Origin of the sequence: Nocardioides bruguierae (assembly GCF_023656415.1) — a bacterium.
Classification (GTDB): Bacteria; Actinomycetota; Actinomycetes; order Propionibacteriales; family Nocardioidaceae; genus Nocardioides; species Nocardioides bruguierae.
This window is the reverse complement of sequence record NZ_JAMOIL010000006.1, coordinates 1-54579: the sequence shown is the minus strand read 5'-3', so window position 1 is coordinate 54579 and position 54579 is coordinate 1. Positions and strand designations below refer to the sequence as shown.

Genomic DNA, 54579 nt, shown 5'->3' with positions numbered 1-54579 from the left:
CGTCGAGCTGCGTGACGCTGCCGGCGCCGTGCTCGCCCGGACCCGCACCGACGCCTCCGGCGCGTTCCGCGTGGGCGGTGACCTGCCGTCCTCCTCGGGCCTGGTGCTCACGGTCTCCTCCGGGCCCGTCCGCCCCGTCGCCGGCGCCCACCCCACCCGCACCACCGTCCGCGGCCTGTCCTGCGGCCCGGCCGAGGTCGTGGAGCTCGGCAGCCTGACGCTGCCCCGCACCGCCACCACCGAGCAGGACGCGGCGGCCGGCGGGCTGCTCCCCCGGGCCGCGGCCCTGCGGCTGCCGTCCGTCCGCGCCTGAGGCCCGCCCGCGGCCGGTCGCGGGGCCGAGGCGAGGTCCGCACCGGGCGCGTTCCGGTGGCGCCGCGGCCTCCGGCGGGCTTCAATGGGTCGCGATGCCTGACGAACGCACGTCCGCCGACGCGGACCACCCCGACCCCCGCCGCTGGTGGCCGCTGCCCGACGCGGAGGACCTGCGCGAACGCCTCGTGGACGCCTGGTCCGAGCCGCACCGCGGCTACCACGACCTGACCCACCTCGCCGAGGTGCTGGCCCGGCTCGAGGAGCTCGCCGTGGCGGGCGTGCCCTTCCCGGTGCTCCCGGTGGTGCTGGCCGCCTGGTTCCACGACGCCGTCTACGACGGTGAGCGGGACGCGGAGGAGCGCTCGGCCGTGTGGGCCGAGGTCGAGCTGCCGGAGGTCGTCGGCGAGGAGACCGCGGCCGAGGTCGCCCGCCTCGTCCGCCTCACCGAGACCCACACCCCCGAGGACGACGACGTCGCCGGCTGCGCGCTCTCCGACGCCGACCTCGCGATCCTCGCCGCGCCCGCCTGGCGCTACGAGGAGTACGTGCGCACCGTGCGCGCGGAGTACGCGCACCTCGACGACGCCACCTTCCACGCGGGCCGCGTGCACGTGCTCGAGCACCTCGCCGAGAAGCCCGCCCTCTTCCACACGCGCCCGGCGCGCGAGCAGTGGGAGGAGCAGGCGCGGGCCAACCTCGCCGCCGAGGTCGGCCGCCTGCGGGCGGCGCTGGAGGCGGACCAGGCAGCCGACCAGCCCACCGAGCAGCCCGCGTGACGCGCCTGGTGCTGCGCGGCGCCCGGTGGCCGGGCGACGTCGCGATCGAGGACGGCCTGATCACCGCCGTCGGCGACGTCCCCGCCCGTGAGGGGGACGAGGTGCTCGACTGCACCGGCGACGTGCTCACCCCCGGCCTGGTCAACACCCACCACCACCTCTACCAGTGGCTCACCCGCGGCTGGGCCGTGGACGAGACGCTGTTCGGCTGGCTGCGCACGCTCTACCCCGTCTGGGCCCGGATCACGCCCGAGGACGTCGGCGCCGCGGCCGCGCTCGGCCTGGCCGAGCTGGCGCTCACCGGCTGCACGACGGCCGCCGACCACCACTACGTCGTGCCCCACGGCGACGACTCCGTCTTCGACGCGATCGCCGACGCCGGGCGCCGCCTCGGCCTGCGCGTGCACGTGGCCCGCGGCTCGATGGACCTCGGCGAGTCCGACGGCGGCCTCCCGCCGGACAGCGTCGTGGAGGACCTCGACGCCATCCTCGCCTCCACGCAGGCGGTGCACGACCGGCTGCACGACGGCGACCGCGTGGTCGTCACCGTGGCGCCGTGCAGCCCGTTCTCGGTGACCACCGACCTGATGCGCGAGTCCGCGGCCCTGGCCCGCTCGCTGGGCCTGCGGCTGCACACGCACCTGGCCGAGACCCTCGACGAGGAGCGCGACTGCCTGGCCCGCTTCGGCAAGCGGCCCGTCGAGCTGCTCGAGGAGCTCGGGTGGGTGGACGACGACGTGTGGTTCGCCCACGGCATCCACTTCTCCGACGACGAGGTGGCCCGTCTCGGCGCCGCCCGCGCCGGGGTGGCGCACTGCCCCTCCTCCAACGCGCGGCTGGGCGCGGGCATGGCGCGCAGCGCGGACCTGCGCGCGGCCGGGGTGCACGTCGGCCTCGGGGTCGACGGCGTCGCCTCCAACGAGATCGGTGGGCTGGGCGTCGAGATGCGCACGGCCGTCCAGGTGGCCCGGCTGCGGGCCACCGACCCCACGGCCCTCAGCCTGCGCGACGCCCTCGACATGGCCACCCGCGGCGGAGCCGCGTGCCTGGGCCGCACCGACGTGGGCGCGCTGGAGCCGGGCCTGAAGGCCGACGTGGTGGTGTGGCCCGGCGACCACGTCGCCGACGTGCGCGACCCGCTGGCCGGCCTCGTCCTCGGCCCGGAGCCGCGGGCGCGGCACGTGCTGGTGGGTGGCGAGGCCGTGGTCACCGACGGGCACCTCGTGCACGCCGATCTGGACGCCCTGCGGGCCGACGTCGCCCGCCGGGCGCGACGGCTCTGGTCCTAGACCTCTCCGGTCCTGGACGCCCGCGCTCCCGGCCCCGAGCCGGGTGCCGGGTGCCGGTCAGGCCGACGCCAGCCCTCCCAGCGGCGCGACCTCCGTGCCGCTCTCCTCGCAGACCCAGACCGGGTCCGGCCCACCGAGGTCGGGCTCGACGTAGAGCGAGTGCTCCGGGTCGTCGGCGCAGCCGGGCAGGGTGCACAGCGGCCACCGGCCGCTGGTCTCGAACAGCTGGTCCTGCACGTCCTGCGCCACCAGCCCGGGCACGAACACCGCGCCCTCGGGCCAGGCGCCGACCCACTCCGCCCGCTCGGAGAGCGAGGCCTCCAGCAGCGAGACCGCCTCGGGGGTGGCCCGGGCGCGGGCGGTGAGGTCGGCCAGCACGAGGGCCCGGGCGGTCAGCAGCACGTCGTCCACGTCGGCCATCATGCCCACGCCCCGGGTGCAGCCCGTAGTCTGCGCGGGTGGCCCTGCTGATCGACCCGCCGAACGCGCCGGGCCACGGGCGGTTCTGGTCGCACCTGGTCAGCGACATCTCCTTCGAGGAGCTGCACGCGTTCGCCGCCGGCCTCGGCATCCCACGGCGCGGCTTCGACGGCGACCACTACGACGTGCCCGCCGAGCGCTACGACGCGGTGGTGGACGCCGGCGCGCGACCCGTGACCTCGCGCGAGCTGCTCGCCGCGCTCTACGCGGCGGGTCTGCGGCGCCCCAAGCGCGACCGGCGCGGGGGCTGACGCACGACGGCCCCGACGTCTCGGCGCCCATCGTGCCGCGGCGTGGGGAGCGTGACCGAGGCGGTCTGCGGCGGTGGTGGCGCGCCGGCCGTCGGGGCCGCGCGGGTGGAGCAGGTGGAACGTGCTGCTGGTGGTGCGGGTGACGCGGGTCAGGCGTCGGAGCCGAGCTGGACCCAGAGGGTGAAGCGGTCGGCCCGGTAGACCGAGCGCGAGACCTCCACGACCTTGTCGCCGCAGATCGCGCGGCGCGAGTGCCGCAGCACGGAGGTGAGCGGCTCGACCTCGAGGAGCTGGGCCTCCTCGGCGGTCGCCTTGTCGGCCTGGATCGAGTCCTCGGCCCACGTGGGGCGCAGGCCCCGGGCGTCGAGGGCGTCGTACAGGCTGGTCGGCATCCCGGACTGCAGGAAGCCCGGCAGGAGGATCTCGTTGAGGTAGGCGTCCTCGATGCACATCGGGACCCCGTCGGCCCGGCGCAGACGCCGCCAGTGGATGAGGGCGTCACCCTCGGTCAGCGACAGTGCTCGCGCGACGCCAGGCCCGGCCTGCTCTCGTCGGGCCAGCAACGTCTGGGACTCCGCCAGCATGCCGCGGCGGGTCATCTCCTCGGTGTACCCGGTGATGCGGGAGGCGGTCCGGCGGGGGCGCGCGACGAACGTGCCCCTCCCCGGGATGCGCTCCAGCAGCCCTTCGACGACGAGGGCGTCCATGGCTTGGCGCACGGTCATACGCGCAACCCCGAACTGCTGCACCAGCTCACGCTCGCTGGGTGCCGGCGAGCCGGGCGCGGAGCCCGACACGAGGTTGCGGACGTACTCCCGCACACGCACGTGCTTGAGCGCACGCCCGTCTGCCTCTAGTAGCTCGTCCACATCGTCGAGAGTAGGTGAAGGCTTGCCCGACGTCCGGGGAACAAAGTCATTGATCTCACGGGGCGGAGGATTGTCCCGCCGCCCCTCACTCGCTGGCAAGGGCGGTCAAGACATCCTGCCGGGCCGCCCGGCGGGCGGGCAGCACGGCCGCCAGCACACCCACCACGACCGCTGCCACGAGGAACGCGAGCAGCTGCCCGACGGGCACCGCGACCACCTCCAGGCCCTCCTCGCGCAGGGCGCGCATGAGCACCACGCCGAACACGGTGCCGAGGACGAAGCCCAGCAGCGCGCCCAGCACGGCGATCGCCACCGACTCCAGCGTGACCATCCGCCGCAGGCCGGCACGGCTGAGCCCGACGGCCCGCAGCATCCCGATCTCCCGGGTCCGCTCGACGACGCTGAGCGCCAGGGTGTTGACGATGCCCAGCACCGCGATGAGCAGGGCGAGGGCGAGCAGCGCGTAGACGATGAGCACGATCCGGTCGATCGGCTCGCGCTGCGCGGCCGCGAAGGCGTGCTGGTCGGCGACGGTGACGGTCGGCTGGTCGGCCAGCTCCTCGCTCAGGGCCGCACCCACGGCGGTCGGGTCCGCGCCGTCGGCGACGAGCACCACGAGCAGCCAGTCCTGCTGGAGCAGGCCCGCCGCGTCGTAGGTGCCGGTGCCGACCAGCACGTCCGCGAAGATCATCGGGTTGTCCTCCACCACGGCCGAGACCCGCCAGGTGGCCGGGCCCTCGGGGGTGACCACGTCGAGCGTGTCGCCCGCGGCGATGCCGCGCTCGTCGGCGAGGGCCTGCTGGACGACAGCCAGCCCGGGCGCCAGGTCCACCGCCCCGTCGAGCACCGTCAGCCGCAGGACGTCGGCGTCGTCGGCGTCCGTCGCCGCGACCGGCAGGTCCTCCCCCTCCTCCGTCCCCTCCTCCGTCCCCTCCTCCGTGCCCTCCTCCGTGCTCGCGGAGACAGGCGCCCAGGTGATCCGGTCGAGCCGCTCGCGCACCACCTCGCCCACGCCCTCGACGCCGGCGACCCGGCCGGCCAGGGAGGTCGAGAACGGCGCCCCGAAGGCGCTGCTGACGAGGTGGTCGCCGGGGAAGGTCTCGGCGATCGTGGCGTCCACCGACGCCTTGGCCGAGGCGCCCACGATGGCCAGCGTGCCGGCGACGGTGAGGCCGATCATCAGCGCCGAGGCGGTGCCCGCGGTGCGCCGCGGCTGGCGCAGCGTGTTGAGGGCGGCGAGCCGGCCGACGGTGCCCAGCGCCCGCTCGTAGGCGAGGCCGAGCGCGCGCAGCACCGGCCGGGCCAGCAGCGGGGCGGCCGCGGTGGTGCCGAGCAGCACCGCCAGCACGCCGAGCGCGAGCCACCACCAGTGCCCGGGCAGGTCCGGGCGCAGGCCGAGGGTGATCAGGCCGGCGCCCGCCGCGACGCCGACGACGCCCAGCACCCCGCGCCGGCGCAGCGAGCCCTCGGGCAGGGCCACGTCGTCGCGCAGCGCGGCCACCGGCGGGATGCGGGTGGTGCGCAGGGCCGGGAGCAGCGCCGCCGTCATCGTGACGAGCACGGCCACCGCGTAGGCGGCCGCCGGCGTCGTCCACGTGACCACCAGCGCCTGGCCGGAGAGGTCGAGGCCCAGCGCCGCGAAGAGCGCCTGCAGCGCCACGGCGGTGAGCAGGCCGAGGCCGAGGCCCACGGTGCCCCCGACGAGGCCCATCACCCCGGCCTCGACCAGCACCGAGCCGGTCACCTGCCGCCGGGAGGCACCCAGCGCACGCAGCAGCGCCAGCTCGCGCGAGCGCTGCGCGACCAGGATCGAGAAGGTGTTGACGATGAGGAACGCGCCGACCACCAGCGCGATGCCGGCGAAGACCAGCAGGAAGGTGGTGAGGAACGAGACCGCCCGCAGCAGGGCGCTCGCCGCGTCGGCGGCCGCCTCGTCGCCGGTGACGGCGCGCAGCCCGTCCGGCAGGACGGCGGCGACCTGCGCGGCCAGCTCGGCCTGGCTGGTGCCCGGGGCGGCGGTCACCCAGGCCGTCGTCCAGGCGTCGGCGCCGTCCAGGAAGAACCGCTGGGCCACCGCGGGCTCAACCCCCACGAAGCTCGCGCCGTTCATCGACCCGCCGCCGGGGAAGCCGTAGAGGCCGACCATGGTGGCGGTGAGCGTGGCGTCGTCGAAGGCCGAGACCAGTGGCACCTGGTCACCGATCTCGTAGCCGGCGCGGGCGGCCGTCACGTCGTCGACGACGATCTCACCGAGCCCGCGCGGCTCGCGCCCGGCCACGAGCACGAGGCCGGTGGTGCCGTTCGCGGCCGGGGCGTCGCCGGTGGTGCCGGCCAGGGCGGGCGGGCCGAACCCGCCGACCGGCTTGCCGTCGGTGCCGACGACGTAGACCCCGATCACGCGGATGCGGCCGTCGGCGCGCGCGGCACCGGGCAGGTCGGCGAGGTCCTCCACGAGCGACTGCGGCACCGCCGCCTCGGGTCGCCGGGGGCTGCCGCCGGCGACCGGCTCGACGACCACGTCGCCCACGGTGGCGTCGAAGAGCGTGGAGAAGCTGCGGTCCAGGGTCGCGGAGAAGACCAGGGTGCCGGTCACGAACGCCACCCCGAGGACGACGGCCAGCGTGCTCATCAGCAGCCGGACCTTGCGCCCCAGCAGGCTGCGCAGGGCGTAGCGGAGCATCCTCAGCCCTCGCCCGCGACGCGGCCCATGGCCTCCAGCACCGACTCGCGCGTGGGCTGCTCGAGCGTGTCGACCACGCGGCCGTCGGCCAGCAGCACGACGCGGTCGGTCCAGGCGGCCGCCACGGGGTCGTGGGTCACCATGACGACGGTCTGCCCCGCCTCGTCCACGGAGCGGCGCAGCAGGCCGAGCACCTCGGCGCCCGCGCGGGAGTCCAGGTTGCCGGTGGGCTCGTCGGCGAAGACGATCCGCGGCCGGCCGACCAGCGCCCGCGCGACCGCGACCCGCTGCTGCTGGCCGCCGGAGAGCTGCTGGGGCCGGTGGCCGAGCCGGTCGCGCAGGCCCACGGTCTCCACCACCCGGTCGAACCACGCGGGGTCCGGACGACGGCCCGCGATCGCCAGGGGCAGGGTGATGTTCTCCTCGGCGGTGAGCGTCGGGACGAGGTTGAAGGACTGGAACACGAAGCCGATCTCCTCGCGGCGCAGCCGGGTCAGCGCGTCGTCGCCCAGGCCCGCCAGCTCCGTCTCCCCGACCCGCACCGAGCCCGAGGTCGGGGTGTCCAGCGCCGCGCAGCAGTGCATGAGCGTCGACTTGCCCGAGCCGCTGGGCCCCATCACCGCCGTGAACCGGCCCGCCTCGAGGTCGAGGGTGACGCCGTCGAGCGCGTGCACCACCGAGTCGCCCTCGCGGTAGGTCTTGCGCAGGTCGCGGACGCGGGCGGCCGGTGCGGCGGTGCTCATGGCTCCATCCTCGGGGTCGGCGCGGGCTCGCGCGAGCGATTGCGGTCTCGGGGGCCCATCGGCACCCCGCCGTCCGGTCTGACCCCACCCTCCTCGACCAACGACCACCACCCACCGGGGCGGTCGGGTGCCGGCGTCCGCGCGCCTAGCCTCGAGGCATGCACGTCGAGCGCACCTTCACCGTCCAGCGCCCGTTCGAGGGCGTCTCCTCCTACCTGGCCGACTTCCGGTCCACGAACGACTGGGACCCGGGCACCGTCGAGACCACCCGCACCTCCGGCGACGGCGGCGTGGGCACCACGTACGCCAACACCTCGGAGTTCATGGGTCGCACCACGGAACTGACCTACACCGCCCAGGTCGTCGAGACGAGCCGGCTGCGCTTCGAGGGGCGCAACACGACCGCCACGACGCACGACGACCTGACGCTGACCCCCACCGGCACCGGCGGCACGCGCATCCGGTACCGGGCCGACTTCGACTTCGGCACGCTGCTCAACCTGGTCGCCCCTCTGGTGCTCAGGCGCAAGCTGGACGCCCTGGCCGACGAGACCGTGGAGCAGATGACGCGGGTGCTGGAGGAGAAGGTGCCCGCGGCCTGATCCTCAGAACACGTTGAGCGGCCGGTACTGCACCGAGATCCGCGGGCCGGCCGCCGCGGCCTTGGGCACCGCGTGCTCCCAGGTGCGCTGGCAGGAGCCGCCCATGACCACGAGGTCGCCGTGGCCGGTCTCCACGCTCACCGGGTCGCTGCCACCGTTGCGCGGCCTCAGGACGAGGCGTCGCGGGTCGCCCACGGAGACGATCGCGACCATCGTGTCCTGGGTGGAGCCCCGGCCGATCGTGTCGCCGTGCCAGGCGACGCTGTCGCGGCCGTCCCGGTAGTAGCAGCAGCCGGCGGTGCGGAAGTCCTCCCCCAGCTCCTCGCGGTAGTGCGCGCTGAGCGCCTCGCGGGCGTCGGTCAGCACGTCGTGCGGGAGGTCCTCGCCGATCATGTAGGTGTGCAGCAGCCGCGGCACGTCCACGACACGGTCGTACATCTGGCGCCGCTCGGCCCGCCACGGCACCCGCTCGACCAGGGCGGCGAACACCGCGTCCGGCTCGGGCAGCCACGAGCGCCGCACGTCGATCCAGGCCCCCTGGCCGAGCACGGTGCGCTCCGCGCCGGCCAGGGCGGCGACCATGGCGTCCACCCCGGTCTCGGAGCCGGCGAAGAGGGTGCTCTGGAAGTCCATGGGCCGACGATAGCCCACGGATCGAAACTGTGTTCGACGCTCGTGCCCGCGCGTCGGGGGACCAGCAGGGCCCCTCTCACACCCGCGGGGGTGGAACACGCGCGGCGCCGACGCGGCTGGATGGAGTCATGAGCAGCACCGAGAACCCGACAGACGCCCGCGCGAGCATCGGCCTCACCGGCCTGGCCGTCATGGGCAGCAACCTCGCCCGCAACATCGCCCGCAACGGCTACACCATCGCCGTGCACAACCGCACCACGAGCAAGATGACCGACATGGTCGAGGCGTACGCCGACGAGGCCCGCGAGGCCGGCGGCGAGCTCGTCGGCCGCGAGTCGCTGGAGGACTTCGTCGCCGCGATCGAGCGGCCCCGCACCGTGGTCGTCATGGTGAAGGCCGGCAGCCCCACCGACGCCGTCATCGACGAGCTGGCGCCGCTGCTGGAGGAGGGCGACATCGTCGTCGACGCAGGCAACGCGCACGTCGACGACACGATGCGGCGCCAGGCGGCCCTGAAGGAGCAGGGCCTGCACTTCGTCGGGATGGGCGTCTCCGGCGGCGAGGAGGGCGCGCTCAACGGCCCCTCGATCATGGTCGGCGGCTCCGAGCACGCCTACGAGAACCTCGGTCCGATCGTGGAGAAGATCGCCGCGCAGGTCGACGGCACGCCGTGCGCCACGCACGTGGGCCCCGACGGCGCCGGGCACTTCGTGAAGATGGTGCACAACGGCATCGAGTACGCCGACATGCAGCTCATCGCCGAGTCCTACGACCTGCTGCGGGCCCTCACCGACCGCACCCCGGCGCAGCTCGCCGAGGCCTTCAGCGACTGGAACGGGGGCGACCTGGAGTCGTTCCTGATCGAGATGACCGCCGACGTCCTGGCCCACACCGACCAGGCCACCGGCACGGCCTTCGTCGACGTCGTGGAGGACGCGGCGGAGCAGAAGGGCACCGGCCGCTGGACCGTGCAGACCGCGCTGGACCTCGGCGTGCCCGTGACCGGCATCGCCGAGGCGACCTTCGCCCGGTCACTGTCGGGCCACACCGACCAGCGCGCCGCCGCGCGCGAGCGCTTCGGCAGCGCCGTGCACGACGTGGAGGTCGACGTCGAGCAGTTCACCGACGACGTCCGCTCGGCCCTGTTCGCCTCCAAGGTCGTGGCGTACGCGCAGGGCTTCGACCAGATCCTCGCCGCCTCCGCTGAGAACGACTGGGACGTCGACCCCGGCACGATCGCCACGATCTGGCGGGGTGGCTGCATCATCCGCGCCCAGTTCCTCGACCGCATCCGCGAGGCGTACGAGGCCGAGCCGGGACTGAAGAGCCTGCTCCTGGCCCCCTACTTCGCGGACGCGGTGGAGGCCGGCGCGGCCGCGTGGCGGCGCGTGGTGGCGACGGCCGCGACCGCCGGCGTCCCCGTGCCCGCGTTCTCCTCCTCGCTCTCCTACTTCGACGCCCTGCGCCGCGACCGCCTGCCGGCGGCCCTCATCCAGGGGCTGCGCGACGACTTCGGCGCCCACACCTACCGCCGCGTCGACAAGGAGGGCTCCTTCCACACGCTCTGGGCGGGCGACCGCTCCGAGGTCGAGGCCTGACCCGGCCCACGGGCGCCAGCACCGGCCCGGGCCGTTCGACCCGCCGCCGTCCCACCCCCGCACCCATCCGGTGCGGGGGTGGCTTTTTCCCGCACGGAGGCGTTCCATGGTGACGACGGTCACAGTCTCGACAGCACTGCGGAGGACGCCATGGCCGATCTCCACCACCACCCCGCCAACCCGTTCGGTCGCACCGACGCGGGCACCGACGACCCGCCCCGCTACCGCCCCGGGCAGCACGGCACGCAGGCCGTGCCGCACGTGCGCGGCGAGCACCCGGCCGGCCCCACCACCGAGCCCACCCGCGGGTTCTCGACCGGCCCGGGCACCTGGCACGGCGAGCTCCCGCACGACCGCTCGCTGCTCCTGGACGACGGCCGCGGGCCGGGCGCGGGGGTCGTGATCCTCCTGCTCCTGCTGCTCGCCGCCGGGGTCGCCGGCACCGCGATCGCGCTGCTGGTCCTGGGGTGAGCCGCCGGCGGCACCGCCCCCACCGGCCCTACCGCCAGGTCCGATAACCGATTGCGCCGCAGGGGCGCTCGGGAGCGACGATGTGCCCATGACCGCTCCCCGGACGGGCAACGACGCCCGCCCCCGCCTGATCGACTTCTGGCACGACCTCCCGCGCGAGGGCAAGCTCCTGCTCTCGATCGTGGTGTTCCAGTTCCTCGGCACCGGCCTGGTGCTGCCGTTCCACATCGTCTACCTCGCCGAGGTGCGCGACTTCGGCTACGCCAACGCCGGTCTGCTGATCGCCCTCCAGCCCCTGGTCGGGCTGGTCGCGGCCGGCCCCGGCGGGTCGCTGATCGACCGCCTCGGCCCGCGCACGGTGATGGCCACCGCACTGGGCTGCCTCGTGGTCGGCGGCGTCGTCATCGCCTCGGCCAGCACCCTGCCGGTGGCCGCCCTGGGCCTGGGCCTCAACGGGCTGGCGTTCGGCATCGAGTGGCCGGCGGCGCAGTCGCTGGTCGCGTCCGTGGTGCCCTCGCGCATCCGGCACCGCTACTTCGGCATCAACTTCGCGCTGCTGAACCTGGGCATCGGCCTGGGCGGGATCGTCGGCGGTCTGTTCGTCGACGTCGAGCGGGTCATCACCTTCCAGGTCATCTACCTCGCCGACGCGGTCTCCTACCTGCCGGCGATCGTGCTGCTGCTCGGGCCGCTGCGCCACGTCGGCGGGCGGGTCGTGGCCGCCACCGCGGACGACGGCACCCCGGCCGCCCGGGTGGGCTACGTCGACGTCCTGCGCCGGCCGGGCGTGGCCTCGGTGATGGCGCTCGGCTTCCTGGCCTCCTTCGTCGGCTACTCCCAGCTCAACGCGGGCATGCAGGCCTTCGCCCGCGAGGTCGGCGAGGTGTCCACGCGCGGCCTCGGCCTCGCCTTCGCGGCCAACACCGCCGTCATCGTGCTGCTCCAGCTGGTGGTGCTCCAGCGGATCGAGGGACGCCGGCGGACCCGCGTCATCGCGGTCATGGGCGTGGTGTGGGCCGCCTCGTGGCTGCTGCTCGGCGCCACCGGGCTGGTGCCGGGCACCGCCGCGGCCACGGTCCTGCTGGCCGCTTGTGCGTCCGTCTTCGCCCTTGGCGAGACCCTCATGCAGCCGACGTTGCCGGCCCTGGTCAACGACCTGGCCACCGACGACACCCGCGGCAAGTTCAACGCGCTGAGCTCGATCTCCTTCCAGTCCGCGGCCATCATCAGCCCGCCGATCGCCGGCTTCCTCGTCGGCCACGGGCTCGGCACCGCCTACGTCGCGGTGCTCGTGGTGGGCTCGCTGGCGCTCGGCCTGGCGGCCGTCGGCCACCTGGAGAAGCGCATCGACCCGCGGGTCAACGGGATCGTCGCGGACGAGCCGACGCCCGCCCCCGGGGACGCCCACGCGGCCCCGACGCTGCCGGCCTCCGGGATCGTCTGAGGGGCCGGTCCAGACCGGTCCGAAAGGTGTCCGGTTGCTCCTGCTGACCTGCGTGGACGACTGTTCCCGCAGGTCCTCGGCGACCCCTCACCCGTTGGAGGGGGACCGGAGGGCCTACGGTTGACCGGCTCGTCAGCAACCCGAAAGGCCCCTGTGGAAGCACTGAGCAGCTGGTTCACCTACGTCTCGGCCAACATCGACTACATCTGGGAATCGACGCTCGCGCACGCGCGCATCAGCCTGATCGCAGTAGCCCTGGCGACCGTCTTCTCGATCACGCTCGGCGTGATCGTCCAGCGCCGACCTCTGGCCAGGACGATCGTGCTGACCGCGGCCGGCATCCTGCTGACGATCCCCTCGCTCGCCCTGTTCGCCCTGTTCATCCCGGTCTTCGGGATCGGCAACACACCGGCGATCGCGGCCCTGTACCTCTACGCGATCCTGCCCATCCTCCGGAACACGGTCACGGGTCTGGACTCGGTCAGCCCCGCTGTCGTCGAGTCCGCCCGGGGCATGGGGCTGAGCACGTGGCAGCAGCTGGTGAAGGTCCGGCTGCCCCTGGCCTGGCCGGTGATCATGACCGGCATCCGCGTCGCGACCCTGCTGACCGTGGGCATCACGGCCATCGCCGTCCTGGTCGGCGGTGACGGGCTGGGCACGTACGTGCAGTCCGCGCTGACCCGCAACGGCCTGCCGAACGCGACGGAGCAGCTGTACGTCGGCGTGGTCTTCACCGTCGCGCTCGGCCTCGTCCTCGACCTCGTCCTCGCAGTGGTCCAGCGGTTCACCACCGCCAAGGGCCTGCGCCTCTGACACCCCACCCCGACCAAGGAGCGACCTGATGAACGCACAGGCCAAGATCCACCTGGACCGGGTGGTGAAGAAGTACCCCGGCAGCAAGGTCCCCGCCGTCGAGGAGCTGACGCTGGACATCCCCGAGGGCGAGATCCTCGTCCTCGTCGGCCCGTCCGGCTGCGGCAAGTCCACGACGCTGCGCCTGATCAACCGCATGATCGAGCCCAGCGGCGGCCGCATCCTGCTCGACGGGGAGGACGTCACCAAGGCGAACCCCGACAAGCTGCGTCGCCGCATCGGCTACGTCATCCAGCAGGTCGGGCTCTTCCCGCACCACACGATCGCGGACAACATCGCGACGATCCCGAAGATGCTGAAGTGGGACAAGAAGCGGATCACCGAGCGGGTCGACTACCTGCTCGACACCGTGGGCCTCCCGCCGGAGCAGTACCGCGACCGCTACCCCCGCGAGCTGTCGGGCGGCCAGGCGCAGCGCGTCGGCGTCGCCCGCGCGCTGGGTGCCGACCCCGACATCATGCTGATGGACGAGCCGTTCGGCGCGATCGACCCCATCACCCGCGAGCGTCTCCAGAACGAGTTCCTGCGCCTGCAGGAGGAGATGCACAAGACCATCGTCTTCGTCACCCACGACATCGACGAGGCGATCAAGATGGGCGACCGGATCGCGATCCTGGGCGAGCGCAGCACCATCCGCCAGTACGACACCCCCGAGCGCATCCTCGCCTACCCGGTCGACGACTTCGTCAACGACTTCATCGGCAACGGCTCGACCATCAAGGGCCTGAACTTCCTGCAGGTCTCCTCCCTGCGCCTTTCGGACTACCCGGCCCTGCGCGAGTCGGAGTCCGCCGCCGCGGGCCTGAACCTGCTGCAGGAGAAGGGTCGCGACTGGCTCGTCGTCCTGGACGGCGAGGGTCGCCCCGTCCGCTGGGCCAGCCAGGAGCAGCTGGGCCAGGCCGGCACCGGCGACATGCGTGGCGTGGGCGTCGAGGTGGGCGACCACCTCAAGGACGAGAACACGCTGTTCGAGGCGCTCGAGCTCATGGTGCAGTCGGCTGCCGGCCGCACCTGCGTCGTGGACGACGCGGGCCAGTTCCAGGGCATCGTGGACATGGGCCACCTCAACAAGGCCATCCGCACGGCCCAGAGCGAGGCCCGTCGCCACTACGAGGAGCTGGAGGCGAACGCATGAGCCAGAGCGCACTCGCGCTGGGCAACACCTCGCGTCCGAAGAAGACCATCGACGGGTCACGCGGCGCCTACCTGATCGACCGCTACGGGCTGGTCGTCGCACCGTTCCTCATCGCTGCGCTCGCGCTCGTCCTGTTCCTGTACTACCAGAGCCTCGACGTGCCCAACGCGGTCACGCAGGTGCGCACGTCGCTGGACCCGGAGGAGCTGCGGGCCGAGACGCTGCGGCACATCGAGATCTCGTTCCTGGCCACGCTCCTGGTGCTCGTCGTCGCGATCCCGGCCGGCGTGCTCCTGACCCGGCCGCGGTTCCGGCGGCTCGCGCCGTTCGTCCTCGGCATCGCCAACGCGGGGCAGGCGCTCCCGGCCTACGGCCTGATCGTGATCGGGCTGACCATCTCCGGGCAGGGCGTGTTCTCCGTCGTCTGGACGCTCGCGCTGTTCGCCCTGCTGCCCGTGCTGCGCAACACCATGGTCGGGCTCCAGGCGGTCGACAAGAACGTGGTCGAGGCCGGCCGCGGCATGGGCATGACGAAGATGGCGATCCTGTTCAAGATCGAGCTTCCCCTGTCCATCCCGGTGATCCTGGCCGGCGTGCGCACCACCATCGTCATCACGATCGGCATGGCCGCGCTCGCCTTCCTCATCGGCGGTGGCGGCCTGGGCATCACCATCAGCACCGGGCTGAAGCTGGCGCAGGACTCCGTCCTGATCGTCGGCGCCGTGCTCGTCGCGATCGTCGCGCTGACCTTCGACTGGATCGCCGCCTGCGCGGAGCGTCTGCTCAAGCCCAAGGGCCTCTGAGAGGCCTCTACGGCCACCGAGAGCCGCCGCCCCACCCGGGGCGGCGGCTCTCGTCGTTCCGGACGACGTGGGCCCTCGGACTCGCGACGGGACGTCGTCCCTCCTCGACCAGCGGGGTGGGTGCCGCCCGTCCTCGACAGCGGTGGCGAGGCCAGGCTCCGGATGCAGCGACGCCGCCGACCCCCGCAGGGGCCGACGGCGTCGGAGCGGTGAGGCTCGGCGTCAGAGGATGCCGATCTCCTCGAGGTAGGACTCGGCCACGGCCTCGGCCGGGGTGCCGTTGTTGTCGACCTCGCCGTTGAGCTCGGCCATCTTCTCGTTGTCGAGCGGCTCGAGGATCGTGTCGGCGATCTCGTCGTAGGTCTCGGCGTTGGCCTCGTACAGGTCGTCGCTCATGGTGAAGGAGACGTTGTAGAGGATCATGACGCCCGGGTCGTCGACCAGCTCGAGGTTGAGCGAGTTGATGCGGCCGTCGGTGGTGAAGACCTCGCCGAAGTCGCAGTTGCCGTCAGCGGTCTCGGTGTAGATGAGGCCGGTGTCGAGGATCTGCTGCTGGCTCTTGGGCACGGTGTAGCCGGTGGCGTCCTCGAAGAGCACCAGGCCGTCGGGGCGGCTGGGGAACTCGGTCTCCATGCAGACGGTGGCGTCGGGGTTGGCCTCGAGGTAGTCGGCCATGCCCTGGAAGTCGAAGCCGCCCTCGGCCTCGGCCAGGTCACCGTTGGCGGCAAAACCGTAGGTGTCGTTGAACGGGGAGAGCCCGACCCACTTGATCCCGTTGTCGGCCAGGTCCTGCTCGGCGGTGACGTCGTAGAGCTCCTGCGGGTCCTGGCTGGGGTCCTCGTTGCCGAGGTGGACCGTCCAGCCGGTGCCGTTGTACTCGGGGTAGACGTCGATGTCGCCCGCGAGGAGGGCGTCGCGGTTGACGCTCGTGCCGCCCAGGTTGACCTGGTTGGTGACGTCGGCGCCGTACGCCTCGAGCGCCTGCGAGAACATCTCGCCGAGCAGGATGTTCTCGGTGAAGTCCTTCGAGCCGACGGTGACGGACACACCGGACAGGGCCTCGCCGTCGGCGGAGCCGCTGCCGGAGTCGCTGCCGCAGCCGGCGGCGACGAGGGCGAGGGCGGCGAGGCCGGCGGTGGCGCCGAGCAGCTTCTTCTGGTTGCGCATTCGGTATTTCCTTCAGTCGCGTGCAGGTCTGCCCGCGGAACACCGGTCCCCGAGAGACTGACCAGGACGAAGAAGAGCGACACCGCACACAGCACGAGAAACACACCGCAACAGCGCCACGGTCTCAGCGAATGTCGTGCCGACGCCGGTCATGCCTGGGTTCCGTGAGCACCGCTACGCTACCCGGCTTAACTCAGCCTGAGAGGGTGATGGACGGCCCCCGGCATAACGATGCCGCAAAGATCCTCCTGCCCGGGTCGGTCACCGTGGTGATCGACACACGGCCCGGGCCCGAGGTGGCGCCGCGCGGGTCCTCCCGTCCTGCCCCTGCGGGCGGACGGAACGGGACCCGTCCGCGCGAGCACCTGGCCGGCCCCTCGGCAACCAACCTGGTGCGTGTCTCGCCCAGATCCCCCGTCGGCGCGGCCAGTCTGCCCGGTCGCCGTCGGGCTGTCACGACGACGGCGAGGTTTCACCCGCAGGGGTTGCTCACCCGTCCAGACGGGCCCGCAGGAAGCGCACCGTGCGCGCCATCGAGTCCGTGAACTGCGGACCGAACGCGTGCTCCTCCCCCGCGTACTCCACCAGACGGCTGCGGACCCCGGCCCGCTCCAGCAGCCGCTGGGTGGTGCGCGACCAGCCGATCGGGCAGACGTCGTCGCTGGTGCCGTGGTGGATGAGCACCGGTACCTCGATCCGGTCGAAGTAGGTGCGGGGCGAGAGCTGACGGTAGGCCCGCGGCTCCTGCGCGGGCGTGCCGCCGACGGCCTGCGCCAGGGCGGCGGCGAAGTCGGGGCGCTCGGGCACCGTCCAGCGGGCGAGGTTGTCGGTGAGGTCGGAGCTGACCGGGGCGAAGACGACGGCGGCGTCGACCAGGTCCGGGTCCGCCACGATGGCGTTGTACGTGACGCCCCCGCCGGCCGAGCGCCCGAGGAAGGCGGTGCGGTCCTCGTCCACGACCGCCATCTTCTTCACCTCCTGCACGGCCCCGATGGCGTCCCGGGTCCAGGCCAGGCGGCTCTCCCAGCCCACCTTACCCACCGGGTCGGAGCCGGCGTAGCCGCCGTAGTCGGTGTGCAGCACCACGAAGCCGCGGGCGGCCAGGTACTCCTGCTCGCGGCTCAGCCCCTGGCCCAGGCTGTAGTACGAGGGCTCGATGTACCCGTGGTTGAGGACGACGGCCGGGAACGGCCCACGCCCGCGGGGCACCAGCAGCTCGCCGGAGACCGTCCGGTCCTCGACCCGGTAGGTCACCGCCCACGAGCGCCACGTGTCGGTGGAGGCCAGCGGCTGGGTGCGGGTCAGCCGCCCCGAGCGCACCCCGTCGCGCATGAGGGCCGGCAGGGACACCTTCCGCTCCACCCGGGGCAGGTCCTCGGCGGCCACGGTCTCGTCGGCGCTCGCCGACCCGGACCCGGACTCCGAGGGGCTCGCTGTCCGCGTCGGCGATCCTGACGACGTCGACGGCTCGGACGGGGCGGGCGCGCTGCTGCTCGCGGGCGCGGCCGCGCCGCCGGCGTCCTCCTGCGTGCCGCCCGTGCAGGCGGTGAGGACGAGCGCGAGCGCCGCCAGCGCGGCGGCGAGCGGTGTGCGGGTCATGCGGGCTCCTGACCGTGTCCCGGGGCGGGTGCTGCGTGGATCCTGCGTGGGGGCTGCTCGGGGGGGCCAGCCTGCCGGGTCGGGCAAGGCGTCCGCTCGCCGTGAGGGGTGAGCGGACGCCCCGCGCCGCGCGGCAGGCTGGTGGGCGTAAGCACCCCCGAGCCCAAGACCTGCGCGACCTGCGGCCGCACGATCGAGTGGCGCAAGAAGTGGGAGCGCAGCTGGGACGACGTGCGCTACTGCTCCACCGCCTGCCGCCGGCACAAGCCCGGGCCCACGGACGAGGCGCTCGAGCGGAGCATCACCGACCTGCTCGCCTCGCGCGCGGCCTCGTCGACGATCTGCCCCTCGGAGGCGGCGCGGGCGGTCGGCGGGGAGGACTGGCGCGACCTCATGGAGCCGGCGCGGCGTGCGGCGCGACGGCTGGTGGCGGCCGGACAGGTGGAGATCACCCAGGGCGGACGAGTCGTGGACCCCTCCACGGCCAAGGGCCCGATCCGCGTGCGCCGGGCCCGCTGAGACCGGCCTGCCGGGCTGGGGGCGGGTCAGACGAGCGCAGCGGCCGTCTCCAGGAACGGGCGGCCGACCGTGGGTGCGCCGAACCCGCTGACGTAGAGGCCGGTCGAGACCCGCTCGAGGTAGGCCCAGTCCCAGACGCGGCGCGCGTCCAGCCCGGTCGCGGTCGCGAGCAGCCCGCACCAGCCGCGCAGCCGGGCGCGGGCGTCGGCGCCCCGCAGGTGCGAGGACCAGTCGCGCACCGCGACGCCGAGGTCGTAGGCGGGGTCGCAGGCGAACCCGTCGGGGTCGACGAAGGCCCAGCCGGTGCCGCGTCCGTCCCGGGTGCGGAGCAGGTTGGAGGGGTGGGCGTCGCCGTGCACGGTGACGGTCGCACCGGTCCAGCCGGCCAGCCGCTCGGCCGCCGCGAGCGCCTCGCGCAGGGCCGCGGGATCGGTGACGCCGCCGAGCCGTGCGTCGGTCTCGCGCACCGCGCGGGCCAGCGACAGCGCCTTGTCCTCGCGCGGCCCCGTCGGGGGCGGCGGCACCTGCCACGCCTCGCGCAGGGTGCGGGCCAGCACGGTGAGCCGGTCCTCCACGGAGCCGCCCGTGGCGTCCAGGGACGGGCCGAGCCGCTCCAGCAGCAGCGCGTCGGCCCCGTCCGCCAGACCCAGGTCGGACGCCGGCACGTACGCGTGCAGCCGCGCGTACCCGCGCCCGTCCGCCGCACGCAGCACCCGGGCCTCTCCCCCCTCTCCGCCCTCTCCGCCGTCGCGCCCCTCCCCGAGCCCCTCCCCGAGCCCCGGCTCGGGCAGCCGCACCTTCAGCACCCGTTCCTGCTCGTCCCGGGTCGTGGCGGCCAGCACGTACGAGGCCGAGCCGCCGGGCAGCTGCCGGCCCCAGGCGACCTCCCAGCGCTGGGCCAGTGCGTCGAGGACGCCGGGCAGGGCCGCGTGCCACGCGGCGCCGGCCTCCCCCAGGTCGGCCACCCGGGCGCGCGTGAGCGGCTGGAGCCGTGGGGGTGCGCTCACCGCGGTGGCCCGTCGTCGTCCACACCCGTGGCCAGGTCCCCGCACTCGACCAGCACCGGCGGGTGCGCCCGCAGGTAGGGCCGTGCGCCGGCGTCCCCCGTCGCGACGTCCAGGACGCCGGCCCAGTGCTCGCGCCCCAGCAGCACGGGGTGGCCCGGGGTGCCGAGGAAGCTCGCCCGGGCCAGCGAGCCCGGGCCGCTGCACCGCAGCACCACGCGCGCGGCGACCTCGGCCCGGAGGTCGGGCAGGTCGACCAGGGCCACGAGGGCGGCCGCGACGTCGGTGCCCGCGAGCGCCTCGAGCCCGGCGCGCAGCGAGGCGGACTGGCCCTGCGCCCAGTCCTGCGCCACGACGACCCGCACGGCGTCGTCCGGCTCGAGCAGGTCCGCGGCCTCGGGCGCGGCGCCCAGCACCACCGTCACCGGGTCGCAGCCCGCGTCCCGCAGCAGGGCCACGGCACGGGTCAGCCACGGGCCGCCCTCGTCGGCGGCCAGCGCCTTGGGCCCACCGCGGCGGGTGCCGGCGCCCGCGGCGAGGACCAGGCCGGCCACGCGGCGGGCCGGTGCCGCGGCGCTCACGCCGTCGTCCCGAACGCCCGCTCGTACAGGCGCGTGCGCGCGGCGGTCTCCTCCCCGGAGAAGCCGCAGACCATGACCTGGGAGCCCGAGGCGGCCACCAGCACGTCCTCGTCGACCTCGAGGGCCAGGCCGTCGAGCAGGAGGTCGACGTCGTCGAGCACGTCGAGCCGCAGGGTGCCGGCCTCCTCGCCGGCCCAGGTGCGGTCGGTGACGACCGTGACGCTGCCGTCACCGGCGTCGGTGACCGTGCCCGACCAGGCTCCGTCGGCGAGCCGCAGCCGGGCCGCGGTCGGCACGGCGCAGCGGCCGCTGGCCGAGGCCGCGGTCAGCGTCACGACGGGGTACGCGGCCTCGTCCTGGCTCTCGCTGCCGTCCTCGCCCTCGTCGGTACCGGAGGAAGGGCTGCCGGACGGGCTGGTGGACGGGCTGGCCGAGGGGGCCGGCTCCGCCGTCGGGGTGCCCTGCGAGGCGCACCCGGAGGCGAGCACCAGCGCGCACAGGCCGGCGAGCAGGAGGGGTCGGGGGCGGTGCACCCGGCCAGTCTCACACGGGCCCCGTGACCGGCCCGGACATGCCGCACGGCCCCGGTCCACCGAAGGGACCGGGGCCGTGCGGGTGGTGCAGGTGCTACGAGGCAGGACTCAGAAGTCCATGCCGCCCATGCCACCGTCGCCGCCCGGCATGGGGGCGGCCTTCTCCGGCTTGTCGGCGACGACAGCCTCGGTGGTGAGGAAGAGCGCCGCGATGGAGGCGGCGTTCTGCAGGGCGCTGCGGGTCACCTTGGCGGGGTCGATGATGCCGGTGGCCAGCATCTCGACGTACTCGCCGGTGGCCGCGTTGAGGCCCTGGCCGGAGGGGAGGTTGCGCACCTTCTCCGACACGACGCCACCCTCGAGACCGGCGTTGATCGCGATCTGCTTGAGCGGGGCCTCGATGGCGACCTTGACGATGTTCGCGCCGGTGGCCTCGTCACCCGTGAGGTCCAGCTTCTCGAACGCGTTGGCGCCAGCCTGGACGAGGGCGACGCCACCGCCGGCGACGATGCCCTCCTCGACGGCAGCCTTCGCGTTGCGCACGGCGTCCTCGATGCGGTGCTTGCGCTCCTTGAGCTCGACCTCGGTGGCCGCGCCGACCTTGATGACGGCCACGCCGCCGGCCAGCTTGGCGAGGCGCTCCTGGAGCTTCTCGCGGTCGTAGTCGGAGTCGCTGTTCTCGATCTCGGCGCGGATCTGGTTGACCCGACCCTCGATCTGACCGGCGTCGCCGGAGCCCTCGACGATGGTGGTCTCGTCCTTGGTGATGACGACCTTGCGCGCGGTGCCGAGCAGCTCCATGCCGGCCGACTCGAGCTTGAGGCCGACCTCCTCGGAGATGACCTGGCCGCCGGTCAGGATCGCGATGTCCTGCAGCATGGCCTTGCGGCGGTCACCGAAGCCCGGGGCCTTGACGGCGACGGACTTGAAGGTGCCGCGGATCTTGTTGACGACCAGCGTGGACAGGGCCTCGCCGTCGACGTCCTCGGAGATGATCAGCAGCGGCTTGCCGGACTGCATGACCTTCTCGAGGATGGGGAGCAGGTCCTTGACGGAGCTGATCTTCTGGTTCGCGATGAGGATGTAGGGGTCGTCGAGGACGGCCTCCATGCGCTCCATGTCGGTCGCGAAGTAGGCGGAGATGTAGCCCTTGTCGAACCGCATGCCCTCGGTGAGCTCGAGGTCGATGCCGAAGGTGTTCGACTCCTCGACCGTGATCACGCCCTCCTTGCCGACCTTGTCCATCGCCTCGGCGATGGCGTCGCCGACGGTGGTGTCGCCACCGGCGGAGATGGTCGCGGTGGCCGCGATCTGCTCACGGGTCTCGATGTCGGTGGCCATGCCGAGCAGCTGCTCGGACACGGAGGCGACAGCCGCCTCGATGCCACGCTTGAGGCCCATCGGGTTCGCACCGGCGGCCACGTTGCGCAGGCCCTCGCGGACCATGGCCTGGGCCAGCACGGTGGCGGTGGTGGTGCCGTCGCCAGCGACGTCGTCCGTCTTCTTGGCGACCTCCTTGACGAGCTCGGCACCGATCTTCTCGTAGGGGTCCTCGAGCTCGATCTCCTTAGCGATGGACACACCATCGTTGGTGATCGTGGGGGCGCCCCACTTCTTCTCGAGCACGACGTTGCGGCCCTTGGGACCGAGGGTCACCTTCACCGCGTCAGCGAGCGTGTTCATGCCACGCTCGAGACCGCGGCGGGCCTCCTCGTCGAATGCAATCAGCTTCGGCATAACTCCTGCGATCCTTCGCATCTGAAGAGTCGGTGGACGAGCCGTGGCGCTGCCCGCGACGGACGACCGCTGCGGCCCGCCGGACCATTCCCGACGGCGCTGCGGCCTCAGCTCCCCGGCTCGGGGGTACTGTCACTCTCACAGAGAGAGTGCCAGCGTCATGTTTAGCACTCGACCCCCTCGAGTGCAAACGTCCTTGCCCTCTCACCGCCCCGTTCCCGCCCCGCTCCCGCCCCGCTCCCGCCCCGCTCCCGCCCCGCTCCCAGGGCCGGCGTCGGAGCCTCCGGCTAGCGTGCCTCGGGTGGACGAGCACCCCCTGGGCGACACCGCCGACCTCTGGGACGCCGAGGCCGACGCCTTCGACGAGCCCGCCGACCACGGCCTGCGCGACCCGACGGTCCGCGCCGCCTGGCGCGACCTGCTGCTGGGCCTCCTGCCACCGCCGCCGGGCCGGGTCGCCGACCTGGGCTGCGGCACGGCCACCCTCACCGACCTGCTGGCCCAGGCGGGCTTCGACGTCGACGGCGTGGACGTCTCCCCGCGGATGGTCGCGCTGGCGCAGGCCAAGACCGCGCAGCACCGGGGCGTCACGATCACCCGCGGCGACGCAGCCCGGCCGCCGCTGACCGACGGCACCTACGACGTGGTGCTGTGCCGGCACGTGCTGTGGGCGCTGCCGGAGCCGGTCGAGGTCCTGCGGCGCTGGGGCGGGCTGCTGCGGCCGGGCGGCCGGCTGGTGCTCGTCGAGGGACGCTGGGGCAACGGCGCCGGCCTGGCCGCGGAGGAGACGCAGGCGCTGCTGCGCGACGCGGGGCGCCGGCCCCGCCTCGTCCGCCTGCCCGAGGCGGTCTACTGGGGTCGGGAGATCAGCGACGACCGGTACGTGGTCGTCGGCTGAGGCTCAGCGACCGCCCCTGGGAGCCGCGTGGCCGAACGGCACGTCCTCGCGCTCGCCGAGTGCTGCCAGCAGCGAGGGCAGCATCGCCTCGGCCGTGCGCTTGTAGCCCAGCGGGCTGGGGTGGAAGCGGTCGAGGCTGAACATCTCGTCGGGGTTGGTGATGAAGAACGGCCCGACCACGTGCGCCAGGGAGACGGCGTGGGCGCCGGCGTGCAGCGCCGCGCGCTCCTGGGCCGCCGCCAGCTGGCGCGAGGCCCGCGAGCCCAGCGTCCGCAGCGGCTGCGGCACGGGGCGCAGCGCGCCCAGGTCGGGGCAGGTGCCGACGACCACGCCGGCGCCGAGCGCGCGCAGCCGGGTGACGGCGTCCTCGAGGTGGGCGGCGGAGTCCGCCACGGGCACCCGGTGGGTGACGTCGTTGCCGCCGACGACGATGACGGCGAGCTGCGGCCGGTAGTCGGGCGGGAGCGCGTCGAGCTGGGAGGCGAGCGCGGAGGACTCCGATCCGACGACCGCCGCGGTGCGCAGCCGCACCGCCCGGTGCAGCTGCTTGGCCAGGCCCTTGCTCAACCGCGCCCCCAGCGTCTCCTTGCGGACGTCGGCCCCCAGGCCGGCCGCGATGGAGTCGCCGAGCAGCAGCAGGTCCAGGGGGTCGCCGTAGCCGGCCTTCCACACCCGGTCGGCGTCGATCGCGTCCTCCCCCAGCGGCTTGCCGATGATCGCCCGGGCCTTCGCGGCCTGGGCGTGCAAGAGCTGGCGGAACGCGACCCCGAGAGCCCCGCCCACGGCGCCCACGGCCCCGGCGGTCACTCCCACGGCGATGAGACGACGACGCACGCCACCGGTCTACGCCGCCGCGCTGAACAACCGGTGAGCACCGGGTGGTCGGTGGAAGAAGGTCGTCCGCACCTGTCGATCGACGGCCTCCCCGGGCGTCACCCGGGTGACAGACTCGCGCCACACGGGCCGAGCACGAGCACGAGGAGCAGCCATGACCACGACCGAGTACGCCGTCCTGCTGACCGCCGACGAGTCGGCCTGGGAGACCGCGACCCCCGAGGAGCAGGCGGCGACCTTCGAGGTCCACTCCGCCTTCGCCGCCGCGCTGGAGGCGCGTGGCCACACCATCACCGGTGGCATGGAGCTGCACCCGGCCGCCACCGCCACGGTGCTCGCCCCCGACGGCGCCGGCGGCGTGCGCACCACCCAGGGCCCGTTCGCCGAGGCCGCCGAGCAGCTGGGCGGGCTGTACACGGTGGCGTCGGCCGACCTCGAGGACCTGCTGGAGGTCTGCCGCATGCTGGTGGCCACCGGCGCCACGATCGAGGTCCGCGCCGCGGTCGACCACGGCGGCCAGGCGTGAAGATCCTCGTCCTCCTGCACGAGGAGGACCCGGACGCCTGGCTGCGCGCCTCGGCGCAGGAGCGGCAGGCCGCCTTCGACCGGCACCGTGCGTTCGACGCCGCCGTCGAGGAGCGCGGGACGCTGCTCGCCGGCGCGGCCCTGGAGGAGACCGGACGCGCGCGGGTGCTGCACCCGGGGGCCGACGGCGCCCGGACGGTGACCGACGGGCCGTTCGCCGAGAGCACCGAGCAGCTCACCGGCATGTACCTGGTGGACCTGCCCAGCGTGGAGGTCGCCCTGGAGCTGGTGGCGCTGCTGCCCACCGGGTACCGCGTCGAGGTGCGCGGCTCGGTGCCGCTGGAGGACTACTGAGCCCCGACGAGCGCCTGGCCGCGGCGGTGCGGGAGGACTGGGGCCGGCTGCTCGCGTTGCTGGTCGCCCAGTACCGGCGGCTCGACCTCGCCGAGGACGGGCTGGCCGACGCCGTGGAGGCGGCCGCCCGCACCTGGCCGGTCGACGGCGCCCCGGCCAACCCGCCGGCGTGGCTGCTCACCGCGGCGCGCCGGCGGGTGCTGGACCGGCTGCGCGCCGAGGCGGTGCGCGCCCGGCACCAGCCGCTGCTCGAGGTCGAGGCCTCCCTCGTGGACGCGGTCGACCGGCTCGACCCCGCCGACCTGGTGGGCGACGACGCGCTGCCGGACGAGCGGCTCCGCCTCGTCCTGCTCTGCGCTCACCCGTCGCTGGCCCCAAAGCACGCCGCGGCGCTGACGCTGCGGATGGTGATGGGCGTGAGCACGGCCGAGGTCGCACGACTCTTCCTCGTGCCCGCCCCCACGATGGCCGCCCGGCTCACCCGCGCCCGCAAGCGGCTGGCCGGCGCCGGGTTCGCCGTGCCGGACGGCGACGCCCTGGCCGCGCGGGTCCTCCTGGTGGGCGAGGTCGCCTACCTCGCGTTCACGGCCGGGTACTCCCCCGGCACCGGCCCGGACGTGCTGCGCGCGGACGCCGCCGGGGAGGCGCTGCGACTCGTGCGCGTGGTGCGGGGGCTGCTGCCGTCGTCCTGCCCCGAGGACGTGCGCCGCGAGGTCGACGCCCTCCTCGCGCTGCTGCTCCTCCAGCACTCACGGCGCGACGCCCGGGTCGACGCGCACGGCGGCCTCGTGCTCCTCCCCGACCAGGACCGCGGCCGGTGGGACCACGCGGCGATCACCGAGGCGCTCGCCCTGCTGACCCCGCTGGCCACCGCGCCCGCGTCCCGGTGGCTGTGCGAGGCGCTGGTGGCGGCCGAGCACGCGATCGCGCCCACCTCCGCGGCCACCCGGTGGGACCGGGTCGTGGCCCGCTACGACGAGCTGGTCGGGCTGGGCGAGAGCCCCGTCGTCCGGCTCAACCGGGCCGTGGCCGTCGCCGAGGTGCACGGCCCGCACGCCGGCCTCGAGGCGCTGGCCGCGATCGACGCCGGCGGGCTGCCCGGGCACCGCCTGCCCGGCGTCCGCGCGGAGCTGCTCGCCCGCGCCGGCCGCACCCCCGACGCCCTGGCCGCCTTCGACGAGGCGATCGCGGCCTGCGAGAACGAGGCCGAGCTGGCCCACCTGCTGCGTCGTCGCGCCGAGACCTCCCGATGAGGCGTCTCCGCCACTAGTGCGCGACGAAGTGGTCCTGTTCTCGGCCGTCGGCGGTGCTTTTCGTCGCGCACTACTGGGAAGCACCGCGGGCCCCGACCCGAGGTGGGTGCGGGGCCCGCGGTGGCGGAGCGTGCGGGGGCTGGGTCAGGCGATGCCGGTGCCCACGAAGGCCGAGTAGGAGGCCTTGATGGTGGCGGCGGGGCCGACCTGGTCGGAGACGGCGTCGAGCGTCTTCAGGCCCATGCCGGTGTTGATGATGACGGTCTCGGCCTCGGGGTCGAGCTGGCCGGTCTGCACGAGCTTGCGGGTGACGGCCACGGTGGTGCCGCCGGCGGTCTCGGTGAAGACGCCCTCGGAGCGGGCGAGCAGCAGGATGCCCTCGCGGACCTCGTCGTCGGTCACGTCCTCGACGGCGCCGCCGGTCTCCCGGGCGATGTCGAGCACGTAGATGCCGTCGGCGGGGTTGCCGATGGCGAGGCTCTTGGCGATGGTGTCCGGCTTGACCGGGCGGATCGCGTCGACGCCGGCCTTGTAGGCGGTGGAGACGGGCGAGCAGCCGTTGGCCTGGGCGCCGAAGATCTTGTACGGCTTCTCCTCGACGAGGCCGAGCTTGATCAGCTCCTGGAAGGCCTTGTGCACCTTGGTCAGCTGCGAGCCGGAGGCGACGGGGATGACGACCTGGTCGGGCAGGCGCCAGCCGAGCTGCTCGGCGATCTCGTAGCCCAGCGTCTTGGAGCCCTCGGCGTAGAAGGGGCGCACGTTGACGTTGACGAACGCCCAGCCCTCCTCCTCGGCGGCGATCTCCTGCGCGAGCTTGTTGACGTCGTCGTAGTTGCCCTCGACGGCGACCAGCGAGTCGGTGTAGACGGCCGAGTTGACCTGCTTCGGCTTCTCCAGGTTGGAGGGGATGAAGACGACGGTCTTCATGCCGGCGCGGGCACCGGCGGCGGCCACGGCGTTGGCCAGGTTGCCGGTCGAGGGGCAGGCGAAGACCTTGGCGTCGAGCTCGCGGGCGGCCGAGAGGGCGCAGGCGACGACGCGGTCCTTGAAGGAGTTCGTGGGGTTGGTGGAGTCGTCCTTCACCCAGAGCTTCGAGATGCCCAGCGCGCGGCCGAGGTTGCCGGCCTCGAGCAGGCGGGTGAAGCCCGGCTCGGTGTTCGGGGACTCCTCGATGTCCGTGGGCACCGGGAGCAGCGCCTTGTAGCGCCAGATGTTGCGCGGGCCGCCCTCGATCTCCTCGCGGGTCACGGCCGGGAAGTCGTAGGCCACCTCGAGGGGGCCGAAACACTCGGGACAGGCGTAGGAGGGGCCGAGCTCGACCTCGTGGCCGCACTCGCGGCACAGGAGGGAGCGGGCGTTGCCGAAGGCACCCTCGCGGACGCCGGGGGCGGTACCGGGGCCGGTGGACACCTCGGTCGTCGTCTCGATGGACTCGATCGTGGACGCAGCGCTCATGAGTACCTCCTCCTCATCTTCCCCGAGCACGTCTCTCGTGCCGGGCCGGAATTAGCACCTTTTCCGCGATCCGTTCCTGACTGGCGTGCCAGGAGGCGGAGGTTCGCGGCGGTTGCCGGGACTTCAACGGGCCGTTCCCTCAGTCCCTCTCGATGAGAGCTGTGGCCACTGTACGTCCCGGAGTCTCGAATGGCGTACTCGAGTCCCAGGATGCGGTCGCGGCCAGGTGTCTGATCGCCCCGTGGCGGGGCGACCTGAGCCGAACCCGGGCCGACCGGGAGACCCGGGAGAACCGGGATAACCGGGCCCGATCAGGAGAACCGGGGCGGATCAGCGCTCGGCGGCGTCGTGCGCGAGCCGCGTGAGCAGGTCGACGACCCCGTCGGGGCCCTTGACCACGACGTCCGCGAGGGCGACCAGCGCCTGCTGCTCCGGCGAGGCGGAGGCGACCTTGAGCACCCGCAGCCCGTCCTCGGCCAGCACGTCGAGCTGCTTCATGGCCTCGACGTCGCCCAGGTCGTCCCCGGCGAACAGGAAGCCGCGCGCGCCGAGGCGCTGGGCGATCTCGGCCACGGCCATCCCCTTGTGCACCCCCGGGGCCCGGACCTCGACGACGTTGCGTCCCGGCTCCACGCCGAGGTCGTGCTCCTCGGCCAGCGCGGTCAGCGGGTCCAGCAGCCGCTCGAAGGCGGCCTCGGGCTCGGCCAGGCGGCGGGTGTGCACCGCGACGGCCAGGCCCTTCTCCTCGACGAAGGCGCCGTCGGCGTCCTTCTCCTCGAGCAGGTCGGGCAGGGCGTCGACGAACTCGCGCAGGCCCTCCGGCGGCTCCGGGGTGTCGATCTCGCGGTGGCCGCCACGCCAGCGCTCGTTGCCGTACTGCCCGAACAGGAACAGCTCGGTGCCGGCGGCGGCGAGCCGGTCGGCCAGCGCGTCGAGGTCGCCGAGGCCGATCACCTGCTCGGCGGGGCGACCGGTGATGATCGCGACGCCCGCCACGTGGGGGGCGAGCGTGGCCAGGGCCTCGTGGGCGTCGGGGTGGATGCCGGCGGAGGTGGGGTCGTCCACGATGGGCGCCAGCGTGCCGTCGAAGTCGAGGCCCACGACCGTGCCGTCCAGCACGGTCAGCAGGTCGCTCCAGCGACGCTCGGCGTCGGCGTTCGTGAACTCCATGTCGAACAGGGTCACACGAGCCGCGCCCGCGCGCGTCCCCTGATCAGCAGATGGGCCGCGGCCCCCGCTCCCCCGCGGCGTGGCGTGTGGGCGGGGTCTCACCGCCCCGCCGGGCTCAGTCCAGCTCGCCGGTGAGGATGACGGTGAGGCGGTCCATCTTCATCGGGTCCGAGGCGGTGACGACCCGGTCGATGCCGAGGTCGCGCGCCAGCAGCTTCGCCTCCCGCTCGAGCCGGGCCGGGTAGTACACGGTGTTGGCCGGGATGGTGCCGTACCAGTTGTCGGCCCCGACGACGTTCCAGCCGACGTCGGTGGCCGAGGTGGCGACCTCGCCGGCCAGGCCGCTGATGGAGGAGTTGTTGTAGACCTCGACGTAGGTCTTGGACCGGTTGACCGGCTTGCGCGTCCTCGTCGCGCTCGGCTCCTCGGACGGCTCGGCGGTCTCGCTCTCCTCACCCGCACCGGCGGAGGACCCGTCGGTGGCCGAGGCGGACGGGTCGGCGGTCGCCGAGGTGGAGGCGTCGGAGGCGGTGGTGATCTCCCGCTCCGCCTCGTCCGAGCCGCTGGTGGTCACCCACGCGACGCCGGCGAGCACCAGGGCGGCGAGGGAGAGCAGCAGGACGGGGGTGGGGAGCACCGCACCGCGGTCCGGCGCCTCGGGGCTGCGCGGACCCACGATCAGATCTCGAAGCCGAGGCGGCGGGCGGAGCGCTGGCGCTGCCGCGCGGCGCGCATGCGGCGGAGCCGGCGCACGAGCAGCGGGTCGGCCTCGAGGGCCTCCGGCCGGTCGATGAGCGCGTTGAGCACCTGGTAGTAGCGCGTGGAGCTCATGCCGAACTTCTCGCGCACGGCCGTCTCCTTGGCACCGGCGTACTTCCACCAGAGCCGCTCGAACTCGAGGATCTCGAGGTCGCGCGCGCTCAGGCCCGAGGCGTCCCCGGCGACCTGTGCGTCGTCCCGCTGAGGCTCCATGCGTCCCTTGCTCCCCTGCTGGTGCTGGTGTGACTGGCGATGCTCACGATGCTGGTGAGAGACCTGTGAAAGCCTCTCTCACCTGCACGTCCACGGTAGCGCAACCGAACTACACACCTGTGATTCCTCGGACGACGGCGTGGGGACGTGTCGCTGCGCCCACCACGGTCCCAGGCCCGCCGACGGGGCCGCAGGTCGCCCTGCGGCGAGGCCGCCCCGCACGTGAGCCGGACCGCGCCGGCACCGGCAGCGGCGGGCCGGTGGCAGGGTGTGCGTCATGGACGCCCGCACCGCACCCACCGCCACCGACCCGCTGCGCTGGGGGTTCCTGGCCACCGGCACCATCGCCCGCAACGTCGCCCGCGACCTCGCCCTCCTGCCCGAGCACCGGATCGTGGCGGTCGGCTCGCGCAGCACGGGCTCGGCCGAGGCCTTCGCCGAGGCGCACGCCCCGGGCGCCACGCCCCACGGCTCCTACGCCGACCTCGTGGCCGACCCGGAGGTCGAGGTCGTCTACGTCGCCTCCCCGCACTCGATGCACCTCGAGCACGTGCGGATGGCGCTGGAGGCCGGCAAGCACGTCCTGTGCGAGAAGCCCGTCGCGCTGCGCGAGGCCGACGCCGCCGCCATGGTCGCGCTGGCCCGCGAGAAGGACCTGTTCTTCATGGAGGCCATGTGGACGGCCTGCCACCCGGTGATCCGGGCCGTGCTCGCGGAGGTCTCCTCCGGCGCGCTGGGCACCCCGCGGCGGCTGCGCGCCGGCCTGGGCTTCGTCGTCCACGCCGGCCCCGAGAGCCGCCTCGTCGACCCCGCGCTCGGCGCCAGCGCCTGGCTCGACATGGGCATCTACCCGCTCACGCTGGCCACGCTGATGCTCGGCGAGCCCGCGTCGATGGCGGCGGTCGCCGACCTCTCCGAGGGCGGGGTCGACCTCGACATGGCCGTCTCCGGCCGGCACACCAGCGGCGCGCTGTCACTGATGTCGGCCTCCATGACGTCCTTCTGCGACGGCGGCGCCGTGCTCGAGACCGACACCGGCCGCGTCACCTTCGACGGCTACTTCCACCACCCCGAGCACGCCTGGTTCCACGAGGTCGACGTCGAGGCCTCCCACGGCGACCTGCTCGTCGAGGCCGCACCCCGCGAGATCGTGCCCGCCGAGCCGGTGCTCGGGCAGGGCTACTGCCACGAGCTGGTCGAGGTCGCCCGCTGCCTGGCCGCCGGGGCCCGCGAGAGCAGCCTGGTGCCGCACGCGCAGACCCTCACGATCATGCGGATGCTGGACGAGGTGCGCGCCCAGACGGGAGTCACCTTCCCCGACGACCCCTCCTGACGCGCCCTGACGGGCCGGGCCTCGATCCGTCGTCCGACACCCGGCCGGGCGACACGTCGGCGACACGCGTCTGACTAGGGTGGAGGCGTGTTCGACCTCGTGATCGTGGCCAACCGACTGCCCGTCGACCGGATCAAGCTGCCGGACGGGAGCAACGGCTGGCGCACGTCCCCGGGCGGCCTGGTGACCGCCATCGAGCCCGTCATGCGCAGCAACCACGGCGTGTGGATCGGCTGGCCCGGCGGCACGGACGGCGACGAGGAGCTGTTCTCCGCCGACGGCCTCGACCTCGCGCCGATGTCGATGAGCGCCGAGGAGATCGAGCTCTTCTACGAGGGCTTCTCCAACGGCTGCCTGTGGCCGCTCTACCACGACGTCGTCGTGAAGCCGGAGTTCCACCGCGAGTGGTGGGACTCCTACGTCTCGGTCAACCGCCGCTTCGCCGAGAAGGCCGCGTCGCTGGCCGCCGAGGGCGCGACGGTGTGGGTGCAGGACTACCAGCTGCAGCTGGTGCCGCAGATGCTCCGCGACCTGCGTCCCGACCTGCGCATCGGCTTCTACCTGCACATCCCGTTCCCGCCGGCCGAGCTGTTCCAGCAGCTGCCGTGGCGCCGCCAGATCCTCGAGGGCCTGCTGGGTGCCGACCTGGTCGGCTTCCAGCTGCCGGGCGCGGCCCAGAACTTCGTCCGCCTCGTGCGCCAGCGCGTGGGCCACAAGACGCACCGCGACCTCGTCTACCTGCCCGACGGCCGCACCGTCCGCGCCGCCGCCTTCCCGATCTCCATCGACGCCAAGGGCTTCGAGGACATGGCCCGCGACCCCGAGGTCGAGTCCCGGGCGGAGGAGATCCGCGAGGCGCTGGGCAGCCCGCGCACCGTCTTCCTCGGCGTCGACCGGCTCGACTACACCAAGGGGATCTTCGCCCGCCTGCGCGCCTTCTCCGAGGTGATGAAGGAGGGGCACTTCGGCGTCGAGGACGCCGTGTTCGTCCAGGTCGCGGTGCCCTCGCGCGAGCAGGTCGAGGAGTACCGCATCCTGCGCGACGAGATCGAGCGGCTGGTGGGCCGGATCAACGGCGACCTCGGCGAGATCGGGCGCCCGGCCATCCACTACCTGCACTCCTCCTACCCGCGCGCCGAGATGGCCGCGCTGTACCGGATGGCCGACATCATGGTCGTGACCCCGTACCGCGACGGCATGAACCTGGTCGCCAAGGAGTACGTCGCCACCCGCTTCGAGAACGACGGCGCGCTGGTGCTCTCGGAGTTCGCCGGCGCCGCCGAGGAGCTGCGCCAGGCCTACCTGGTGAACCCGCACGACATCAACGGCATGAAGCAGGCGCTGCGCGACGCCTACGACGCCTCCCCGAAGGAGTCGTCGAAGCGGATGAAGGCGATGCGCAAGACGGTCACCCAGAACGACGTCAAGGCGTGGGCGGACTCCTTCCTGCTCGCCCTCTCCCAGGTCGGCACCCACGAGAAGGAGCCGCGCCCGACCGCCTGACGGGTACGTTGCCGAGTCATGGACCTGCTGCCCAGCCTCGGCCAGCTCAGCACCGCGGCCACCACCCTCGGCCGGCTGGCCGTGCGCCGCGGCCTCGCGGACCTCACCCCGCAGCCCGCCACGGTGCTCCTCGGCACGGACGACGGCGGCGTGCTGGTCCGGCACGACGGCGCGAGCCCCACGGGGCCGGCCGCCGGGGGCGCCCCGGTGGTGCTGGTGGGCCCTCCCGCCGCCCCCGGCCGCGTCTACGACCTGCGCCGCGGCTGCTCGCTGGTCGAGCACCTGCTGGGCACCGGTCGCACCACGTTCCTCGTGGAGCTGCCCGAGCCGCTGGACCCCCGCGTCGACCTGCTCGAGCGGCTGCCCGCCGTGGCCGCGTGCGTCCGGGCCGCAGCGCGGGCCTCGGGCATCGGCACGGTGCACCTCCTGGGCTGGGGGCTGGGCGGTGCGCTGGGCGTGCTGGCCGCCGCGTCGCAGGACCTGCCGCTGGCCTCCCTCACCACGCTCGGCACGCCCTGGTCGCTGGACGCCGTGCCGCTCTCGGTGCCCGCGCGTCCACTGCTGGACTCCTCCGCGGGCGCCGTGCGGCTCGGCTGGCGGGTCACCACCGGGGTCGGCTCGGCCGTGCCGGGCGCCCGGGCGGCCCTCGAGAGCCGGCTGGTGGACACGGTGGTCGGCGCCCCGCTGACCGCCGCCAGCCGCCTGGACGACCCCACCTACCTGGCGCAGCTGGAGGCGGTCGAGGCGCTGCGACGCGACGCCTCGGCAAGCATCGCGCGCGCCGGGCTCGCGGAGCACGAGTACGCCGGTCGCACCTACGGCCAGGCCTACCACCGACTGCTGGGGCCGCTGGTGCGCGAGGGCGACACCACGGTCTCGCCGGCCACCGTGCGCGTGCCGACCCTGGCGGTGGCCGGTGCCACCGACGCGATCGTGTCGCCCGAGGCCGTCCGCTCGCTGGTCGACGCCCTCACCGGAGCCCCCGAGGCGCGGTGGGAGATCGTGCCCGGTGGGCACCTCGGACAGCTGACGGGGCGGGGTGCCGCGACCGGCACGTGGCCGGTCCTCGACGAGTGGTTCGCCGCGCACGACGCGGCGACGCCGCCGGCGTCCGGGCGTGCGCGGGGTCGGCGCCCGAGGGCGGCCACCACGAAGAAGGCCGCCAAGAAGACGACCACGAAGACGACCACGAAGGCGACGGCCTCCGCGTCGGCCGACCGGATCGGCTCGAACCCGACGCGGCGCTACTCCTCGTCCTCCTCCCGCGACCTGGCGCCCGGCTCCCGCGACTGAGGCCGGCGCGGCCCTCGGTAGGTTCGGCGCATGAGCGCGCTGACGGGGCTGGTGGACAAGGGCCTGATGGCCGAGGACTGGGCGCGGGCGCTGGCACCGGTGGAGCCGCAGGTGGCCGCGATGGGCCGCTTCCTGCGCGAGGAGCTGGCCGCGGGGCGGCACTACCTGCCGGCCGGGGAGAACGTGTTCCGGGCGTTCCGGGCGCCGCTGGCCGGGGTGAAGGTGCTGGTCGTGGGGCAGGACCCCTACCCCACGCCGGGGCACCCGATCGGCCTGTCGTTCGCGGTGGACCGCGACGTGTGGCCGCTGCCGCGCAGCCTGGTGAACATCTACTCCGAGCTCAAGGACGACCTGGGCGTCGAGGTGCCCCGCAACGGCGACCTGACCCCGTGGACCGAGGCCGGCGTCATGCTGCTGAACCGATGCCTCACGGTCGAGCCCGGGCAGCCGGCCTCGCACCGGCGCAAGGGCTGGGAGGCGATCACCCAGCGTGCGATCGAGGCGCTGGTCGAGCGCGGCGGGCCGCTGGCGGCGATCCTCTGGGGGCGGGACGCGCAGTCGCTGGAGCCGATGCTGGCCGGCACGCCCTGCGTGCGCTCGGCCCACCCGTCCCCGCTCTCGGCCTCGCGCGGGTTCTTCGGCTCGCGACCGTTCTCGAAGGTGAACCAGATGCTGACGGACGCCGGCGGCGAGCCCGTCGACTGGCGGCTGCCGCTGGACCACGCGGCCGGCTGAGGCACTGCTGCTCTTCGATGGCTGGACTACCTGACTCGTCAGGGATTAAAGTTGAACCATCAACGAGTTGAGGTGGACATGACTTCGCAGACGATCGACCCGCAGACCGCCCCCGAGCGCCGCATGCCGGCCCTCTTCATCGGCCACGGCGCTCCGCCGCTGCTGGACGACCCGGTGTGGAGCGCCCAGCTCAAGGCCTGGGCGCGGGACCTCCCCCGCCCCAAGGCGATCCTGATCGTGAGCGCCCACTGGGAGTCCGCGCCGCTGACCCTCTCGGCCAGCAACGTGCCGCTGATCTACGACTTCGGCGGCTTCGACCCCAAGTACTTCCGCGAGCAGTACGCGACGCCGGACGCCTCGGTGCTCGCCTACCAGGTGGCCGCGATGATGGCCGACAACGAGACGGTGCACCAGCACCGCTCGCGCGGCCTCGACCACGGCGCCTGGGTGCCCCTGAAGCTGATGTACCCCGAGGCCGACATCCCGGTGCTGCAGATGTCGCTGCCCACCCACGACCCCGAGCGGCTGCTCAAGATCGGCGAGCGGCTGCGTCCGCTGCGCGACGAGGGCGTCCTCATCGTCGGCTCCGGCTTCCTCACCCACGGCCTGCCGTTCCTGCGCGACTTCCGCATCGAGGCCAAGGCCCCGGGCTGGTCGAAGGAGTTCGACTCCTGGGCCGGCGAGGCGATGGCCCAGGGCGACGTGGACGAGCTTGCCCGGTTCAAGGACGTGGCGCCCGGCATGCCCTACGCCCACCCCACGGTCGAGCACTACTCGCCGCTGTTCGTCACCCTGGGCGCGGCCTCGGACGCCGGCACGCCCGGCGAGCAGGTCATCGGCTCGACCGGGGAGTTCTGGATGGGGCTGTCCAAGCGGTCGCTGCAGGTCGCCTGAGCCCCTCCTGCGCCGGCGGCGTCAGCCGACCGTGATCTCGTCCAGCTCGACGAGGTCGGCGGCGGTCGGCTCCCAGCGCAGCGCGGCCGCGTTGGCCCGCACCTGCTCGCCCGAGGTGGCCCCGGAGATCACCGAGGCCACGGCGGGCTGCGCGGCCAGGCCGGCGACGGCGACGTCCAGGACGCTCACGTCGCGGGCGGCGGCGAAGGCCTCGAGGGCCTCGATCCGGTCCCACGGGGCCTCGCCGAGCCAGCCGGCGCGGTCGGGCTCGGCGGCGGCGCGGCTGCCGGCGGGGGCGGCCTCGCCCCGGCGGTACTTGCCGGTGAGCAGCCCGCGCTCGAGCGGGAAGAACGGCAGCAGGCCGAGGCCGTGGTGCTCGCAGGCCGGGACGACCTCGGCCTCGACGGTGCGGTCGAGCAGCGAGTACTGGTTCTGCACCGACACGAAGGGCTCCAGCCCGCCGGAGCGGGCCGTCCACGCCGCGTCCGAGACCTGCCAGCCCGCGGCGTTGGAGATGCCGAGGTAGCCGACTTTGCCCTCGTGGACGAGGTCGGTGAGCACCGAGAGGGTCTCCTCGATCGGGGTCACCGGGTCGGGCCGGTGCAGCTGGTAGAGGTCGATGTGGTCGGTGCGCAGCCGGCGCAGGCTGGCCTCGACCGCCCGGCGCACGTAGCGCCGCGACCCGCGGACGCCGTGGTCCTCGCCGTTGGCGCCCTGCATGTCCATGCCGAACTTGGTGGCCAGCACGAAGTCGTCGCGGCGGCCCTGGAGCGCCTGGCCGAGCAGCTCCTCGGAGCCGCCGGGCGGGTTGCCGTAGATGTCGGCGGTGTCGAGCAGGGTGACGCCGACGTCGGTGGCGGCGTCGAGGATGCCGCGGACGCCGTCGAGGTCGACGCGTCGGCTGAACGCGTTGCAGCCGATGCCGACCGCGCTCACCATCAGGCCGGAGTCGCCCAGCGGGCGGTAGGTCATGTCGCTCACGTGCCGAACCTACGCCGCCCCGCTCGGGCGCCGGCTCATGCGCCAGGATGGGCGGGTGCGCATCCTGTCCGTCCAGTCCTCGGTGGCCTACGGCCACGTCGGCAACTCCGCCGCCGTCTTCCCCCTCCAGCGGCTGGGGCACGAGGTGTGGCCCGTGCTCACGGTGCACTTCTCCAACCACACCGGCTACGGCGCCTGGCGCGGTCCGGTGCTGCCGGCCGAGGACGTGGCCGAGGTGATCGCCGGCATCGAGGACCGCGGCGTCCTGGGCACGGCGGACGCGGTGCTCACCGGCTACCAGGGCAACCAGGGCGTGGGCGCGGTGATCCTCGAGACCGTCGCCAAGGTCAAGGCGCTCAACCCCGATGCCGTCTACTGCTGCGACCCGGTGATGGGCGACGTGGGCCGTGGCATGTTCGTGCTCCCGGGCATCCCCGAGTACCTGCGTGACGAGGTCGTGCCGGCCGCCGACCTGCTCACCCCCAACCACTTCGAGCTGGACTTCCTCGCCGGCGCCACCACCTGCGACGGCGTGGGCACCCGCGCCGCGCTGCTGGACGCGGTCGACGCCGTCCGGGCCCGCGGGCCCCGCACCGTCCTGGTCACCTCGGTGCTCACGCAGGAGACCGCCCCCGGCACGCTGGACGTCGTCGCGGTCGACGACTCCGGCGCCTGGCTGGTCTCGACCCCGCAGCTGCCCATCACCCCCAACGGGTGCGGCGACGTCACGGCCGCGCTGTTCCTGGCCCACTGGCACTCGACCCGCTCTGTCGCCCGCGCCGTCGAGCTCACCACTGCCGCGGTCGCGTCCGTCCTGGACGCCACCCTCGCCGCCGGCACCCGCGAGATCCAGCTCGTCGCCGCCCAGGACGCCCTCGCCTCCCCCTCCCCCGTCCCCGCGGCCACCCGCCTGCGGTAGCGGCCGATAGTGCGCGACGAAAAGCACCGGTTTTGGTCCCCAAGGCAGCCACTTCGTCGCGCACTATCGGCCACTCACGCCGCACGCCGGTAGCCCAGGAACCGCTGCTGCTGGGACGCTGTGAGCGCTCGTCGTTCCTCGACGGTGCTGGTGCTCGTCCACCCCGGCGGAGGGGTCACGGTCCACTCACGCCGAACCCCTGACCGGATCGCCCGCGCGTACGCAGCGCCCAGACGCCCAACGATCGGGCCACGCGCCGCCAGGTCTCCCGCCACGAAGGTCTCGACCTCGAGCCCGAGCGAGCGCATCCGGGCCAGGCGCGCCAGGTCGCCGGCACGCCGGCCGCGGTCCAGGTGGGAATCGCCGTCGTACTCGCCGGCCACGCCGGCATCCAGGTCCAGGAGGTCGGGCGTGGCGACGTGCCGCCCGGCGCGGTCGAAGACCGGACGGTTGGTGACCAGGCGCGCCGACGGACGGGCGTCCAGCCAACGCAGGCGGAGGCGTGTCTCCTGGGGAGACCACGAGTTCTCGTCCGAGACGAGCAGGGCCTGACGTGCCTGCTCGATGCCGGTCCAGCTCGGGTGGAGTGCACACCAGAGCACGAGGTCGTCCAGCGTGACCAGGTCCGCTGCCAGCGCCATGTCGACCAGCACGACGGCCTCGGTCAGGGTCGCGGCGTAGCGAGCCGCCCAGCCCACGGCGCGGTCCGGCGTGTGCACGGGGATGCCATCGAGGATGGTGGTCGCCCCCTCGTCCATCCGCTCACGGGTCACGCACATCCCAGGCTGGGGCCGGACGGACATCCGTGCGAGCGCCACCGGGACGTCGAGCCATGCTCCGTCCGCCGAGGTCCCGGTGAACCAGCGACCTCCACCGTGCCAGCGCAGTGCTGCCCAGCCCGTCAGGCCGGCGCCCCGTCCGGGCAGCCGTACGCCCACCTCGAGTATCCGTTGGTCCACCGTCACCGGTACCTCGGCGGGCACGTACAGCCCGTGCCCGGACCGCCGCCACCCGCGTCCCCGGGCCTGTCCGCGGGTCGGACCGTTCTTGCCGGCAGGGTCGACCGGAACGGGGGCGACCAGCCCCCGCTCGCTCCCCGGCGCTGCACCGTCCTGTGACATGCAGGAGTCATGCCCCGTGGTGGGCCGTCGTCGGTGTTCGTCCACAGGCCAGGCGGGAGCTGCCGATAGTGCGCGACGAAAAGCACCACGAACGGCCGGGAACACAGCCATTTCGTCGCGCACTATCGGCAGGGGTGGAGCCGGTGACAGGAGTCGAACCCGCGACATCCTTATTACAAGTAATTGAGGACCCTCGCTCACACAACCGAGAAACCTCCTCTGATCAGGCCCAATGCCGGCACTGTCATCTATAGTGCGCATAGAGATGGCTAACACGATGGCTTACATTTCGGGGGTCCCGCAGTGAGCAAGGAACGACGCCAGGGCTACGGCGAGGGCGGCCTCTACCAACGCTCATCCGACGGGCGCTGGATTGCCGCGCTCGAGGCCGGCTGGACCGAGGCCAGCACCCGGCGCCGCATCACCGTGAGCGGACCCGGGTGCCTCCCCGCCTGCCCCGCCCGCTGCTCCCACCGCGCTGCGATCGCCCGGAAGGTCCGCGACAAGAAGGCCGAGATCGCTAAGGCTGCCGCCGCCCGGTCCATCAAGATCAACCGGAAGACCGTGAAGTCCTGGGCCGACGAGTGGCTGGAGATGCGCGAGAGGACCAAGCGCCCGAAGACCTACGAGTCGAACGTGCGAGCCGTGCGGAAGTGGATCGTGCCCACGATCGGCACCAAGCGCCTAGTCGACCTCAGCCCGCGAGACCTTCGCGCCGTGGAGACCAAGGTCGCGAGGACCGCCGGACGCCCGTCGGCGGTCCTCGCGCGGCGCATCCTGATCAAGATGCTGCGAGACAGCCTCACCGAGGGCTACGACGTGCCCCACACCGTCTTCAACGCCGCGGCGAACGCCGGCGCACCGCCGCCCAGCGACCGGACCGCCCTGCAGCTCGACCAGGCAGTCGCCGTACTCGAGCAAGCCGCCGACCTGCCGCACGGCACCCGCTACCTCGTCTCCTTTCTGCAGGGCCTGCGCCAGGGCGAAGCGCTCGGCCTGACGTGGGACGCCATCGACTTCGACACGAACATCATCACCGTCGAGTGGCAGCTGCAGCCCCTCCCCTACCGGGACAAGAAGGACCGCAAGGCCGGCTTCCGCGTTCCCGATGACTACGAAGTCCGACACCTGCAGGGACGGTTCCACCTGGTACGACCCAAGAGCCGCAGGGGCTACCGCGTCATCCCGATGGTCGCCACCATGCGCGACGCACTCCTGACCTACCGCGACACCGCACCCACCAACCCACACGGTCTGGTGTGGGCCAGGGCAGACGGCTGGCCCATCGACAAGGCCGAAGACGCCGAGGAGTTCCGTCGCCTCCAGAAGGCCGCCGACGTCGCGCACCCGAGCGGCCGCCCCTACGTCGGCCACGAGATGCGCAACACCGCGGCGCAGATCCTCAAGGAGCTCGGCGTCGACGACGTCACCATCACCGCGATCCTCGGACACTCCTCGTACGTCACCAGCCGCGGCTACATGACCTCGCGCCTCGCCGAGAAGCGTCGCGCTATCGAGAGCGCGGCCGCGCTGCTCGCCGGTGGGCCGTCGTCCGGCTCAGAGCAGGATCGTGTCTAGCTGCTGGTCGAGCCAGGCGCGCTCGCGCGGCGCCAGCGTGGAGAGCCGGGCACCGAGGAGCGCGTCGTCGACCCACAGGTCGTGGGCCGCCTTGTCGTGGTCGGCCTGGTGCCACGCGAGGGCGTGACCGATGCGACGGACCGACGGCAGCAGGAGCCGCGCAGCCTGGCGCTCGACCAGCGTCTCCTCGCGGAGTCGCTGGCAGACGCTCGCCGCACCACGCAGGACGTGACCGGTCTCGTGCGCGATCGTCGAGCGGCGCTCGGCCTGGTCGAGGCCGTTGGCCATGAGGATGCGCTTCTCGCGATGCAGAGTCAGGCCCCACACCCCGGGCTCAAGGTCGTCGGTCCAGTCGATCCGCCAGTCGGCGAGCTGCCCGATGGCCCGCCACGGGTGGTGGCCACGGTGGTCACGGCAGCGGCGTCGGTCAAGCATGCACTGACCGTACGGCTGCCCACCGACACTGGTCAGGGGGAGACGCTGTCTAGGTAGTCAGCGATGAGTAGAGCCTCCCCGGCGCCCAACCTGCGCGCGAAGACCTGATCGACGCACCCCTGCTCCACCGCCGCCGCGTGCACCCGCACCAGGAACGAGTCGGGTGCCCCCACGACGACCACCGTCCGGGCGTGGAGATCTCCGACGAGAACCTCGACAAGTCGTCTTGCTGCCGTCCTGGAGCCATCACGTAGTTCCCGCGCCAGCACCTCGGCCACACGAACCCCGCTGCCTGGGTTCACCCGAGACCGAACTGCCTCAGCGAGGAGCGAATCCACCCTGGCCGACCCACCGACCAGTCGAGGAAGGTGAACAGCCAGATCCACCCCCGGGCTGCCTTCGGTCATCGAATCAACTTGGCCATCTTCAAGAACCGCGGCACCAGCGCGATGACGTGGCACAGCAGGTGAATCAGCAGGAACGCGTCGATCGCGGAGACGAGCGGAGGAACGTCGGACCCCCAGAAAATGATGGTGACCACCAGGGCCGCGGTGGCGGCCATGCCGGCCATGACCGCTTCGATGAGGTGGTTCAGCATCCCGTCCAGCATGCTCAGCTTCTCCGCGTGCAGGGCGATGTCTGGGTCCCTCCGCGCGTCGATGTTCCGACTCCACAGCGTGGTCGTCATGGAGAACGTGAGGCCGGTGAGGATCGAGGTAGCGGTCAGGAGCGGTGCGGCTGCGACTAACTGGACCTCGAGCGCAAGCACAAGTCCGCAGACGATGCCGGCAGGCCCCAGCAGCCAGACGAAGTCACGCACGCTGGCTGACGAAGCAACGCGGCCCGCACGCTCACGAAGCGTCGGCGCCGGGGGCGTCGGCTTGCGCTCCAGTTGTATCGACATCCCAGAGCACCTCCCAAGGCTTCTGTCCTGAATACTGCCACGGGCCCGGCGTCCACTGAAGGGAGTCGGCGTGGTGCTGACCCAGGCCATTCTTCGCGAAGAAGTCCGCCTTGACGAGTCTTCTCACGGCTTGGATCACATCCTCGTCGGAGGGCCGTGACGCCGGTTCATCGACACCGTCGATGATGGCCCATGTCATGGTCACCCGGGAGTCCTGTTCGATGTTCACGGTCGGCGACTGTCCCGAATCGAGCTCAAGCTGAACCGCAACGCTCCACGGCTGCTCCATCAGCGCTGCGGCTCCCTCTTCCGGGGTCTCGTACTCGCCGGCGAGCACCGGCGTGACCTCCTGGAGGAAGATCTCCTTCAGCGGCTTCTGTTCCTTCGTCGCGCGGGCTCGCAACGGCTTGATCCCGAACCGTGCCCCACGCTCGGCCGGCCGCACGTGCAGCTCGAACTTCGCACCCTTGTCCGAGACAGACAGCTTCCCATCGCTCGTCGTCGCACGGCTGAAGATGTACTGCTTCACTGGCCGGTTCTCCAGCACTGTGTCCCACAGTTGCTCGTCACCTGCGGGGTTGATCGTGAGGACCAGATCTGGGTGCCTGCGCGTCCACACCTTGGTCATGAGCTCGCGGAGGTCAGTGACCACTCCATCGCCGGCGATCCGCTCGGCAAGCAGGATCGCCCAGTGCGCGTTGGCGGCGTACGCCAAGAAGTGCCGGTGCTCGATCAGCTCCACATCATCGAACGCCCTGGACAGGGGCGCTGACCCGTCGCGCTTCAAGGTGCGACTCTCGATCCCTGATCGACCTGGCGAGGCCACGAAGTTCAAGGTCCGTCCCGACTGACCGACCGAGACCACCTGAATCCGCTGAGGCCTGACCCCGGCCTTGGTCTGGGGCTTCCGGTACAACTTCCCCACGTGCGCGGACAGCAGCCCGGCCAGCTCCGTCGCGAGGTCCAGACCCGCCTTCGGCTGCAGGTCATCGAGAGGCCGACTCTCGTTCGGCTTGCCGCGCACATGCACACGGACGAGGTACGGGGCTAGTTGGTAGCTGGTCATCAGCGCGGCTCCATGTCATCTGGGTCATCTGCGGGCGGCTCGCCGGCCGCGTCCTGCTGGTCTCGCATACGGGTGACCGAGCCGGGACCTCCTGCCCAACTGCCGGTCATGCGTCAGGCCCGCAGATAGCGATGCGCTGACCATCGGAAGCCAGGACCCGGACGGTCGTCAGCGCTGGGTAGTCCAAGAAGATGGTCGAGTACGCGCCGCAGATCGGCGCCGCGGCAGCTTCAGCGTCGCCATCGGGGTAGATGCTCGTCTCGACGTTGAGCAGCCCGAGGCTCGACTGGACTTCGATGCCAGTGACCAGGTCCCACCAGTCCGAGGTAGCGATGGCGTTCTGCCGCTCCCATCGGCGCACGCGCCCTGGCCAGTCGACGTCCACGGTGGTCGACTCCGCGGTGGCGGTCGTGATGGTCGCGGGGGTCGCCGCAGGGGACCCGACAGAGTCGTCGCCGTCCGAAGGATTGACGATCTCACCGACCACCACGATCAGAATGATCAAGCTGAAGAGCGTGCCGAAGACAGCGAAGACCCACGTGTTGATCCTGCGGCGGCGGGCGGCTTGCTCGGGAGTTAGGGCCGGGGACACGCGGGGAGCCTAGCCATCCAGTCAGGACATCGTTGCGTTTCGCTCATCGCGGCTCGAAGTCGTCCGCGTCATCCGCAGGGGGCTCGCCTGCCGCGTCCTGCCGGTCACGAGCTTGCTTGACCGCACCCTCACCGCGCGCCGTGCGAGCTGCTCGGGTTACCAGTCGCGCGCCCGGCGGCGCCGGCCGCCGCCGATCATCCAGGTCGTCCAGGTCTCCGTCATCCGGGAGGTCGTACTCGTCGATGCCTTCGGTGGGGCGATCCACACTGGGCACCCGTACAAGGTTTCTGGTGGCGGCGGGATGCTCTGCATTGCCCATCACTTCCTCTCGAGTCTTCGCGAGCGATTCGCCCCGGTAGCCGTGGTCCTCCAGTACCGCGTTGAGGACCAGCTCGTAGGGGACTCTCATCTCGCGCGCCAGCCTCACGACCACGATCGGGGGCGGCATGTTGCGGGCGTACTTGTACTCCGTCAGCGACGACGAGCTCACCCCGAGCACCTTGGCCAGGTCGCGCTGTGACGGCGGCCGGTATCTGAAGGTGTCGAGCCAGTCCTGGATCACGGCCCAGAGGTGGCCCGGCTTGTCGGTCATGGAAGCAGCGTCCTCACGTCGCTCGACTTCGGCAAACGTCCCGGACACTCAATCCGCGGGGGACGTGGACACGAAGAGGAAGGAAATTCCACGCGTGAAATTACCTCTCACCTGCGTGGTTGTCTCGTCCATCGCTTGACGGCACGGACACCCAGCGAGCAGAATGCTCGTATTCTCTGGACACCTCGGCCATGAAAGGCTTACCTTGTGACCACCGCGAAGATCCTGGAGTTCTGGATGGAAGTGAAGGACCTGTCGCTCCTCAAGGAGCTGATGGAGACCAAGAACGTGAGCGCTCGCCGCCTGAGTGTCGAGGCTGGATGGCGGTCGCACACGTACATGCAGCGTCTGCTTCGAGGTGAAGAGACGACCCTGAAGGCGGAGCCGGCAGCCCGAATCGCACACTTCCTGGAGGTCCCCTTCGGCCTCCTTTTCGTAGCGCGATCGTCCGGATTTTCTGGCCAGATCGCTCCGTCTTCACGGACAGATAGAAGGAAGGTGGGCTGATGAGCCTCATCCCTGTCGACCCGAGCAGCGAGGCCAGTGTCACCACGCTCCTTGAGCGCGCTGCCTCGTGGCTCTCGACCGCCGTGGAGCGGTCCGACATCACCGACATCGTCATGGTCAAGGCGCAGATCGCCACTGCGGCCGAGGCCACCAAGCAGCTCGGCCTCAGCCAGGAGATCCAGCAGGACGCCCAGGAGATGGTGCGCCGCGCCGAGTACGCCCTGGCGAAGTCGATCCGCAAGGGGCAGGCCGAGGGGACGATCCGACGACAGGACGACGGCGCATCCAGCCAGAGGCTTTCGCAACGCGAAAGCCTCGGGCGCCTGACTGACTTTGGGACCTACGGCGAGATGTACGGACGGGACGGGAAGTCCGGCTTTCTCTCGACGGCAGACGCTGCCCCCGAGGCCGATCAGTTCGACGCAGCCATCGACGCCGCCAAGGCCGAGGGAAACCTCTCCCGCGCCAACGTCGCCCGGAAGGCGCGCGAGGCGTCGGCGGAGCCGGCTTCGTCAGGTCCCGAGCGTGCGGCGTCGAACGGTGCTCGCCGTCGTCCGCTTCCGGATTCCTTCTGGACCGCGGTCTACGACGCGGAGAAGAAGCTCCAGTCCCTCCGCAGGCTCACCGAGGACGACCGGTGGCCCCAAAACGCGCAGAAGGTCGCGGAGACACATCGCCACGACCTTCTGCGGATCAACGACCTGTTGCACCAGGTCATCAACTCACTACCTGAGACAGAGGTTACCCCATGAACAAGCCCCAGCAGCAGCTCTTCGACGGCCCTCGTTCGGGCCGCCGCACCTTCGCCCCTGAGGAGGCGGCCAGCATCCTGGCCGACCGGAACCTCGGGAACCGCAACCGGTCCGCGTCGGTCGTGGCCCGGTACGCCCGCGACATGGCCGCCGGGAACTGGCAGCTCAACGGCGACGCCATCCGCTTCGACGTCGACGGGCGGCTTATCGACGGGCAGCACCGTCTCCAGGCGTGCGTGGAGTCCGGTGTCCCGCTGACTTCCTTCGTCGTGTGGAACCTGCCCCGCGAGGCGCAGGCCACGATGGACGACGGCCGCAAGCGGACCATGGCCAACACCCTCCAGTTCGCCGGCCACGACGTGCACGCCAAGACCGTCTCCAGCATCCTGCGCCGCGCCCTCATCCTCGACTGGACCGACGGCGCCCGCACGAAGGGCGGCACGGCACCCAGCAAGGCCGAGATGAGCGCCTACTACGACGCCCACCCGCTGGTCGGAGCCGCCGCGGTCGCCGCGGACCTGACCCGCGCGAACGTCCGCTGCGCCGCCTCCACGCTGGGCCTGGCCTACCTGATCTTCGCGCGCATCGACCCCGCCCAGGCCGAGGAGTTCTTCGTCAAGCTCCGCACCGGCGCCGGCCTCGAGGAGGGCGACCCGATCCTCGTTCTCCGCAACCGGCTCACACGCGAGGGCTCGACCCGACTCGCGACCGAGTCCGACGAGACCCTCGCCTGGTTCATCCTCGCCTGGAACGCCAAGCGCGCCGGCCGACGCATCAAGATTCTCCGCCACAAGACCGGCGACCGGTTCCCGGTGGCGGCATGAGGAGCCCACATGACCTCGCCATCGCTGCGGCACAGGTCCGTTCTGACGAGGCCCGCTCACGCACGGCCGGTGGACGGATCGCGCACCTGACGGCTGACCCGGACGGCCTGGACCAGTACAGCCCGGCCCGTGGCTACCAGCAGAAGCCTGAGCCCACCCGCAGCGAGGAGTTCGCGGCCTACCTCATCTTCTCCGCGCTCAACGACATGGTCGAAGACCTGACCGGCCGTGAGCACGACCCCGACTACTACCTCGACCCCGCCACCGTGGTGCTCCTCCGCGACAACGTCCAAGAGCTCCTCGAATCGGTCGGCCGCGCGAAGCGGGTGATGGTCCAGTGACCGTCCGGAAGATGGCCTACAGCCTGGCCGAGGCCGCCGAGGCCACCGGCATGAGCGCGTCGTTCCTCCGCGGCGAGATCCACAACGGCCGCCTGGCCTCGAAGCGTCTCGGATCGACCGCTGACGGTGAGCCCGCCGGCAAGTACCTCATCGAGGTCGCGTCCCTCGAGGCCTACATCCGCGCCCTGCTCGACGCGTGACCGCGCGCCCACCGCGTCCTCGCGGCCCACCATCCCTGCCCTTCGCTCGAGACCTGGGAGACCCCATGGACCCAGCACCAGGCGTCCGCATCGTCGCCGCCCTCCGCGCCGGCGCCCTCCTCGGTCACCGGCCCGGTGGAGTCGTGCACGTCGTCACCGGAGCCACCACCGCCACGGGCCAGTGGGCCACCGCTTCGTCGCGGCCGGCGTGCGGCGTGCGCACGCGGCGCCTGGCCGTCGTCCCGTCGACCAGCCCCATCGACCTCCGCGGCGCGCGGTTCTGCCGCCGCTGCACCCGCCACCTGCCGCCCGTCCTCGGCCGCACCAGCACGGCGCTCACGAGCCGCGACCAGATCGCGGCCGCCTACGCCGACCTCACCATCGACGACCTCCGCCAGGCCCTCGCCTGGGCCCGAGACGTCGACGACGCCCACGGCGTCGGCTACCTCGCGCTCCTCATCCACGGCCCCGCACCCGTGCGCCGGCCCACCACCGCGGCACTGACGCCGCGGTGGGACCTCGAGCAGGCGCTGCGGACCCGGCTCGACCGGCTCCGCCTCGCCGCGCTCACCCCAGAGGAACGCCTCCAGCTCGCCGACGACCAGCGCCGCCAGACCGAGGACGCCGCCCGCATCCAGGCCGCCCACGCCCGCGGCTACCGCATGGACCGCATCACCGACCGCCGGAACCGAGGCCAGTACGTCCCGACCTGGGACCGCGACCTCATCCGCACCTGACCACCCGTTCACGAAGGGAGACACCGTGAGCTCGACCAAGAACCGCCGGATGCGAGCCACCACCTGGGGGCTGCTGCTCCTGTGGGGCATCCGCACCCCGAACACCCGCGTCCTGGTGCGCCGCCGCCCGCCGGCCACCGTCCGTCCCGACGAGGTCCTCGTCCCGCTGATCCGACTGCCCTACCTCCACGAGAGCCCACGGCTGGAGTCGGTCCGATGAGCGAGCGCGCCGTGTGGGTCCTGATCGAGGTCTGCCTCGGTACCGCCGTCGTCCTGTCCGGCTGGTCGGCGTGGCAGATCATCCTCGGGCGCCGCGCCGACCGCGCCGCCGACCAGGCCGCCGCGGGCGAGGCCCTGTGCACCCGCCACGCCAACGAGGAGACGAAGCGCCGCCTCGTCGACTCCCTCGACGACGACGACCTGGCCGCGTTCAACGAGGGCCGCACCTCGCTGATCCTGCCCGCCCTTCCGCTGGTCGAGGAGGTCCACTTCCAGTTCTGGGAGCGCGAGCTGCAGGACGCAGACGGGCCGGCGGCGTGATCGGCGGGCCGGTCGGGTCCCCGCGCCGCTCCTGGGAGTGGTGCCGCGTCCCCGGCTGCGACCAGCGCATCCGGTGGGCCCGGGTCAACGACCGGCCCCGCGCGTTCGAGTGGGAGGACCGGCCGCCGTTCACCCCCGAGGCCGGAGACGCCCTCGTCCTCGTCAACGGGCAGGCGTTCACGCCCCGCGAGGCCATCGAGCACTACCAGGTCCGCCTCGAGATCACCGAGGCCGCGGCCCGCGAGCTCGTCTCCGGCTACCCCTTCCACCGCCTCCACCAGCACACCCGCGACGAGATCGCCGCGATCACCAGCAGCAACTAGGGAGACCACCACGTGAAGGCGCTCAGCGTCCGCCAACCATGGGCATGGGCCATCCTCCGGGCCGGCAAGAACATCGAGAACCGCACCCGCTCCACGAGCCACCGCGGGCTCCTGCTCATCCACGCCTCCAGGAGCATGGCCGCCACGGCCGAGCACCAGCAGATCGAGCAGCTCGCCCACCCGCTCCGCATCCCACCATTCGGCCGACCAGCCGAGGACACCGCGCTGAAGTTCGGCGCGATCATCGGCGCCGTCAACCTCGACCGCGTCCACACCTGCGACGGGTCCTGCTCGCCCTGGGCGTGGCCGGACGCCACCCACTGGGTCGTGTCGAACCCGATCGTCCTGACCGAGCACATCGACGTCCCCGGCCGCCTCGGCGTCTGGGACGTCCCCGTGGACATCGCGGACCGCGTCCGGGCGGCGATGCCGCGATGACGTGGTTCCGAGTCGACGACCAGCTGCCGGACAACCGCAAGGCCCGCCGCGTCCGCCGATCCCACCCCGACAAGACCCGCGACTCCAGCCCCTTCGGGCTGTGGGCCCTCGCCGGCGCCTGGGCGGGACGACAGCGCAACGGCGGGTTCGTGCCCGCCGAGGTCCTCGAGGAGTGGGACGACGACGCCAACGCCTTGGCCGCCCGACTCGTCGACGCCGGCCTCTGGCGCCCCGACGAGGTCGACGACGAGCCCGGCTTCCGCTTCCACGACTGGACCGACCTCAACCCCGGCAGCGAGACGACCCCCGACTACTCCGACGCCGGAGCACAGGGCAACCACATGCGGTGGCACGTCCGCGAGGGGAAGGTCTCCAAGACCTGCCGGTTCTGCAACGACGACGACGACGCCGAGTCGCCCCGAGTCGCCCCCGAGTCGCCCCCGATGGATCGCCCCGAGTCGCCCGCGATTCGCGACCCCGAGTCGCCCCGGCCCGACCCGACCCGACCCGACCCGACCGCGGCGGCCCGCGCGGCGACGCCGCCGCAGCCTGTGGACAACGACGTCGCGATCGACATCCTCGCCAGCAAGCTCCGCCGCTACACCGCGCTCACGGGCATCCGGACCGACAAGCTCAAGCCCCACCAGGCCACCGCGATCTGTGACCTCATCGCCATCCACGGGGACCAGAAGCTCGTCGACGTCGCCGTCCGCACTCTCCGCCGCGACGACCCGCCCCAGACCATCCAGGCGTTCCTCGCCGGCTGGGAGTCCATCCCCCACCCCGGCGCACCCTCTCTCGCGCTCGTCACCGACACCCCATGCCCCGCCCCGGGCCACACCGGGTCCACCCGCTTCTGCGTCCAGTGCGCAGCCGAGTCGAAGGCAGCACGATGACCCTCCGCCGCACCCGACCAACCCGACGCACCAGCCGCTCCACCGGCCCCACCCTCGAGACCCGCCACCTCGTCATCGCCCGCTGCGCCGGCCGCTGCGAGCGCTGCGGCCGCGGCCTCCGCATCGGCGACACCTGGACCGGCGACCACTCCATCCACCACCGCCGACCCCGCGGCATGGGCGGCACCACCGACCCCACCGCGAACACCCCGGCCAACCTCCTCCTGCTCTGCGGATCGGGCACCACCGGCTGCCACGGCTGGGTCGAAGCGAACCGCGGCGAGGCGACCCGCCTCGGATGGCTCGTCCCCCGCGGCGTCGACCCCGCCACCGTCGGCGTCGCCGACATCTGGGCCGCCCGGGACATCCACGACCTCGTCTGGCTCAGCCACGACGGCTTCTACACCCCCACCCCGCCCGGAGAGCGCCCGTGAACCAGCACCCGGACCCCATCAAGGTCGCCCGCGACCTCACCGAGATCATCAACCTCGCCGACGGCCTCCACGACCAGGCCGTCAACGACGCCCGCGCACAGGTCGACGGCCGGTCACTGCCCGGCGGCCGCGCGATGATCAACCTCGCTCCGGTCGCCGACCCCGACACGTGGCAGCGGCGCGTCGAGCTCCACGAGGAGTGGCGCCTCCCCGGCCCGTCGCCCGCGATCGACGAGGACGCCGACGACGACGCAGCCGTGCCCGCGCTCCAGGTGCTGCGCTGGTGGTCGAACCAGTACAGGTGGGCCCTCGACGCCGTCTGGGACCACATCCCGACCATCCGCACCGAGGCGTCGTTCCTACGGCACCAGCTCGACTGGATCACCACCCACGACACCGGCCGCTGGCCCCACCTCGCCGACGACGTCCGCGGCGTCCGGGTCCACATGGAGAACCTGCTCCGCGCCGGCCACCGCGACGACCGCACCCGCGTCGAGTGCGACCGACCAACATGCCCAACCCACCCGCGGCTCGTCCGCGCCTACGCACCCCGCTTCATCGACACATGGGCCTGCCCGCTGTGCACCGCCACCGCCCCGGCCCTACGCACCTGCGACACCTGCCACCGCCAGACCAACCCGGGCCCGGACGACCAGCCCTGCACCGCCGCGACCCGCCGCCAGACCACCACCGCCACCGAGTGCGGCGGCCGCCTTCGCACCGGTCACGCGCTGGCCTGCCCGCGGCCATGCCCGTCCGCGCTGCCCCTCGAGCCCGTCTGGCGCTCCAGACCCGAGGACGACCGTTGGAAGTGCCCCGCCTGCAAGCACCGGTTCGACGACGACGACTTCCAACGAGCCCACGCCGCGCAGCTGCGCCGCGAAGAGGCCGAGAAGTACGTCGCCCTCCCGGACGCCCGCTCCACCCTCGCCTCGCTCGGCCGCCCCGTCCGCACCATCGCGAAGTGGCTCGGCCCGCAGCTCGAGCACGTCGCCGACCACTGCACCGAGTGCGACGCGACCTGGCCGCCCGGCGAGTTCCCCGCCTGCCCCGCCGACATCTTCGAGCCGGCCACCCACGAGCTCGTCCGCTGCGGCGGAGAACTCCGCGCCGCGTTCGCCGGCGACCCCGAGGCCGTCATCGACGGCTACTGCGAGCTGAAGACCCGCCGGGTCTGGGTCTGGTGGCCCGACGTCTGGCGCCTCCACCTCGCCACACCGACCCGCCGCCGCACCAGCTGAACACCCAGGAGACCACCCATGGCCATCACCACCGACGCCGAGGCCCACGCGGCCCTCGTCATCGTCGACACCCTGACCCGGGAGGCGTCCCACGACGCCGAGACCGTCCGCGGCGCCGTGCGCGCCATCGACGACGCCGCCAGCACCCAGCTCGGCGCACCCGTGCACCGCGACGTCTACGCCCTCGACGCCGCCATCGTCGCCGCCCAGCAGGCGGCTAGCCGATGACCCTCACCGTCACCGACCTGTTCTGCGGTGGAGGTGGGTCCTCGACCGGCGCGATGCAGATCCCCGGCATCGAGATCCGCATGGCCGCCAACCACTGGCAGCTCGCCGTCGACGTCCACAACCAGAACCACCCCGACGCCGACCACGCCGCCGTCGACCTCCACGAGGAAGACCCCCGCTACTTCCCCCGCACCGACATCCTCTGGGCCTCCCCCGAGTGCACGAAGTGGTCCCAGGCGTCCGGCGGGAAGTACACCTCCGTCTCCGTCGAAGCCGACCTGCTGTCCCTCCTCGACCCCGACCTCGTCGACGAGGACCCCGAGACCGCCGTCGTCCAGCGGTCCCGGCTGCTGATGTTCGACGTCCTCCGGTTCGCCGAGCACCACCGCTACGCCGCGATGGTCATCGAGAACGTCGTCGACATCGCCACCAACCCGAAGTACTGCGAGGCATGGGCCCTGTGGAAGAAGGGCCTGCGGAACCTCGGCTACGAGTACCGCGTCGTGTCGCTCAACAGCATGCACGCCCAGGCGCACGGCGACCCCGCACCCCAGTCCCGCGACCGGCTCTACATCGTCTGCTGGCTCGCCGGGAACACCGCCCCCGACATCGACCGCGTCCTGCGGCCCCTCGCCTGGTGCACCAGCTGCGAGACCGTCGCCGACGCCCAGCAGTCGTGGAAGAACGGCCGCACCGTCGGGAAGTACCGCTCCCAGTACGTCTACGTCCATGCCGCCTGCGGCACCGTCGTCGAGCCCGGCTACCTCCCCGCCGCGGCCGCGATCGACTGGACGCTGACCGGCACCCGCATCGGCGACCGGCCCCGGCCCCTGGCCGAGAAGACCCGCCGCCGCATCGCCGCCGGCATCGCCCGCTACTGGTCCCCGTTCCACATGGAGTCCGGCGGCAACCAGTACGACGCCGCCGACCCCAAGCACCCCGCGTTCGGCCGCCCCGACGCCTACTACCGCGCCTGGTCCACCGACGACGTGCTCCGCACCCTCCACACGATGGAGTCCAAGGCGCTCATCGTGCCGCTCGAGGGCCGCGCCGGCGACCGCGTCGCCTCCACCGATCGGCCGCTGCGCACCCAGACCAGCCGCCACCTCGACGCGCTCGTGCAGCCGGTGCCGTTCATCGCCGAGCTCCGTGGCGGCGGGTCCACCGCCCGCCCGGTCGACCAGCCCGCCGCGACGTTCACCGCCTCCGGGAACCACCACGGCCTCGTCCTCCCCTACTACGGCGCCACGAAGACCGCCCGCCCCGCCACCGAGCCCCTCGGCACCCTCACCACCGTCGACCGGTACGCCCTCATCCAGCGGCACAACAGCAGCAAGGGCGACGGCGCCGAGATGCTCACCCCCGCCACCGAGCCCTACCGGACCCTCACCACCACCGGCCACCAGTCGCTCATCACCCCCGGCGACATCACCGCCGCCGAAGCCCAGGTCGACGACTGCCTCTTCCGGATGCTCGAGCCCACCGAGGTCGCCGCCGGCATGGCGTTCCCCGCCGACTACCACTGGCACGGCACCCGCCGCGAGCGCGTGAAGCTCGCCGGCAACGCCGTCACGCCCCCAGCCGCACGGGACCTCATCGCCGCCGTCGCCGCCTCCCTCGGAGCGGACATCGCCGCATGACCCAGCCCAGCACCAACCCCGGCCTGCCCACCCACCACCAGGGAGCCTGACCATGCCCACCACCCCGATGCTCCGAGACCCCGCCGGTCGAGTCCTCGGCCTCGACTTCGACGCGCTCGCCCCGCTCTGCACGCTCTGCCACCGCCGCTCCGGCACGGTCGACACCGAGACCGGGATCTGCGGACCCTGCGCCAGCCCGATCGCGCCGAACGCCACCACCGGCCCGAAGCAGGCGCCCGCCCGGCGCCGCGAGCCATCAGCCCGGACGCCGAAGAAGTCGCTGCCCCGCGGCGAGCGAGACGCCGAGGTCATCCGCCGCTACCAGGCCGGCGAGACGGTCCCGACCATCGCCACGGCGATGCAGCACACCCCTGCGACCATCCGGCGCGTCCTCCGTGCCAGCGGAGTCGAGCTGGTCGACGGCCGCACCCGCCGTGCGCAGAACAAGCCCAGCGCGTCCCGCGACCCCGAGATCGCCGCCCAGGTCCGCCGCCTCTACGAGCAGGGACACACACAGAAGCAGGTCGCCGACGAGGTCGGCCTCAGCGAGCCCACCGTCCTGAAGATCATGCGGCTCCACGACATCCCGCGCCGCCCCACCGCGCCGCCCGACAACACCAAGATCACCGACGCCCAGCGCCAGGAGATCGCCACCCGGTACGCGGCAGGCGAGAGCGCCGGCCGGATCGCCCCGGACTACGGCATCACCGCCCCGACCGTCTACGACGCCCTGCGCCGCCTCGGAGTCCCCACCCGCAGCAAGGGAGCCCGGTCGTGACCGCCCCGCGCGCCGTCATGGCCAGCATCAGCGACGCCCAGATCGACCTCGAGGACGCCCGCAACGTCCTCCTCCAGCGCGTCGCCGCCGCACGATCCGCCGGGGCGGCCTGGGCCGCCATCGGCGACGAACTGGGAGTCACCCGCCAGTCCGCGCACGAGCGGTTCGCACGCCAGGTCCGGGAACTCGAGTGACCGGCCTGACCCGGCCCTGGCGGCTCACCTGCACCCGCTGCGGCGGCCACGCGCTGCTGACGACCGCCGAGGCCGTCGGTGCCTGGTACCGCACCCACGCCACCACCTGCCCCCGCACGAACGGAGACCACCGATGACCCTCAACCCCATCGCCGCCCACCGCCGGCGCATCACCGAGCGCTGCCAGGTCGCCTACAGCCAGGCCATGGCCGACGCCTCCCAGGCGCTCCGCGACCGCATCCCGCTCGAGCACGGCACGCCCGGCGCCGCCCACCGCCGCCGTGCGCTCCAGGAGGCCGCCGAGCAGCTGAGCGCGGAGGCCAAGGCACCACGTCAGTCGTCCACGACCGACCAGGAGGCCGACCGTGGCTGACGAGAGCCGCCGAACCGCCGTGCGCGAGGCCACCAAAAGTCCGTGTCAGGCATGTCCGTGGCTCACCGCCAACCAGGGCAAGCACACTCCCGACGGGTGGTACACCAAGGCAAACCTGCGTCGCCTGTGGGCCGGGCTGCGTACCGGCGAGGCGCCCGGCATGACCTGTCACCCCACGGACCCCGACAACCCCGTCTCCGAGGCGGGGATCGCCGCCGGGCTCAAGGCGGCCCCCGAGGGTGCCGTGACCCGTGAGTGCGCTGGGTCGATCATCCTCCAGCAGCGCGAGGTCGATCTGTTCCAGCGCGTCGATGGCGACTTCGCCACCTACCGGAGCGGACGCCCCGGCGCGATGACCCGCGTGGCCCTGTTCGGCTTCGCCATGCGGATGGCGGTTCAGGTGCCCGGCGACATACGAGTGCGAAGGGACCACGACCTGAACACCCCGGTTGGAGTGCCCGACCAGGTGCCGTGGGAGCCGCCCGAGAACCGCGCTGTCCGTCCCGAGCCGTCGTCCACCTCAGGGGAGGTCTCGTCATGAAGCTCGCGATCGCTGACCCCCCGTACCCGCCTCACCGCGCCACCCGCCGCGACCGGCCTGGCGGCCCCGAGCGTCTGATCGTG

At 72.8% G+C, this 54579-nt stretch carries 67 protein-coding genes and 1 riboswitch (1 of these 68 only partly in view); of the genes, 43 read left to right on the top strand and 24 right to left on the bottom strand.

Annotated elements, in window-relative coordinates; genetic code table 11:
* The 3 genes from M8330_RS06115 to M8330_RS06105 all read left to right on the top strand — a co-directional run.
* On the top strand, positions 1-313 hold the 3' portion of the coding sequence (locus tag M8330_RS06115) for a carboxypeptidase-like regulatory domain-containing protein (RefSeq protein WP_250826607.1). Its footprint begins 614 nt before the window's first position; only the last 313 of its 927 coding nucleotides appear in the window; the start codon falls outside the window, past its left edge; it ends in the stop codon at positions 311-313.
* 94 nt (positions 314-407) lie between these two features.
* A complete protein-coding gene (locus M8330_RS06110) occupies positions 408-1091 on the top strand; it encodes an HD domain-containing protein (protein WP_250826606.1) in 684 nt (227 codons plus the stop codon).
* On the top strand, positions 1088-2380 hold the full coding sequence (locus tag M8330_RS06105; RefSeq protein ID WP_250051515.1) for an 8-oxoguanine deaminase: 1293 nt from the start codon (positions 1088-1090) through the stop codon (positions 2378-2380). Before M8330_RS06110 ends, M8330_RS06105 begins: the two co-directional genes overlap by 4 nt.
* Before the next feature lie 57 nt (positions 2381-2437).
* Here M8330_RS06105 and M8330_RS06100 read toward each other — a convergent pair whose 3' ends face one another.
* Positions 2438-2803: a DUF8819 family protein gene (locus tag M8330_RS06100; protein WP_250826605.1), complete on the bottom strand. Its 366-nt coding sequence runs from the start codon at positions 2801-2803 to the stop codon at positions 2438-2440.
* 35 nt (positions 2804-2838) lie between these two features.
* On the opposite strand from M8330_RS06100, the gene M8330_RS06095 reads away from it, so the two are divergent.
* A complete protein-coding gene (locus M8330_RS06095; RefSeq protein ID WP_250826604.1) occupies positions 2839-3111 on the top strand; it encodes a DUF4031 domain-containing protein in 273 nt (90 codons plus the stop codon).
* A gap of 149 nt (positions 3112-3260) precedes the next feature.
* Here M8330_RS06095 and M8330_RS06090 read toward each other — a convergent pair whose 3' ends face one another.
* The 3 genes from M8330_RS06090 to M8330_RS06080 form a co-directional block, all read right to left on the bottom strand.
* Positions 3261-3980 (bottom strand): GntR family transcriptional regulator, encoded by a 720-nt coding sequence (locus tag M8330_RS06090; RefSeq protein WP_250826603.1) that lies wholly within the window; start codon positions 3978-3980, stop codon positions 3261-3263.
* An 85-nt stretch (positions 3981-4065) separates the two neighbouring features.
* Positions 4066-6660 carry an ABC transporter permease gene (locus M8330_RS06085; RefSeq protein WP_250826602.1) on the bottom strand — a complete coding sequence of 865 codons (2595 nt, stop codon included), beginning with the start codon at positions 6658-6660 and terminating at the stop codon, positions 4066-4068.
* A gap of 2 nt (positions 6661-6662) precedes the next feature.
* Positions 6663-7403 carry an ABC transporter ATP-binding protein gene (locus tag M8330_RS06080; protein WP_250826601.1) on the bottom strand — a complete coding sequence of 247 codons (741 nt, stop codon included), beginning with the start codon at positions 7401-7403 and terminating at the stop codon, positions 6663-6665.
* Between the two features lie 158 nt (positions 7404-7561).
* On the opposite strand from M8330_RS06080, the gene M8330_RS06075 reads away from it, so the two are divergent.
* A complete protein-coding gene (locus tag M8330_RS06075) occupies positions 7562-8005 on the top strand; it encodes an SRPBCC family protein (RefSeq protein WP_250826600.1) in 444 nt (147 codons plus the stop codon).
* A 3-nt stretch (positions 8006-8008) separates the two neighbouring features.
* On the opposite strand, the gene M8330_RS06070 is transcribed toward M8330_RS06075, so the two are convergent.
* Positions 8009-8638 carry an alpha-ketoglutarate-dependent dioxygenase AlkB gene (locus M8330_RS06070; protein WP_250826599.1) on the bottom strand — a complete coding sequence of 210 codons (630 nt, stop codon included), beginning with the start codon at positions 8636-8638 and terminating at the stop codon, positions 8009-8011.
* A 128-nt stretch (positions 8639-8766) separates the two neighbouring features.
* On the opposite strand from M8330_RS06070, the gene gnd reads away from it, so the two are divergent.
* The 6 genes from gnd (at position 8767) to M8330_RS06040 (ending at position 14962) form a co-directional block, all read left to right on the top strand.
* Positions 8767-10236, top strand: coding sequence for an NADP-dependent phosphogluconate dehydrogenase (gene gnd / locus M8330_RS06065; protein ID WP_250826598.1), 1470 nt, complete (start codon positions 8767-8769; stop codon positions 10234-10236).
* A gap of 150 nt (positions 10237-10386) precedes the next feature.
* Positions 10387-10707 carry a hypothetical protein gene (locus M8330_RS06060; RefSeq protein ID WP_250051498.1) on the top strand — a complete coding sequence of 107 codons (321 nt, stop codon included), beginning with the start codon at positions 10387-10389 and terminating at the stop codon, positions 10705-10707.
* Between the two features lie 88 nt (positions 10708-10795).
* Complete coding sequence (locus M8330_RS06055) at positions 10796-12151, top strand: MFS transporter (protein ID WP_250826597.1); 1356 nt, start codon at positions 10796-10798, stop codon at positions 12149-12151.
* Positions 12152-12304: 153 nt separating this feature from the next.
* Positions 12305-12964, top strand: a complete 660-nt coding sequence (locus M8330_RS06050) for an ABC transporter permease (RefSeq protein WP_250051493.1) — start codon at positions 12305-12307, stop codon at positions 12962-12964.
* A gap of 28 nt (positions 12965-12992) precedes the next feature.
* Entirely contained in the window at positions 12993-14159 is a 1167-nt protein-coding gene (locus M8330_RS06045) for a betaine/proline/choline family ABC transporter ATP-binding protein (protein ID WP_250051490.1), read from the top strand.
* Positions 14156-14962 (top strand): ABC transporter permease, encoded by an 807-nt coding sequence (locus tag M8330_RS06040; RefSeq protein ID WP_250051488.1) that lies wholly within the window; start codon positions 14156-14158, stop codon positions 14960-14962. The genes M8330_RS06045 and M8330_RS06040 overlap by 4 nt, the downstream gene beginning before the upstream one ends.
* 222 nt (positions 14963-15184) lie before the next feature.
* Here the strand turns inward: M8330_RS06040 and M8330_RS06035 are convergent, their stop codons facing one another.
* Positions 15185-16129 (bottom strand): glycine betaine ABC transporter substrate-binding protein, encoded by a 945-nt coding sequence (locus M8330_RS06035; protein WP_250826596.1) that lies wholly within the window; start codon positions 16127-16129, stop codon positions 15185-15187.
* Between the two features lie 489 nt (positions 16130-16618).
* Complete coding sequence (locus tag M8330_RS06030; RefSeq protein WP_250826595.1) at positions 16619-17728, bottom strand: alpha/beta hydrolase family protein; 1110 nt, start codon at positions 17726-17728, stop codon at positions 16619-16621.
* Positions 17729-17836: 108 nt separating this feature from the next.
* Here M8330_RS06030 and M8330_RS06025 point away from each other — a divergent pair, with 108 nt between their 5' ends.
* Complete coding sequence (locus M8330_RS06025) at positions 17837-18247, top strand: DUF3253 domain-containing protein (RefSeq protein ID WP_250826594.1); 411 nt, start codon at positions 17837-17839, stop codon at positions 18245-18247.
* Between the two features lie 26 nt (positions 18248-18273).
* Here the strand turns inward: M8330_RS06025 and M8330_RS06020 are convergent, their stop codons facing one another.
* The 4 genes from M8330_RS06020 to groL form a co-directional block, all read right to left on the bottom strand.
* Positions 18274-19254 (bottom strand): aminoglycoside phosphotransferase family protein, encoded by a 981-nt coding sequence (locus tag M8330_RS06020; RefSeq protein ID WP_250826593.1) that lies wholly within the window; start codon positions 19252-19254, stop codon positions 18274-18276.
* Positions 19251-19832: a nucleotidyltransferase family protein gene (locus M8330_RS06015; RefSeq protein ID WP_250826592.1), complete on the bottom strand. Its 582-nt coding sequence runs from the start codon at positions 19830-19832 to the stop codon at positions 19251-19253. Before M8330_RS06015 ends, M8330_RS06020 begins: the two co-directional genes overlap by 4 nt.
* Positions 19829-20365, bottom strand: a complete 537-nt coding sequence (locus M8330_RS06010) for a hypothetical protein (protein WP_250826591.1) — start codon at positions 20363-20365, stop codon at positions 19829-19831. Before M8330_RS06010 ends, M8330_RS06015 begins: the two co-directional genes overlap by 4 nt.
* Positions 20366-20473: 108 nt before the next feature.
* Positions 20474-22102 carry a chaperonin GroEL gene (gene groL, locus M8330_RS06005; RefSeq protein ID WP_250051474.1) on the bottom strand — a complete coding sequence of 543 codons (1629 nt, stop codon included), beginning with the start codon at positions 22100-22102 and terminating at the stop codon, positions 20474-20476.
* 301 nt (positions 22103-22403) lie between these two features.
* On the opposite strand from groL, the gene M8330_RS06000 reads away from it, so the two are divergent.
* On the top strand, positions 22404-23000 hold the full coding sequence (locus tag M8330_RS06000) for a class I SAM-dependent methyltransferase (RefSeq protein WP_250826590.1): 597 nt from the start codon (positions 22404-22406) through the stop codon (positions 22998-23000).
* Positions 23001-23003: 3 nt separating this feature from the next.
* Here the strand turns inward: M8330_RS06000 and M8330_RS05995 are convergent, their stop codons facing one another.
* Positions 23004-23834 carry an SGNH/GDSL hydrolase family protein gene (locus M8330_RS05995; RefSeq protein WP_250826589.1) on the bottom strand — a complete coding sequence of 277 codons (831 nt, stop codon included), beginning with the start codon at positions 23832-23834 and terminating at the stop codon, positions 23004-23006.
* A 154-nt stretch (positions 23835-23988) separates the two neighbouring features.
* Here M8330_RS05995 and M8330_RS05990 point away from each other — a divergent pair, with 154 nt between their 5' ends.
* From M8330_RS05990 to M8330_RS05980, 3 genes are read left to right on the top strand one after another with little or no spacing between them, the layout of a single operon-like run.
* Entirely contained in the window at positions 23989-24360 is a 372-nt protein-coding gene (locus M8330_RS05990) for a YciI family protein (protein WP_250051468.1), read from the top strand.
* Positions 24357-24713, top strand: a complete 357-nt coding sequence (locus M8330_RS05985; RefSeq protein ID WP_250051467.1) for a YciI family protein — start codon at positions 24357-24359, stop codon at positions 24711-24713. The genes M8330_RS05990 and M8330_RS05985 overlap by 4 nt, the downstream gene beginning before the upstream one ends.
* Positions 24714-24739: 26 nt before the next feature.
* Positions 24740-25966, top strand: coding sequence for an RNA polymerase sigma factor (locus M8330_RS05980; RefSeq protein ID WP_250826588.1), 1227 nt, complete (start codon positions 24740-24742; stop codon positions 25964-25966).
* Positions 25967-26110: 144 nt separating this feature from the next.
* Here M8330_RS05980 and thrC read toward each other — a convergent pair whose 3' ends face one another.
* From thrC to M8330_RS05960, 4 genes are all read right to left on the bottom strand, one after another.
* A complete protein-coding gene (thrC, locus tag M8330_RS05975) occupies positions 26111-27421 on the bottom strand; it encodes a threonine synthase (RefSeq protein ID WP_250826587.1) in 1311 nt (436 codons plus the stop codon).
* A 10-nt stretch (positions 27422-27431) separates the two neighbouring features.
* Positions 27432-27580: riboswitch (SAM riboswitch) on the bottom strand.
* Positions 27581-27751: 171 nt separating this feature from the next.
* Positions 27752-28591 (bottom strand): trehalose-phosphatase, encoded by an 840-nt coding sequence (gene otsB / locus M8330_RS05970; protein WP_250826586.1) that lies wholly within the window; start codon positions 28589-28591, stop codon positions 27752-27754.
* A 115-nt stretch (positions 28592-28706) separates the two neighbouring features.
* A complete protein-coding gene (locus tag M8330_RS05965) occupies positions 28707-29267 on the bottom strand; it encodes a LytR C-terminal domain-containing protein (protein ID WP_250826585.1) in 561 nt (186 codons plus the stop codon).
* Between the two features lie 2 nt (positions 29268-29269).
* Entirely contained in the window at positions 29270-29563 is a 294-nt protein-coding gene (locus M8330_RS05960; protein WP_250051460.1) for a DUF3263 domain-containing protein, read from the bottom strand.
* Positions 29564-29840: 277 nt separating this feature from the next.
* On the opposite strand from M8330_RS05960, the gene M8330_RS05955 reads away from it, so the two are divergent.
* The 5 genes from M8330_RS05955 to M8330_RS05935 all read left to right on the top strand — a co-directional run bounded on the left by M8330_RS05955 (position 29841) and on the right by M8330_RS05935 (position 35321).
* The gene (locus M8330_RS05955) at positions 29841-30896 is read left to right on the top strand and encodes a Gfo/Idh/MocA family protein (protein ID WP_250826584.1); all 1056 of its coding nucleotides are present in this window, start codon (positions 29841-29843) and stop codon (positions 30894-30896) included.
* 87 nt (positions 30897-30983) lie between these two features.
* Positions 30984-32399 carry an alpha,alpha-trehalose-phosphate synthase (UDP-forming) gene (locus tag M8330_RS05950; protein WP_250826583.1) on the top strand — a complete coding sequence of 472 codons (1416 nt, stop codon included), beginning with the start codon at positions 30984-30986 and terminating at the stop codon, positions 32397-32399.
* An 18-nt stretch (positions 32400-32417) separates the two neighbouring features.
* Positions 32418-33692, top strand: coding sequence for an alpha/beta fold hydrolase (locus tag M8330_RS05945; RefSeq protein WP_250826582.1), 1275 nt, complete (start codon positions 32418-32420; stop codon positions 33690-33692).
* Positions 33693-33722: 30 nt separating this feature from the next.
* Positions 33723-34427, top strand: a complete 705-nt coding sequence (locus tag M8330_RS05940) for a uracil-DNA glycosylase (protein ID WP_250826581.1) — start codon at positions 33723-33725, stop codon at positions 34425-34427.
* 78 nt (positions 34428-34505) lie between these two features.
* Positions 34506-35321: a dioxygenase family protein gene (locus M8330_RS05935; protein ID WP_250826580.1), complete on the top strand. Its 816-nt coding sequence runs from the start codon at positions 34506-34508 to the stop codon at positions 35319-35321.
* Positions 35322-35342: 21 nt separating this feature from the next.
* Here M8330_RS05935 and M8330_RS05930 read toward each other — a convergent pair whose 3' ends face one another.
* Positions 35343-36293, bottom strand: a complete 951-nt coding sequence (locus M8330_RS05930; protein ID WP_250051590.1) for an aldo/keto reductase — start codon at positions 36291-36293, stop codon at positions 35343-35345.
* 64 nt (positions 36294-36357) lie between these two features.
* Between M8330_RS05930 and pdxY the strand changes: the two genes are divergently transcribed.
* The gene (gene pdxY, locus M8330_RS05925) at positions 36358-37221 is read left to right on the top strand and encodes a pyridoxal kinase PdxY (RefSeq protein ID WP_250826579.1); all 864 of its coding nucleotides are present in this window, start codon (positions 36358-36360) and stop codon (positions 37219-37221) included.
* A 74-nt stretch (positions 37222-37295) separates the two neighbouring features.
* Here pdxY and M8330_RS05920 read toward each other — a convergent pair whose 3' ends face one another.
* Positions 37296-37994 carry a hypothetical protein gene (locus M8330_RS05920; protein ID WP_250826578.1) on the bottom strand — a complete coding sequence of 233 codons (699 nt, stop codon included), beginning with the start codon at positions 37992-37994 and terminating at the stop codon, positions 37296-37298.
* Between the two features lie 651 nt (positions 37995-38645).
* On the opposite strand from M8330_RS05920, the gene M8330_RS22345 reads away from it, so the two are divergent.
* Complete coding sequence (locus M8330_RS22345) at positions 38646-39920, top strand: tyrosine-type recombinase/integrase (protein ID WP_250826577.1); 1275 nt, start codon at positions 38646-38648, stop codon at positions 39918-39920.
* On the opposite strand, the gene M8330_RS05910 is transcribed toward M8330_RS22345, so the two are convergent.
* From M8330_RS05910 to M8330_RS05885, 6 genes are all read right to left on the bottom strand, one after another.
* A complete protein-coding gene (locus tag M8330_RS05910) occupies positions 39900-40355 on the bottom strand; it encodes an ImmA/IrrE family metallo-endopeptidase (protein ID WP_250826576.1) in 456 nt (151 codons plus the stop codon). The two genes, M8330_RS22345 and M8330_RS05910, sit on opposite strands and share 21 nt — an antisense overlap.
* 32 nt (positions 40356-40387) lie before the next feature.
* Positions 40388-40762: a hypothetical protein gene (locus tag M8330_RS05905; RefSeq protein WP_250826575.1), complete on the bottom strand. Its 375-nt coding sequence runs from the start codon at positions 40760-40762 to the stop codon at positions 40388-40390.
* A complete protein-coding gene (locus M8330_RS05900; protein ID WP_250826574.1) occupies positions 40759-41175 on the bottom strand; it encodes a hypothetical protein in 417 nt (138 codons plus the stop codon). The genes M8330_RS05905 and M8330_RS05900 overlap by 4 nt, the downstream gene beginning before the upstream one ends.
* Positions 41176-41206: 31 nt before the next feature.
* On the bottom strand, positions 41207-42325 hold the full coding sequence (locus tag M8330_RS05895; RefSeq protein ID WP_250826573.1) for a hypothetical protein: 1119 nt from the start codon (positions 42323-42325) through the stop codon (positions 41207-41209).
* 106 nt (positions 42326-42431) lie between these two features.
* A complete protein-coding gene (locus M8330_RS05890; RefSeq protein WP_250826572.1) occupies positions 42432-42917 on the bottom strand; it encodes a hypothetical protein in 486 nt (161 codons plus the stop codon).
* Positions 42918-42960: 43 nt separating this feature from the next.
* Positions 42961-43509: a helix-turn-helix domain-containing protein gene (locus M8330_RS05885; protein ID WP_250826571.1), complete on the bottom strand. Its 549-nt coding sequence runs from the start codon at positions 43507-43509 to the stop codon at positions 42961-42963.
* Positions 43510-43716: 207 nt separating this feature from the next.
* On the opposite strand from M8330_RS05885, the gene M8330_RS05880 reads away from it, so the two are divergent.
* From M8330_RS05880 to M8330_RS05785, 20 genes are all read left to right on the top strand, one after another.
* Positions 43717-44016, top strand: a complete 300-nt coding sequence (locus tag M8330_RS05880; RefSeq protein WP_250826570.1) for a helix-turn-helix domain-containing protein — start codon at positions 43717-43719, stop codon at positions 44014-44016.
* Positions 44016-44768, top strand: coding sequence for a hypothetical protein (locus M8330_RS05875; protein WP_250826569.1), 753 nt, complete (start codon positions 44016-44018; stop codon positions 44766-44768). Before M8330_RS05880 ends, M8330_RS05875 begins: the two co-directional genes overlap by 1 nt.
* Positions 44765-45592 carry a hypothetical protein gene (locus M8330_RS05870; RefSeq protein ID WP_250826568.1) on the top strand — a complete coding sequence of 276 codons (828 nt, stop codon included), beginning with the start codon at positions 44765-44767 and terminating at the stop codon, positions 45590-45592. The genes M8330_RS05875 and M8330_RS05870 overlap by 4 nt, the downstream gene beginning before the upstream one ends.
* Positions 45589-45933, top strand: coding sequence for a hypothetical protein (locus M8330_RS05865; RefSeq protein WP_250826567.1), 345 nt, complete (start codon positions 45589-45591; stop codon positions 45931-45933). The genes M8330_RS05870 and M8330_RS05865 overlap by 4 nt, the downstream gene beginning before the upstream one ends.
* Before the next feature lie 11 nt (positions 45934-45944).
* Positions 45945-46133 carry a helix-turn-helix domain-containing protein gene (locus tag M8330_RS05860; RefSeq protein ID WP_250826566.1) on the top strand — a complete coding sequence of 63 codons (189 nt, stop codon included), beginning with the start codon at positions 45945-45947 and terminating at the stop codon, positions 46131-46133.
* A gap of 65 nt (positions 46134-46198) precedes the next feature.
* Positions 46199-46870: a hypothetical protein gene (locus tag M8330_RS05855; protein ID WP_250826565.1), complete on the top strand. Its 672-nt coding sequence runs from the start codon at positions 46199-46201 to the stop codon at positions 46868-46870.
* A gap of 25 nt (positions 46871-46895) precedes the next feature.
* On the top strand, positions 46896-47090 hold the full coding sequence (locus M8330_RS05850) for a hypothetical protein (RefSeq protein ID WP_250826564.1): 195 nt from the start codon (positions 46896-46898) through the stop codon (positions 47088-47090).
* On the top strand, positions 47087-47410 hold the full coding sequence (locus tag M8330_RS05845) for a hypothetical protein (RefSeq protein ID WP_250826563.1): 324 nt from the start codon (positions 47087-47089) through the stop codon (positions 47408-47410). Before M8330_RS05850 ends, M8330_RS05845 begins: the two co-directional genes overlap by 4 nt.
* The gene (locus M8330_RS05840) at positions 47407-47733 is read left to right on the top strand and encodes a hypothetical protein (protein WP_250826562.1); all 327 of its coding nucleotides are present in this window, start codon (positions 47407-47409) and stop codon (positions 47731-47733) included. The genes M8330_RS05845 and M8330_RS05840 overlap by 4 nt, the downstream gene beginning before the upstream one ends.
* A gap of 12 nt (positions 47734-47745) precedes the next feature.
* Positions 47746-48171, top strand: coding sequence for an ASCH domain-containing protein (locus tag M8330_RS05835; protein WP_250826561.1), 426 nt, complete (start codon positions 47746-47748; stop codon positions 48169-48171).
* Positions 48168-49067, top strand: a complete 900-nt coding sequence (locus M8330_RS05830) for a hypothetical protein (RefSeq protein ID WP_250826560.1) — start codon at positions 48168-48170, stop codon at positions 49065-49067. Before M8330_RS05835 ends, M8330_RS05830 begins: the two co-directional genes overlap by 4 nt.
* Positions 49064-49501: an HNH endonuclease gene (locus M8330_RS05825; RefSeq protein ID WP_250826559.1), complete on the top strand. Its 438-nt coding sequence runs from the start codon at positions 49064-49066 to the stop codon at positions 49499-49501. Before M8330_RS05830 ends, M8330_RS05825 begins: the two co-directional genes overlap by 4 nt.
* A complete protein-coding gene (locus M8330_RS05820; RefSeq protein ID WP_250826558.1) occupies positions 49498-50742 on the top strand; it encodes a hypothetical protein in 1245 nt (414 codons plus the stop codon). Before M8330_RS05825 ends, M8330_RS05820 begins: the two co-directional genes overlap by 4 nt.
* Before the next feature lie 18 nt (positions 50743-50760).
* Positions 50761-50970 carry a hypothetical protein gene (locus M8330_RS05815; protein WP_250826557.1) on the top strand — a complete coding sequence of 70 codons (210 nt, stop codon included), beginning with the start codon at positions 50761-50763 and terminating at the stop codon, positions 50968-50970.
* Positions 50967-52610, top strand: a complete 1644-nt coding sequence (locus M8330_RS05810; protein WP_250826556.1) for a DNA cytosine methyltransferase — start codon at positions 50967-50969, stop codon at positions 52608-52610. Before M8330_RS05815 ends, M8330_RS05810 begins: the two co-directional genes overlap by 4 nt.
* 52 nt (positions 52611-52662) lie before the next feature.
* A complete protein-coding gene (locus tag M8330_RS05805; protein WP_250826555.1) occupies positions 52663-53388 on the top strand; it encodes a helix-turn-helix domain-containing protein in 726 nt (241 codons plus the stop codon).
* Positions 53385-53582, top strand: a complete 198-nt coding sequence (locus M8330_RS05800; RefSeq protein WP_250826554.1) for a hypothetical protein — start codon at positions 53385-53387, stop codon at positions 53580-53582. The genes M8330_RS05805 and M8330_RS05800 overlap by 4 nt, the downstream gene beginning before the upstream one ends.
* Positions 53579-53719, top strand: a complete 141-nt coding sequence (locus tag M8330_RS05795) for a hypothetical protein (RefSeq protein WP_250826553.1) — start codon at positions 53579-53581, stop codon at positions 53717-53719. The genes M8330_RS05800 and M8330_RS05795 overlap by 4 nt, the downstream gene beginning before the upstream one ends.
* The gene (locus M8330_RS05790; RefSeq protein WP_250826552.1) at positions 53716-53955 is read left to right on the top strand and encodes a hypothetical protein; all 240 of its coding nucleotides are present in this window, start codon (positions 53716-53718) and stop codon (positions 53953-53955) included. Before M8330_RS05795 ends, M8330_RS05790 begins: the two co-directional genes overlap by 4 nt.
* Complete coding sequence (locus M8330_RS05785) at positions 53948-54496, top strand: hypothetical protein (RefSeq protein ID WP_250826551.1); 549 nt, start codon at positions 53948-53950, stop codon at positions 54494-54496. Before M8330_RS05790 ends, M8330_RS05785 begins: the two co-directional genes overlap by 8 nt.
* Positions 54497-54579: the final 83 nt, after the last annotated feature.

Coding starts and splice junctions, on each gene's coding strand:
- M8330_RS06110 (WP_250826606.1), top strand. CDS start 408: ATGCCTGACGAACGCACGTCCGCCGACGCGGACCACCCCGACCCCCGC.
- M8330_RS06100 (WP_250826605.1), bottom strand. CDS start 2,803: ATGATGGCCGACGTGGACGACGTGCTGCTGACCGCCCGGGCCCTCGTG.
- M8330_RS06085 (WP_250826602.1), bottom strand. CDS start 6,660: ATGCTCCGCTACGCCCTGCGCAGCCTGCTGGGGCGCAAGGTCCGGCTG.
- M8330_RS06080 (WP_250826601.1), bottom strand. CDS start 7,403: ATGAGCACCGCCGCACCGGCCGCCCGCGTCCGCGACCTGCGCAAGACC.
- M8330_RS06075 (WP_250826600.1), top strand. CDS start 7,562: ATGCACGTCGAGCGCACCTTCACCGTCCAGCGCCCGTTCGAGGGCGTC.
- M8330_RS06070 (WP_250826599.1), bottom strand. CDS start 8,638: ATGGACTTCCAGAGCACCCTCTTCGCCGGCTCCGAGACCGGGGTGGAC.
- gnd (WP_250826598.1), top strand. CDS start 8,767: ATGAGCAGCACCGAGAACCCGACAGACGCCCGCGCGAGCATCGGCCTC.
- M8330_RS06060 (WP_250051498.1), top strand. CDS start 10,387: ATGGCCGATCTCCACCACCACCCCGCCAACCCGTTCGGTCGCACCGAC.
- M8330_RS06055 (WP_250826597.1), top strand. CDS start 10,796: ATGACCGCTCCCCGGACGGGCAACGACGCCCGCCCCCGCCTGATCGAC.
- M8330_RS06045 (WP_250051490.1), top strand. CDS start 12,993: ATGAACGCACAGGCCAAGATCCACCTGGACCGGGTGGTGAAGAAGTAC.
- M8330_RS06040 (WP_250051488.1), top strand. CDS start 14,156: ATGAGCCAGAGCGCACTCGCGCTGGGCAACACCTCGCGTCCGAAGAAG.
- M8330_RS06035 (WP_250826596.1), bottom strand. CDS start 16,129: ATGCGCAACCAGAAGAAGCTGCTCGGCGCCACCGCCGGCCTCGCCGCC.
- M8330_RS06030 (WP_250826595.1), bottom strand. CDS start 17,728: ATGACCCGCACACCGCTCGCCGCCGCGCTGGCGGCGCTCGCGCTCGTC.
- groL (WP_250051474.1), bottom strand. CDS start 22,102: ATGCCGAAGCTGATTGCATTCGACGAGGAGGCCCGCCGCGGTCTCGAG.
- M8330_RS05990 (WP_250051468.1), top strand. CDS start 23,989: ATGACCACGACCGAGTACGCCGTCCTGCTGACCGCCGACGAGTCGGCC.
- thrC (WP_250826587.1), bottom strand. CDS start 27,421: ATGAGCGCTGCGTCCACGATCGAGTCCATCGAGACGACGACCGAGGTG.
- otsB (WP_250826586.1), bottom strand. CDS start 28,591: ATGGAGTTCACGAACGCCGACGCCGAGCGTCGCTGGAGCGACCTGCTG.
- M8330_RS05960 (WP_250051460.1), bottom strand. CDS start 29,563: ATGGAGCCTCAGCGGGACGACGCACAGGTCGCCGGGGACGCCTCGGGC.
- M8330_RS05955 (WP_250826584.1), top strand. CDS start 29,841: ATGGACGCCCGCACCGCACCCACCGCCACCGACCCGCTGCGCTGGGGG.
- M8330_RS05945 (WP_250826582.1), top strand. CDS start 32,418: ATGGACCTGCTGCCCAGCCTCGGCCAGCTCAGCACCGCGGCCACCACC.
- M8330_RS05940 (WP_250826581.1), top strand. CDS start 33,723: ATGAGCGCGCTGACGGGGCTGGTGGACAAGGGCCTGATGGCCGAGGAC.
- M8330_RS05935 (WP_250826580.1), top strand. CDS start 34,506: ATGACTTCGCAGACGATCGACCCGCAGACCGCCCCCGAGCGCCGCATG.
- M8330_RS05930 (WP_250051590.1), bottom strand. CDS start 36,293: ATGACCTACCGCCCGCTGGGCGACTCCGGCCTGATGGTGAGCGCGGTC.
- M8330_RS05910 (WP_250826576.1), bottom strand. CDS start 40,355: ATGCTTGACCGACGCCGCTGCCGTGACCACCGTGGCCACCACCCGTGG.
- M8330_RS05905 (WP_250826575.1), bottom strand. CDS start 40,762: ATGACCGAAGGCAGCCCGGGGGTGGATCTGGCTGTTCACCTTCCTCGA.
- M8330_RS05895 (WP_250826573.1), bottom strand. CDS start 42,325: ATGACCAGCTACCAACTAGCCCCGTACCTCGTCCGTGTGCATGTGCGC.
- M8330_RS05885 (WP_250826571.1), bottom strand. CDS start 43,509: ATGACCGACAAGCCGGGCCACCTCTGGGCCGTGATCCAGGACTGGCTC.
- M8330_RS05875 (WP_250826569.1), top strand. CDS start 44,016: ATGAGCCTCATCCCTGTCGACCCGAGCAGCGAGGCCAGTGTCACCACG.
- M8330_RS05870 (WP_250826568.1), top strand. CDS start 44,765: ATGAACAAGCCCCAGCAGCAGCTCTTCGACGGCCCTCGTTCGGGCCGC.
- M8330_RS05865 (WP_250826567.1), top strand. CDS start 45,589: ATGAGGAGCCCACATGACCTCGCCATCGCTGCGGCACAGGTCCGTTCT.
- M8330_RS05860 (WP_250826566.1), top strand. CDS start 45,945: ATGGCCTACAGCCTGGCCGAGGCCGCCGAGGCCACCGGCATGAGCGCG.
- M8330_RS05855 (WP_250826565.1), top strand. CDS start 46,199: ATGGACCCAGCACCAGGCGTCCGCATCGTCGCCGCCCTCCGCGCCGGC.
- M8330_RS05845 (WP_250826563.1), top strand. CDS start 47,087: ATGAGCGAGCGCGCCGTGTGGGTCCTGATCGAGGTCTGCCTCGGTACC.
- M8330_RS05830 (WP_250826560.1), top strand. CDS start 48,168: ATGACGTGGTTCCGAGTCGACGACCAGCTGCCGGACAACCGCAAGGCC.
- M8330_RS05825 (WP_250826559.1), top strand. CDS start 49,064: ATGACCCTCCGCCGCACCCGACCAACCCGACGCACCAGCCGCTCCACC.
- M8330_RS05815 (WP_250826557.1), top strand. CDS start 50,761: ATGGCCATCACCACCGACGCCGAGGCCCACGCGGCCCTCGTCATCGTC.
- M8330_RS05810 (WP_250826556.1), top strand. CDS start 50,967: ATGACCCTCACCGTCACCGACCTGTTCTGCGGTGGAGGTGGGTCCTCG.
- M8330_RS05805 (WP_250826555.1), top strand. CDS start 52,663: ATGCCCACCACCCCGATGCTCCGAGACCCCGCCGGTCGAGTCCTCGGC.
- M8330_RS05790 (WP_250826552.1), top strand. CDS start 53,716: ATGACCCTCAACCCCATCGCCGCCCACCGCCGGCGCATCACCGAGCGC.